The organism is Pseudomonas sp. P108 (assembly GCF_032613195.1).
Classification (GTDB): Bacteria; Pseudomonadota; Gammaproteobacteria; order Pseudomonadales; family Pseudomonadaceae; genus Aquipseudomonas.
Map to the genome: position 1 here is coordinate 6,259,962 of NZ_CP126691.1, position 56,484 is coordinate 6,316,445.

53 protein-coding genes (1 of these 53 cut by a window edge) are annotated in these 56,484 nt (G+C 60.2%); 14 read left to right on the forward strand and 39 right to left on the reverse strand.

From position 1 onward, the window contains the following. Together QOM10_RS27775 and QOM10_RS27780 are read left to right on the forward strand one after the other, a co-directional pair. A protein-coding gene (locus QOM10_RS27775) for a DUF2868 domain-containing protein (RefSeq protein ID WP_316917273.1) crosses the window boundary here: on the forward strand, nt 1-189 show its 3' portion. 1,191 nt of this gene lie to the left of the window's left edge; the window shows 189 of its 1,380 coding nt (coding positions 1,192-1,380); the start codon falls outside the window, past its left edge; its stop codon occupies nt 187-189. Beyond that, complete coding sequence (locus tag QOM10_RS27780; protein ID WP_160042231.1) at nt 182-1,567, forward strand: GTPase/DUF3482 domain-containing protein; 1,386 nt, start codon at nt 182-184, stop codon at nt 1,565-1,567. Before QOM10_RS27775 ends, QOM10_RS27780 begins: the two co-directional genes overlap by 8 nt. A 172-nt stretch (nt 1,568-1,739) precedes the next feature. Here the strand turns inward: QOM10_RS27780 and QOM10_RS27785 are convergent, their stop codons facing one another. The 7 genes from QOM10_RS27785 to QOM10_RS27815 all read right to left on the reverse strand — a co-directional run bounded on the left by QOM10_RS27785 (nt 1,740) and on the right by QOM10_RS27815 (nt 10,823). Beyond that, entirely contained in the window at nt 1,740-2,300 is a 561-nt protein-coding gene (locus QOM10_RS27785) for a phosphonate degradation HD-domain oxygenase (protein ID WP_316917274.1), read from the reverse strand. Next, a complete protein-coding gene (locus QOM10_RS27790) occupies nt 2,300-3,433 on the reverse strand; it encodes a TIGR03364 family FAD-dependent oxidoreductase (protein WP_316917275.1) in 1,134 nt (377 codons plus the stop codon). Before QOM10_RS27790 ends, QOM10_RS27785 begins: the two co-directional genes overlap by 1 nt. Before the next feature lie 126 nt (nt 3,434-3,559). Then, on the reverse strand, nt 3,560-4,585 hold the full coding sequence (locus QOM10_RS27795; protein ID WP_007912988.1) for a putative 2-aminoethylphosphonate ABC transporter substrate-binding protein: 1,026 nt from the start codon (nt 4,583-4,585) through the stop codon (nt 3,560-3,562). 26 nt (nt 4,586-4,611) lie between these two features. After that, the gene (locus QOM10_RS27800) at nt 4,612-6,336 is read right to left on the reverse strand and encodes a putative 2-aminoethylphosphonate ABC transporter permease subunit (RefSeq protein WP_316917276.1); all 1,725 of its coding nucleotides are present in this window, start codon (nt 6,334-6,336) and stop codon (nt 4,612-4,614) included. After that, nucleotides 6,336-7,412 carry a putative 2-aminoethylphosphonate ABC transporter ATP-binding protein gene (locus tag QOM10_RS27805; protein ID WP_316917277.1) on the reverse strand — a complete coding sequence of 359 codons (1,077 nt, stop codon included), beginning with the start codon at nt 7,410-7,412 and terminating at the stop codon, nt 6,336-6,338. The genes QOM10_RS27800 and QOM10_RS27805 overlap by 1 nt, the downstream gene beginning before the upstream one ends. 221 nt (nt 7,413-7,633) lie before the next feature. After that, nucleotides 7,634-8,497, reverse strand: a complete 864-nt coding sequence (locus tag QOM10_RS27810) for a LysR family transcriptional regulator (RefSeq protein ID WP_316917278.1) — start codon at nt 8,495-8,497, stop codon at nt 7,634-7,636. Nucleotides 8,498-8,510: 13 nt separating this feature from the next. Beyond that, nucleotides 8,511-10,823, reverse strand: a complete 2,313-nt coding sequence (locus QOM10_RS27815) for a heavy metal translocating P-type ATPase (RefSeq protein WP_316917279.1) — start codon at nt 10,821-10,823, stop codon at nt 8,511-8,513. 84 nt (nt 10,824-10,907) lie between these two features. On the opposite strand from QOM10_RS27815, the gene cadR reads away from it, so the two are divergent. Next, a complete protein-coding gene (gene cadR, locus QOM10_RS27820) occupies nt 10,908-11,357 on the forward strand; it encodes a Cd(II)/Pb(II)-responsive transcriptional regulator (RefSeq protein ID WP_053124784.1) in 450 nt (149 codons plus the stop codon). Between the two features lie 125 nt (nt 11,358-11,482). Here cadR and QOM10_RS27825 read toward each other — a convergent pair whose 3' ends face one another. The 3 genes from QOM10_RS27825 to QOM10_RS27835 all read right to left on the reverse strand — a co-directional run bounded on the left by QOM10_RS27825 (nt 11,483) and on the right by QOM10_RS27835 (nt 14,182). Continuing rightward, complete coding sequence (locus QOM10_RS27825) at nt 11,483-12,454, reverse strand: thymidylate synthase (RefSeq protein WP_316917280.1); 972 nt, start codon at nt 12,452-12,454, stop codon at nt 11,483-11,485. A gap of 50 nt (nt 12,455-12,504) precedes the next feature. Beyond that, nucleotides 12,505-13,320 (reverse strand): prolipoprotein diacylglyceryl transferase, encoded by an 816-nt coding sequence (gene lgt / locus QOM10_RS27830; RefSeq protein WP_007913003.1) that lies wholly within the window; start codon nt 13,318-13,320, stop codon nt 12,505-12,507. Nucleotides 13,321-13,399: 79 nt separating this feature from the next. Next, nucleotides 13,400-14,182 (reverse strand): sulfite exporter TauE/SafE family protein, encoded by a 783-nt coding sequence (locus QOM10_RS27835; protein ID WP_160042245.1) that lies wholly within the window; start codon nt 14,180-14,182, stop codon nt 13,400-13,402. A 132-nt stretch (nt 14,183-14,314) separates the two neighbouring features. Between QOM10_RS27835 and QOM10_RS27840 the strand changes: the two genes are divergently transcribed. After that, nucleotides 14,315-15,061: an NRDE family protein gene (locus QOM10_RS27840; RefSeq protein ID WP_127930147.1), complete on the forward strand. Its 747-nt coding sequence runs from the start codon at nt 14,315-14,317 to the stop codon at nt 15,059-15,061. A gap of 235 nt (nt 15,062-15,296) precedes the next feature. On the opposite strand, the gene ptsP is transcribed toward QOM10_RS27840, so the two are convergent. Both ptsP and QOM10_RS27850 read right to left on the reverse strand, forming a co-directional pair. Next, nucleotides 15,297-17,576: a phosphoenolpyruvate--protein phosphotransferase gene (gene ptsP / locus QOM10_RS27845; RefSeq protein ID WP_150775335.1), complete on the reverse strand. Its 2,280-nt coding sequence runs from the start codon at nt 17,574-17,576 to the stop codon at nt 15,297-15,299. A gap of 22 nt (nt 17,577-17,598) precedes the next feature. Beyond that, on the reverse strand, nt 17,599-18,078 hold the full coding sequence (locus tag QOM10_RS27850) for an RNA pyrophosphohydrolase (protein WP_003229203.1): 480 nt from the start codon (nt 18,076-18,078) through the stop codon (nt 17,599-17,601). Nucleotides 18,079-18,221: 143 nt separating this feature from the next. Here QOM10_RS27850 and QOM10_RS27855 point away from each other — a divergent pair, with 143 nt between their 5' ends. Next, entirely contained in the window at nt 18,222-18,878 is a 657-nt protein-coding gene (locus QOM10_RS27855) for an HAD family hydrolase (RefSeq protein WP_053124792.1), read from the forward strand. A gap of 105 nt (nt 18,879-18,983) precedes the next feature. Here the strand turns inward: QOM10_RS27855 and QOM10_RS27860 are convergent, their stop codons facing one another. Together QOM10_RS27860 and ilvA are read right to left on the reverse strand one after the other, a co-directional pair. Continuing rightward, entirely contained in the window at nt 18,984-19,397 is a 414-nt protein-coding gene (locus QOM10_RS27860; RefSeq protein WP_316917281.1) for a DUF2269 family protein, read from the reverse strand. 40 nt (nt 19,398-19,437) lie between these two features. Continuing rightward, nucleotides 19,438-20,952, reverse strand: a complete 1,515-nt coding sequence (gene ilvA, locus QOM10_RS27865) for a threonine ammonia-lyase, biosynthetic (RefSeq protein WP_123593571.1) — start codon at nt 20,950-20,952, stop codon at nt 19,438-19,440. A gap of 147 nt (nt 20,953-21,099) precedes the next feature. Here ilvA and rpiA point away from each other — a divergent pair, with 147 nt between their 5' ends. After that, nucleotides 21,100-21,774 (forward strand): ribose-5-phosphate isomerase RpiA, encoded by a 675-nt coding sequence (rpiA, locus tag QOM10_RS27870; RefSeq protein WP_007913886.1) that lies wholly within the window; start codon nt 21,100-21,102, stop codon nt 21,772-21,774. Between the two features lie 148 nt (nt 21,775-21,922). Here the strand turns inward: rpiA and QOM10_RS27875 are convergent, their stop codons facing one another. The 4 genes from QOM10_RS27875 to QOM10_RS27895 all read right to left on the reverse strand — a co-directional run bounded on the left by QOM10_RS27875 (nt 21,923) and on the right by QOM10_RS27895 (nt 26,243). Further along, entirely contained in the window at nt 21,923-22,840 is a 918-nt protein-coding gene (locus QOM10_RS27875) for an SdiA-regulated domain-containing protein (RefSeq protein ID WP_150775339.1), read from the reverse strand. A gap of 120 nt (nt 22,841-22,960) precedes the next feature. Beyond that, nucleotides 22,961-23,881, reverse strand: coding sequence for an SdiA-regulated domain-containing protein (locus QOM10_RS27880; protein ID WP_316917282.1), 921 nt, complete (start codon nt 23,879-23,881; stop codon nt 22,961-22,963). Nucleotides 23,882-24,141: 260 nt separating this feature from the next. Then, nucleotides 24,142-24,807: a fumarylacetoacetate hydrolase family protein gene (locus QOM10_RS27890; RefSeq protein ID WP_127930152.1), complete on the reverse strand. Its 666-nt coding sequence runs from the start codon at nt 24,805-24,807 to the stop codon at nt 24,142-24,144. 41 nt (nt 24,808-24,848) lie between these two features. Beyond that, entirely contained in the window at nt 24,849-26,243 is a 1,395-nt protein-coding gene (locus QOM10_RS27895) for an FAD-binding oxidoreductase (RefSeq protein WP_095121590.1), read from the reverse strand. Between the two features lie 204 nt (nt 26,244-26,447). Here QOM10_RS27895 and serA point away from each other — a divergent pair, with 204 nt between their 5' ends. Beyond that, on the forward strand, nt 26,448-27,677 hold the full coding sequence (gene serA, locus QOM10_RS27900) for a phosphoglycerate dehydrogenase (RefSeq protein ID WP_095121592.1): 1,230 nt from the start codon (nt 26,448-26,450) through the stop codon (nt 27,675-27,677). Nucleotides 27,678-27,796: 119 nt separating this feature from the next. Here serA and QOM10_RS27905 read toward each other — a convergent pair whose 3' ends face one another. Beyond that, nucleotides 27,797-28,222 carry a DUF4399 domain-containing protein gene (locus QOM10_RS27905; RefSeq protein ID WP_316917283.1) on the reverse strand — a complete coding sequence of 142 codons (426 nt, stop codon included), beginning with the start codon at nt 28,220-28,222 and terminating at the stop codon, nt 27,797-27,799. 135 nt (nt 28,223-28,357) lie between these two features. Here QOM10_RS27905 and QOM10_RS27910 point away from each other — a divergent pair, with 135 nt between their 5' ends. Then, nucleotides 28,358-28,921, forward strand: a complete 564-nt coding sequence (locus QOM10_RS27910; protein WP_316917284.1) for a transporter substrate-binding domain-containing protein — start codon at nt 28,358-28,360, stop codon at nt 28,919-28,921. 298 nt (nt 28,922-29,219) lie between these two features. Here QOM10_RS27910 and QOM10_RS27915 read toward each other — a convergent pair whose 3' ends face one another. Next, entirely contained in the window at nt 29,220-29,705 is a 486-nt protein-coding gene (locus QOM10_RS27915) for a DUF523 domain-containing protein (RefSeq protein WP_316917285.1), read from the reverse strand. 1 nt (nt 29,706) lies between these two features. Further along, nucleotides 29,707-30,339, reverse strand: coding sequence for a 2OG-Fe(II) oxygenase (locus QOM10_RS27920; RefSeq protein ID WP_102901380.1), 633 nt, complete (start codon nt 30,337-30,339; stop codon nt 29,707-29,709). A gap of 108 nt (nt 30,340-30,447) precedes the next feature. Between QOM10_RS27920 and QOM10_RS27925 the strand changes: the two genes are divergently transcribed. Continuing rightward, a complete protein-coding gene (locus QOM10_RS27925; protein WP_123593566.1) occupies nt 30,448-31,179 on the forward strand; it encodes a DUF2059 domain-containing protein in 732 nt (243 codons plus the stop codon). 104 nt (nt 31,180-31,283) lie between these two features. Here QOM10_RS27925 and QOM10_RS27930 read toward each other — a convergent pair whose 3' ends face one another. Beyond that, nucleotides 31,284-32,231, reverse strand: coding sequence for an alpha/beta hydrolase (locus QOM10_RS27930; protein WP_316917286.1), 948 nt, complete (start codon nt 32,229-32,231; stop codon nt 31,284-31,286). A gap of 99 nt (nt 32,232-32,330) precedes the next feature. Between QOM10_RS27930 and QOM10_RS27935 the strand changes: the two genes are divergently transcribed. Continuing rightward, complete coding sequence (locus QOM10_RS27935; protein WP_316917287.1) at nt 32,331-32,909, forward strand: DUF6436 domain-containing protein; 579 nt, start codon at nt 32,331-32,333, stop codon at nt 32,907-32,909. A gap of 102 nt (nt 32,910-33,011) precedes the next feature. Beyond that, entirely contained in the window at nt 33,012-35,423 is a 2,412-nt protein-coding gene (locus tag QOM10_RS27940; protein WP_316917288.1) for a penicillin acylase family protein, read from the forward strand. Nucleotides 35,424-35,627: 204 nt separating this feature from the next. Here QOM10_RS27940 and QOM10_RS27945 read toward each other — a convergent pair whose 3' ends face one another. Next, nucleotides 35,628-36,593, reverse strand: a complete 966-nt coding sequence (locus QOM10_RS27945) for a GlxA family transcriptional regulator (protein ID WP_410479191.1) — start codon at nt 36,591-36,593, stop codon at nt 35,628-35,630. Nucleotides 36,594-36,818: 225 nt separating this feature from the next. Between QOM10_RS27945 and QOM10_RS27950 the strand changes: the two genes are divergently transcribed. Continuing rightward, nucleotides 36,819-37,460 carry an HD domain-containing protein gene (locus QOM10_RS27950; RefSeq protein WP_316917289.1) on the forward strand — a complete coding sequence of 214 codons (642 nt, stop codon included), beginning with the start codon at nt 36,819-36,821 and terminating at the stop codon, nt 37,458-37,460. Nucleotides 37,461-37,602: 142 nt separating this feature from the next. Here QOM10_RS27950 and QOM10_RS27955 read toward each other — a convergent pair whose 3' ends face one another. The 8 genes from QOM10_RS27955 to QOM10_RS27990 form a co-directional block, all read right to left on the reverse strand. After that, the gene (locus QOM10_RS27955) at nt 37,603-38,493 is read right to left on the reverse strand and encodes an ABC transporter permease subunit (RefSeq protein WP_007913861.1); all 891 of its coding nucleotides are present in this window, start codon (nt 38,491-38,493) and stop codon (nt 37,603-37,605) included. After that, nucleotides 38,490-39,371, reverse strand: coding sequence for an ABC transporter permease subunit (locus QOM10_RS27960; protein ID WP_174245145.1), 882 nt, complete (start codon nt 39,369-39,371; stop codon nt 38,490-38,492). Before QOM10_RS27960 ends, QOM10_RS27955 begins: the two co-directional genes overlap by 4 nt. 35 nt (nt 39,372-39,406) lie before the next feature. Continuing rightward, nucleotides 39,407-40,549, reverse strand: a complete 1,143-nt coding sequence (locus QOM10_RS27965; protein ID WP_007913856.1) for an ABC transporter ATP-binding protein — start codon at nt 40,547-40,549, stop codon at nt 39,407-39,409. Between the two features lie 66 nt (nt 40,550-40,615). Further along, nucleotides 40,616-41,713, reverse strand: a complete 1,098-nt coding sequence (locus QOM10_RS27970) for a polyamine ABC transporter substrate-binding protein (RefSeq protein ID WP_316917290.1) — start codon at nt 41,711-41,713, stop codon at nt 40,616-40,618. A gap of 188 nt (nt 41,714-41,901) precedes the next feature. Beyond that, the gene (locus tag QOM10_RS27975; protein ID WP_316917291.1) at nt 41,902-43,014 is read right to left on the reverse strand and encodes a polyamine ABC transporter substrate-binding protein; all 1,113 of its coding nucleotides are present in this window, start codon (nt 43,012-43,014) and stop codon (nt 41,902-41,904) included. A gap of 172 nt (nt 43,015-43,186) precedes the next feature. Then, nucleotides 43,187-44,551, reverse strand: a complete 1,365-nt coding sequence (locus tag QOM10_RS27980; RefSeq protein ID WP_008085326.1) for an aspartate aminotransferase family protein — start codon at nt 44,549-44,551, stop codon at nt 43,187-43,189. Between the two features lie 56 nt (nt 44,552-44,607). After that, nucleotides 44,608-45,966, reverse strand: coding sequence for a glutamine synthetase family protein (locus QOM10_RS27985; protein WP_126367462.1), 1,359 nt, complete (start codon nt 45,964-45,966; stop codon nt 44,608-44,610). 94 nt (nt 45,967-46,060) lie between these two features. Continuing rightward, a complete protein-coding gene (locus QOM10_RS27990; RefSeq protein ID WP_316917292.1) occupies nt 46,061-46,417 on the reverse strand; it encodes a glutamine amidotransferase in 357 nt (118 codons plus the stop codon). Between the two features lie 278 nt (nt 46,418-46,695). On the opposite strand from QOM10_RS27990, the gene QOM10_RS27995 reads away from it, so the two are divergent. Beyond that, nucleotides 46,696-48,072 (forward strand): glutamine synthetase family protein, encoded by a 1,377-nt coding sequence (locus QOM10_RS27995; RefSeq protein WP_007913842.1) that lies wholly within the window; start codon nt 46,696-46,698, stop codon nt 48,070-48,072. 226 nt (nt 48,073-48,298) lie between these two features. Next, entirely contained in the window at nt 48,299-48,937 is a 639-nt protein-coding gene (locus QOM10_RS28000; RefSeq protein WP_102901388.1) for a TetR/AcrR family transcriptional regulator, read from the forward strand. Between the two features lie 153 nt (nt 48,938-49,090). Here QOM10_RS28000 and QOM10_RS28005 read toward each other — a convergent pair whose 3' ends face one another. The 8 genes from QOM10_RS28005 to QOM10_RS28040 all read right to left on the reverse strand — a co-directional run bounded on the left by QOM10_RS28005 (nt 49,091) and on the right by QOM10_RS28040 (nt 56,434). Then, the gene (locus QOM10_RS28005) at nt 49,091-49,306 is read right to left on the reverse strand and encodes a molybdopterin-binding protein (protein WP_003229256.1); all 216 of its coding nucleotides are present in this window, start codon (nt 49,304-49,306) and stop codon (nt 49,091-49,093) included. A 106-nt stretch (nt 49,307-49,412) separates the two neighbouring features. Continuing rightward, nucleotides 49,413-50,219 (reverse strand): aliphatic sulfonates ABC transporter ATP-binding protein, encoded by an 807-nt coding sequence (gene ssuB, locus QOM10_RS28010; RefSeq protein ID WP_007913838.1) that lies wholly within the window; start codon nt 50,217-50,219, stop codon nt 49,413-49,415. Then, complete coding sequence (gene ssuC / locus QOM10_RS28015; protein WP_003229260.1) at nt 50,216-50,998, reverse strand: aliphatic sulfonate ABC transporter permease SsuC; 783 nt, start codon at nt 50,996-50,998, stop codon at nt 50,216-50,218. The genes ssuB and ssuC overlap by 4 nt, the downstream gene beginning before the upstream one ends. Nucleotides 50,999-51,006: 8 nt before the next feature. Continuing rightward, complete coding sequence (ssuD, locus tag QOM10_RS28020; RefSeq protein ID WP_018928626.1) at nt 51,007-52,155, reverse strand: FMNH2-dependent alkanesulfonate monooxygenase; 1,149 nt, start codon at nt 52,153-52,155, stop codon at nt 51,007-51,009. A 25-nt stretch (nt 52,156-52,180) separates the two neighbouring features. Continuing rightward, nucleotides 52,181-53,146, reverse strand: a complete 966-nt coding sequence (locus QOM10_RS28025; protein ID WP_007913834.1) for a sulfonate ABC transporter substrate-binding protein — start codon at nt 53,144-53,146, stop codon at nt 52,181-52,183. 90 nt (nt 53,147-53,236) lie between these two features. Then, nucleotides 53,237-53,830 carry an NADPH-dependent FMN reductase gene (ssuE, locus tag QOM10_RS28030; RefSeq protein ID WP_007913832.1) on the reverse strand — a complete coding sequence of 198 codons (594 nt, stop codon included), beginning with the start codon at nt 53,828-53,830 and terminating at the stop codon, nt 53,237-53,239. Between the two features lie 313 nt (nt 53,831-54,143). Then, a complete protein-coding gene (locus tag QOM10_RS28035) occupies nt 54,144-54,782 on the reverse strand; it encodes a peroxiredoxin (protein ID WP_122604481.1) in 639 nt (212 codons plus the stop codon). A gap of 296 nt (nt 54,783-55,078) precedes the next feature. Further along, complete coding sequence (locus QOM10_RS28040) at nt 55,079-56,434, reverse strand: OprD family porin (protein WP_127930165.1); 1,356 nt, start codon at nt 56,432-56,434, stop codon at nt 55,079-55,081. Nucleotides 56,435-56,484: the final 50 nt, after the last annotated feature.

A 56,484-nucleotide genomic window follows, 5' to 3' on the forward strand; every position in this document is an offset into this window, starting at 1 on the left:
GGCAGCCTCGCCTTGATCGCCGAACTGGCGCGCAGCGCCGGGGAGACGCGCGTCTGGCTGCTGCAAGCACCGCCGGGCGACGCACTGGACGCCGAACGCCTCGGCGACTGGCACGTTGCGCTGCAACAACTGGAGTTGCCTTTTGCCGATAGCGCGCCGTTGAACTGGTTGGAGACGGGTCATGACTGATGCCTGGAAAGCGCCGCTGAAACTCGCGGTGGTCGGCCACACCAACGTCGGCAAAACCTCGCTGCTGCGCACGCTGACCCGCGACGTGGGTTTTGGCGAAGTGTCCCATCGCCCGAGCACTACCCGGCATGTCGAGGGCGCGCGGTTGTCGGTGGACGGCGAACCGTTGCTCGACCTCTACGACACGCCGGGACTGGAAGATGCCATCGCCCTGCTGGATTTTCTCGAACGCCTGGAACGCCCCGGCGAACGCCTCGATGGCCCGGCGCGGCTGGCGCGGTTCCTCGACGGCAGCGAGGCTCGCCAGCGCTTTGAGCAGGAGGCCAAAGTGCTGCGGCAATTGCTCGCCTCCGACGCCGGTTTATACGTGATCGATGCGCGCGAACCGGTGCTGGCCAAGTACCGCGATGAACTGGAAGTGCTGGCCAGTTGCGGCAAACCGTTGCTGCCGGTGCTGAATTTTGTCAGCAGTGCCAACCATCGCGAGCCGGATTGGCGTGAAGCGTTGGCACGGCTTGGGCTGCATGCACTGGTGCGTTTCGACAGTGTGGCGCCGCCCGAGGATGGCGAGCGGCGGCTGTATGAAAGTCTGGCGCTGCTGCTGGAAAATGCCCGTCCGCAATTGGAACGGTTGATTGCTGATCAACAGGCTCAGCGCCTGGCGCGGCAGCAAAGTGCGGCGCGCTTGATTGCTGAATTGTTGATCGACTGCGCCGCGTGCCGACGCAGTGTGGTCAGCGAGGCGGAGCAGGAGCAGCAAGCCATCAGCGAACTGCGCAAGGCTGTGCGCCAGCGCGAGCAGAAGTGTGTTGAGGCGTTGCTCAAGCTTTACGCGTTCCGACCACAGGATGCCGCGGCGAGTGATTTGCCGTTGCTCGATGGACGCTGGGGTGATGACTTGTTCAACCCGGAAACCCTCAAGCAACTCGGTGTGCGCGTGGGCGGCGGTATTGCTGCCGGTGCAGCGGCGGGGGCTGGTGTGGACTTGCTGGTTGGCGGGATCACCCTCGGCGCGGCGGCGTTGGCGGGGGCGATTGCCGGGGGTGCGCTGCAGACGGCGCGCAGTTATGGCAGTCGCTTGCTCGGCAAGATCAAAGGGCAGCGTGAGCTGACGGTGGATGACGGGGTGTTGCGACTGTTGGCGCTGCGCCAGCGGCAGTTGGTGTTGGCGCTGGATCAGCGTGGGCATGCGGCGATGGACGCGGTTCAGGTGGCGACCCCGCAGGATAAAACCTGGCGTGAGGGCAAGTTGCCGGAAGCGCTGAACAAGGCGCGGGCGCATCCGCAGTGGTCGTCGTTGAATCCGCAGGCGAAGTTGAATCAGGCTGAGCGGCAAGAGCAGATTGAGGGGTTGGTTGATCGGGTGCTTGAGCTTTAGATCGCTACCCCCTCACCCCAGCCCTCTCCCCCAAGGGGTAGAGGGGGAAGGGAGCAGATCTCCAGGCTTTTCAAACCTGAGTTCGGCTGGATATTTCAGGTCGATGTATCACCTGAGAACAACTCCGTAGGCTCCCTCTCCCTCCGGGAGAGGGCTGGGGTGAGGGTTGCAATCACTCAGCCAACAACAAAACCTCAGCCTTACGCTTCAGCACCGCCAAATCCATCACCGGCACCGCCCTCTCCTTGGCCAACTCATCCCACTGGCGCATCCGCAGGCTAACGGCACACAACGGATCCCGCTCAAACACATCCGCCTCCACCTCGGTCATCACCCCACCCTGATACGCCAGCGTTCGCCGGCTCGCCTCACTCAGCCGATCAAAATACCCAGGCTCACGCAGTGTCAGATACCGCTTGGCCTGCACGTGATATTCCACCAGCCGCGCCATACGCTCGCTGAAACCGGCTTCACGCAAATAATCCGCGCCCAGGCGTTCATGGCTGAGCACGCCATAACCGCCCATATTCTCCGCGCCCTCGGCACACAAATGGCCGATGTCATGAAAGAACGCCGCCAACACCACTTCATCGTCAAAGCCCTCAGCCATCGCCAGTTCGGCCGCCTGAGACATATGCTCGATCTGCGACACCGGCTCGCCGATGTAATCGCTGGTGCCGAAGCGCTCATACAACCCGAATACCCGCGCAACGACTTGCTCATGACCTGTCATCAAATTTCCTCCAGCAACTGCGCAACGTTGCGCTCGGCCATCGCCGGGCCGACGCTCATGCCGACGCCGGTGTGCATCAGCGCCACACTCAACCCCGCTGCCGGGCGCAGCAACGAAAACGGCCCCGGTCCTCGAGAACCATAGACGCCCTGCCAGCGCTCGACCACTTGCACCTTGCAGCCCAGCGTCTGCTCGGCCAGCTCGATCATCCAGTTATCCACTTGCTCGGCGTTGAACGGTGAAGGGTCGCTGCCGTAATGGTGCGAGTCGCCGATGATCAGCTCGCCGTACGGTGTCGGGCTGATCAGCAGGTGAATGCCGTTGTCGTGCAGGTGCGGTTGCTCACGCAGGATCTGCGCCTGCACCGCCGCTGCTTCCGGCAGATCGGCGAAGGCGCCGTAGTGCACGCAACTCAAACCGGTGAGCAAGGCGTGTTGCAGATTCAGCTCGGTCGCAGGTTTGGCGCGGAGCATTTGCAGACGGCAGATTTGCGGATCGAGGGCGGCGATCGGCTCGGCGAGCAAGGTCTGATAATCGTGGCCGGAGCAGACGATGATCTGCTTCGCGGTAAAACTGCCGGCGGTGCTGTGCAGGTGCCCCGGCTCGACGTCGCGTACCAGCGTGGAGAAGTGGAACTCGACGCCGAGGTCGCGGCGCAGGTAATCGATCAGCGCCGGGATTGCTTCGCGAGAGTACAGCTGTTGATCGTCGATGCCGTGGAGGGCGGCGCGGTGGTGGCTGAACTGGCCGTGATACAGATCGCGCAAGGCCGCGCCGCGCAGCAACTGGATGTTGTAACCGTGCTCCACGGCGCGACCGTTGCAGAACACTTCCAGCAAGTGTTCTTCAACTTCAGTGCGAGCGAACAGGTACGAGCCGTTACGCTTGATCTGCAAACCGGCGAGCTGCGCCCAGTCGCCCCAGATCTCGCGGCTGGCCTTGGCTAGCTCAAGCATTTGGCCAGGTGGTTGGCCAGTGACCAGCGCCTGGCCGAAGTTGCGCACCGAAGCGCCGAGGGGGGTGGCAGTGCGTTCAAAAACGGCGACTTTTAGGCCGCGTTTGGCGGCAGCATAGGCGTGCGATAAGCCGAGAATGCCGGCACCGACGATGAGCAGGTCTTTGTGTTGTGTCATGAGGCTACCTCAATGATCGTTCCCACGCTCCGCGTGGGAATGCAGCCAAGGACGCTCTGCGTCCATAGTGACGCGGAGCGTCACGGGATTCATTCCCACGCGGAGCGTGGGAACGATCGGCAACGGTTACTTGGCGGCGACTTTCTCGGACTTGCCGTCATAACGCTTGCGCCACTCGGTCAGAATCTCGTCGCGATTCTTTGAGGCCCAGGCAAAATCGTTCTTGATCAGGCGCTGCTCGTAATCCGCCGGCAATTCGGTCTGCGGCTTGGCGATGCCCGGTTGCGCGAGGACAGCGAAGTTCTCCTTGTACAGATCCATCGCCTCGGCACTCGCCGAGAAGTCAGCCAGTTTCTTCGCCGCTTCTTCATGCGGCGTGCCTTTGATCACGGCAGTCGCTTCGATCTCCCAACCCAGACCTTCCTTCGGCAGGATGATGTCCAGCGGCGCGCCCTGACGCTTCAGCTGTACCGCCGGGTATTCAAAGGAAATCCCGATCGGGAACTCGCCCGCCGCTGCTAACTTGCAAGGCTTGGAACCGGAGTGAACGTACTGGCCGATGTTCTGGTGCAGACCGTCCATGTAGGCCCAGCCCTGCTTCTCGCCAAAGGTTTGCAGCCAGGCGCTGACGTCGAGGAAACCGGTGCCGGACGACGCCGGGTTGGGCATGACGATCTTGCCTTTGTACTCAGGCTTGGTCAGATCCTGCCAGCTCACGGGTTTGGTCAGGCCCTGCTTCTCAGCCTCAACGGTGTTGAAGCAAATCGTCGCGGCCCAGACGTCCATGCCGACCCACGCGGGCGGGTTCGCGGCGTCGCGGTAGTTCGCGCCGATCTTGCCGAGATCCTTCGGCGCGTAGCTTTGCAGCATGCCTTGCTGGTCGAGAATCGCCAGGCTCGAAGCAGCCAGGCCCCACACCGCGTCAGCCTGTGGACGGGCCTTTTCGGCGAGCAGTTTGGCGGTGATGATCCCGGTGGAATCACGCACCCATTTGATCTCGACGTCCGGGTTGGCCTTTTCAAAGGCTTCTTTGTAGGACTTCAGTTGTTCGGCTTCGAGGGCGGTGTACACCGTCAACTCGGTTTTTGCCGCGAAGGCATTCAGGCTGAAAGTAGCGAGCACAGCTGCGGCCAGGGCCATAGGCTTGAACATGATCGTTTTCCTGTAAGTGAGTTGAATCAGTGACCGGGCGCGGTTTGCCGCCAGGCTTGAGAACGGCGCAGCAAGCCGCGCGAAGCCCACGCCAGCAGCAAGGACACGCCCGCCGAGGTGAACAGAATCAGGGTCGACATCGCCGCCGCGCCGCCGACGTTGCCGGCGTCATCCATGTTCAGCACCGCCACCGCCGCGAGGATGGTGTCGGGGCTGTAGAGAAAAATCGCCGCCGACACAGTGGTCATCGCCGAGACGAACAGGTAGCGCACGATGTCCAGCAGCGCCGGCAGGCAGATCGGCACGGTGACGCGCAGGTAGTGGCGGTACAGCGGCGCCTTGAGCGACAGCGCGGCGGCTTCGAACTCGGCGTCGAGTTGGCGCAATGCGGTGGTCGCGGTCATTTGTGCGGTGGTCAGGTAGTGCGCGATGGTGCAGACGATCAGCAGCGTCATCGTCCCGTAGAGCACATGCAGCGGGTTACCCGTGAGGTTGAAGAAGAAAACATAACCGAGACCAAGCACCAGTCCCGGCACCGCCATCGGCACGAAACTGAGCATGCGCAACGCGAGGTTGAGGCCGCGCTGAGTGCGGGTTTTCTCCATCAGATAAGCGCCGGTGAAGATCAACACACTGCCGATCAACGCCGTGCCCAAGGCCATTTTCAAACTGTTGCTGTAAGCCAGCCAGCCACCGCCAGCGGTTTCGTTGAACTGATAGTGGTTGAGCGACAGCGACAGGTTGTACGGCCAGAACTTCACCAGCGACGAGAACACCGCCATGCCGAACACCAGAATCAACGCGGCGCTGATCAGCAAGACAATCGCCAGGTAACAGCCGTCGCGCAGTTTCGACGGCGCCGGTTTGAACACCTGCGCACGCCCGCTCATGGAGTCGCCGTGACGCCGACGCAGCCAGGCATCAACGCCGAAGCTGAACAGCGCCGGCAGCAACAGCACCATGCCGATCAATGCGCCGCGACCGAATTGTTGTTGGCCGACCACGGCTTTGTAGGCCTCCAGCGCCAGCACTTGATAGTCGCCACCGACCACCACCGGCACGCCGAAATCGGTGATGGTCAGGGTGAACACCAGACAGAACGCGGCGAACACGGCCTGGCGAGTGGCCGGCCAGGTGATGCTACGAAACGCCTTGGCCGGGCTGGCGCCCATGCTCGACGCTGCATCGAACAGTCGCGCATCGGCCAGCGACAATGCCGAGAGCAGAATCATCAGCGCATGTGGGAAGGTGTAAATCACCTCGCCCAGCACAATCCCCCAGAACCCGTAGATATTGTCCGAGAGCAATCCGCGCAACATGCCCTGATTGCCGAACAGATAGACCAATGCAATTCCGGGCAACATCGACGGCGCCATCAGCGGCAGCAGGGAAATCCCGCGCCAGATGCCCTTCGCCGGAATCATCGTGCGTTGCAGTGCGTAGGCAAACAGGTAAGCCAGCGGTACGACGATGGCCGCCACGCTGAGGGATACTTTCAGACTGTTGCCAAGCAGCCAGTGGAAATTCTCGCTGCTCACCAGTTCCTTCGCCGCGAGCCAGCCACCGCCCTGCCCGGCTTCACTGCTGAAGCCGCGCCAGAAGATCGCCAGCAACGGCAGCAATACCGCGACGCCGAGTAACAGCAGCAGAAGGACTTTGCCGCCGACGACAAAAATGCGATCGCCGATCTCGGCTTTCGAAGACTGTCGCACCTGCTTGTGCGGTAGCGGCAGCGCGAGATTGCTGTTCATCAGGCAAACACCTGCAGGCTGCGCGGCGGCAAGGCGACCATGATCTGCTGGGCGCCGAGGCGCGGCATGGCTTCCGGGGCGAGTTCGGCGAGCAGTGCGTGGCCCGGCAGTTGATCGAGTTCGAAACTCATGCGGCAGCGGTTGCCGAGGAAGGTGATCTCGCGGACTTTGGCCGGGAACAGGTTTTCTTCGTGTACCAGCGGATTGACGTTGATCGCTTCCGGACGGCAGAACAAACGGCCGGAGGCGCGCTGAACGCTGCCGTCACTGAGGCGCAGGTTCATCCCGCCGACCTGCGCGTGAGTGTCGCTGCTGCGTTGGAACGGCAACCAGTTGCCCTGGCCGACAAACTCGGCCACGAACGGCGTGGCCGGGCGGTTGTAGATTTCCTGCGGGGTGGCGTACTGCTCGACGCGGCCGTTGTTCATCACCGCGATACGGTCGGCCATCAGCATGGCTTCGTCCTGATTGTGCGTGACCATCAGGGTGGTGATGCCAAGGTTGCGTTGCAGTTGGCGCAGCTCGGTGCACAGATGCTCGCGGACCCGGGCGTCGAGGGCCGACATCGGTTCATCAAGCAACAACAGCGATGGTGCCGGCGCCAGCGCGCGGGCCAGCGCTACACGTTGCTGTTGGCCGCCGGACAATTGGCCGGGGTACTTTTTCTCGCTGCCGGTGAGGCCGACCAGTTCCAGCATCTGTCCGACGCGCTGGCGCACTTCATCGCGACCGCAGCCAGCAAGGCCGTAGGCAATATTCGCCTCGACGGTCAGATTGGGGAACAGCGCGTAAGACTGGAACAGAATCCCGTAATCACGGGCTTGCGGGGCGAGGTGCGAGACGTCGCGCTCGCCGAGGTACAGCTCGCCGCTGTCCTGCTTCTCCAGACCGGCGATGCAGCGCAGCAACGTGGTTTTGCCGCAGCCCGACGGGCCGAGCAGGCACACCAGTTCACCGGCGGCGACGTCGAGTGAGACGTTATCCAGCGCGGTGAAAGCGCCGAAGCGTTTCTGCACGCCGCGCACTTTCATCGGCGCACCGGGGTTGGTCAGGGCAGTTGCGATGGCAGGATTCATGGACAGACCTCATCAAGCAGATGGGGCCAATCCTAGAGTTGTAATGCGTCCGTCATGTGGCAACGAGGCAAAAACGGCCGATAGTGGTATTCGGGGATTTTGGTTCACCAGAGATCGTTCCCACGCTCTGCGTGGGAATGCCTCATCGGACGCTCCGCGTTCGGCTGTTGGGACGCAGAGCGTCCCGGGCTGCATTCCCACGCGGAGCGTGGGAACGATCATTACGCGGGGGACATTTCCTGGGCCAAACCGAGAAACGCCGCCGGCAACCGCGCGCCCTTGCGCTCTTTCAGGCAATAGAGGTACTCGGGAATCTGCGGCGCATTCTCGATCGTCAGCACGCGCAACTGCGGATCATGCGGCACTTCCTGCCGGGCAATGATGCTGATGCCGATATTGCGCAACACCGCCTCACGAATCGACTCACGGCTGCCAATCTCCAGCAACGGCCCGAAGCTCACCCCGGCACTCGCGAGCAACTCTTCCGTCAGCTGCCGCGTGGTTGAACCGGATTCACGCATCAACAAGGTATGCCCGGCCAGCGCACTCAACGCCACATGCTCCTGCGCCGCCAGCGGATGATTGCGATGCACCGCCAGCACCAGCGGATCAGTGCCCAACACCCGACGAATCAACCGCGCGTCATCGAGCAATTGCGACGACGCGGCGATGTCCACGCGGTAATCCTCTAGCGCTTCCAGCACTTGCTGCGAGTTGCCGATTTCCACCGACACTTCCACCTGCGGCAGACGCTCGCGAAAGGTCTTCACCAGATCGAGGATGTAATACGGCGCCGTCGCCGCGATGCGCAACGTGCCCTGCACCTGACCGCTGTTGCGCAGGAAAAACTCGATGTCGGCCTCCTGCTGCAGCAGCGTCTTGACCATCGGCAGCAACCGCGCGCCTTCGTCGCTGACGCTCAGACGCCGGCCGCCACGGTAGAACAACTCCACCGAGTACTGACTTTCCAAATTGCGGATCTGCGTGGTCACGGTCGGTTGGCTGAGGCCGAGTTTTTTCGCCGCCAGCGTGATGCTGCCCAGGCGGGCGACCATGTAAAACGCTTTCAGCTCGGCACTCAGCACAACCTTTCCTCATCTATTTGCGCAGCAGGCGCAAACCGTTGAACACCACCAGCAGGCTCACGCCCATGTCGGCGAACACCGCCATCCACATGGTGGCGAGCCCAGCGAAGGTTACCGCAAGAAAGATAGCTTTGATCACCAGGGCCAGCGCGATGTTCTGTTTCAGGATGCTCGCGGTGTTGCGCGACAGGCTGATGAACGCCGGGATCTTGCGCAGATCATCGTCCATCAGGGCGACATCGGCGGTTTCGATCGCGGTGTCGGTGCCGGCAGCGGCCATGGCAAAACCGATCTCGGCGCGGGCCAGTGCCGGCGCGTCGTTGATGCCGTCACCGACCATGCCGACCCGCCGGCCCTGTGCATAAAGGTCTTCGATGGCTTGCAGTTTGTCGGTCGGCAGCAAGTCGCCACGCGCTTCGTCGATGCCAACCTGTGCGGCAATCGCCTGGGCGGTGTGGACGTTGTCGCCGGTGAGCATCAGGGTTTTCACCCCGAGTTCGTGGAGCTGACGGATTGCTTCGCGACTGGTTTCCTTGACGGTATCCGCCACCGCGAACAGTGCCAGCGGGCCGGAATTGTCGAGCAGCAGCAGCACCACGGATTTGCCCTGTTTCTCCAGCGCGAAGAGTTTCTCTTCCAGTGCCGGCGAGCACAGGCCCAACTCTTCGACCAAGCGATGGTTGCCCAAGTGGTAGGTCTGGCCGTTGATCTCGCCTTTGACGCCACGCCCGCCCAACGCTTCGAAGTTATCCACAATCAGCGCTGCGAAGTTTTTATCCACAGCGGCGTTGGCGATGGCCAGCGACACCGGGTGATCGGAGCGTCCGGCCAACGCAGCAGCGATAGCCGGCGCGGAGGCATCGGCGGTTGGGTCCAGCGACAGGTAATCGGTCTGCACCGGTTTGCCGTGAGTGATCGTGCCGGTTTTATCCAGCGCCAGATAATCGAGCTTGAAACCGCCCTCGAGGTACACGCCGCCCTTGACCAGAATGCCTTTGCGCGCCGCTGCCGCGAGGCCGCTGACGATGGTCACCGGAGTCGAAATCACCAGTGCACACGGGCACGCGACCACCAACAGCACCAGCGCGCGGTAGATCCAGTCGAACCACACAGCGCCCATGAACAGCGGCGGAATGATCGCCACGGCCAAGGCAAACACGAACACCACGGGCGTGTAGATTTTCGAGAACTGATCGACGAAGCGCTGGGTCGGCGCGCGCGCACCTTGAGCCTGTTCAACGGCATGGATGATGCGCGCCAGGGTCGAGTTATTCGCTGCGGCGGTCACCGTGTATTCCAGCGAACCGGCCTGGTTGATGGTGCCGGCGAAGACTTTGTCGCCGACGGTTTTTTCTACCGGCAGGCTTTCCCCAGTGATCGGCGCCTGGTCGATGGTCGAACTGCCGCTGGCCACTTCGCCGTCCAGCGCGATGCGCTCGCCCGGCTTCACCCGTACGCGGGCGCCGAGTTCGACGCTTTTCACATCCAGCTCAATCCAGCTGCCGTCAGCCTGCAACACCGTGGCTTGCTCCGGCGTCATCTGCATCAAACCGCTGATCGCATTGCGCGCACGGTCCAGCGAGCGCGCTTCGATCAGCTCGGCGACGGTGAACAGGAACATCACCATCGCCGCTTCCGGCCACTGGCCGATGAGGATGGCACCGGTGACGGCGATGCTCATCAGCGCGTTGATGTTGAGGTTGCGGTTCTTCAGGGCGATCCAGCCCTTTTTATAGGTGGTCAGGCCACCGCTGAGGATCGACACCAGCGCGATGATCGCCACCACCCAGGTCGGAGCGGCATTGGTGAAGTGAATGACTTCAGCGGCGAGCGCGCCGACACCGGACAGCGCCAGCGGCCACCAGTGTTTTTTCACCGGTGCCGGGGCCGGCGCTTCGACGCCCGCCTCCAGCGGCTCGGCGTGCATGCCGAGGGATTTGATCGCCTCGGTGATCGGCTCGGTACCCGGCAGATTGTGAGTCACGCCAAGTACGCGGTTGATCAGGTTGAATTCCAGTTGCTGCACGCCGGCGAGTTTGCCGAGCTTGTTCTGGATCAGCGTCTGCTCGGTCGGGCAGTCCATCGCCTCGATACGGAAACTGCTCAGCCGCGCGTCGGCGCTGGTTTTCTCGCTCAGTTGCACCAGCGCAGGCGCGGCGGCTTTCGATGAGCAGCAGGAATCTTCGTGCGCATGAACCGGTGCCGGCGCTGCAACTTTCGGCCCGCAGCAAGAGTCGCCGCCGTGGGCATGTTTATGCACAGGCTGCAATTTATGACTGTGATCGTGGCCGTCGCCGGGCTTGTGGGTGTGCTGGGAATCGCTCATTGGTCGCGTCCATGAAGGTGCCTGTTGCCAAGTAAAGACCCTGTAGCCACTATAGGGTCAAGCACCCTTTTGGAGATTGCCGTCATGAAGATCGGAGAACTGGCCAAACTCACCGACTGCGCCGTGGAAACCATCCGCTACTACGAGCGCGAAAACCTCCTGCCGGAGCCGGCCCGCAGCGACGGCAACTACCGCGTCTACACCCAGGCGCACGCCGAACGCCTGACCTTCATCCGCAACTGCCGCACCCTCGACATGACCCTCGAAGAAATCCGCAGCCTGCTGGCCATGCGTGATAGCCCGCAGGATCAGTGTGAAAGCGTGAATACGCTGATCGATGAGCACATTCAGCATGTGAAGGCGCGGATTGATGGGTTGCTGGCGTTGCAGACACAACTGCTCGACCTGCGCCAACGTTGTGGCGAAGGGCCGGGGGCGGAACAATGCGGGATTCTGCAGCGGCTGGAAGTGAGTGGCGGGGTTGTCGCCACGGAAGTGGAACACTCCCATGTTGGCCGCAGCCACGGCCATTAAGACTCACGCAAAACCAAATGTGGGAGCGAGCCTGCTCGCGAAAGCGGTGTATCAGTCGACATCTCTATGACTGACACGCCCTCTTCGCGAACAGGCTCGCTCCCACAGGGGTTTTATGCAACGGCTTAGACCGCCATTGGCGCAGTCATTGGCGCGTGATGCTCGTAGCCTTCCAGCGAGAAATCGCTCGGCTCGACCAGCTCCAGCCATTCCGGCTGGTACACGCCAGTCTTGGCAAACTCCGGCACACGATCCGAAATTTTCAGCTTCGGCATGGCAAACGGCTCGCGCTTGAGCTGTTCGTTGAGCATGTCCAGATGGTTCTCGTAGACATGCGCATCACCGATGAAATAGGTGAACCAACGCGGCGTGTAGCCGGTCAGGCGACCGATCAGGCTCAGCAGCGCGGCGCCTTCGGTGAGGTTGAACGGTGTGCCCAGACCCAGATCGTTGGAGCGGATGTAGAGGGTCAGGGAGATTTCCTTGGTCTCGACATTCGGGTGGAACTGGTACAGCAGATGGCATGGCGGCAGGGCCATTTCATCCAGCTGAGCAACGTTCCAGCCGTGGAACAGAATACGGCGGCTACCCGGATCGTTGATGATCGTGTCGACGCACTGACGCACCTGATCGATGGCTTTGTACAGCACCACGTAGGCCTGGCCGTCTTCTTCGCCCTGAGCGATCTGCTTGTAGCCGTTGCTCAAGGTTTGTTCGATGGCGGCGGTGTTGCTCAGCGGGATCTGCTTGTACGCCGGCCATTTGCGCCATTGCACGCCGTAGATTTCGCCGAGGTCGTCGTCGCCCTGACGGAACGGGTTGGCCAGCCACTGCGCGTTTTCGTTGGCGTTCTGGTCCCAGACCTTGCAGCCCAGCGCACGGAATTCAGCGGCGTTGTTCACGCCACGGAGAAAACCGCACATCTCGCCGATGGCCGATTTGAAGGCCATTTTGCGCGTGGTGATCGCCGGAAAACCTTCCTGCAGATCGAAACGCAGCATCGCACCCGGGAAACTGATGGTGTTGATGCCGGTGCGGTTGGCTTGCTTGGTGCCGTTCTTAATGACGTGCGAGACCAGTTCGAGATATTGCTTCATGAGTTACCTGTGTCCTTTGAGCCCCGGCGTCGCGCGCCGGGGTTCGTAGTTTAAGCCGTCGGCGCGAGCGGTGCTGCCGGTGCGCGACGATAGGCCAGCCAGATCAGGAACAGCCCGCCGACGATCATCGGCACGCAGAGTACCTGGCCCATGGTCAGCCAGTTCCACGCCAAGTAGCCCAGCTGCGCATCCGGTACGCGGACGAATTCGACGATGAAACGGAAGATGCCGTAAAACAGCGCGAACATGCCCGATACGGCCATGGTCGGACGCGGTTTGCGCGAGAAAATCCACAGAATCAGGAACAGCGCCACGCCTTCGAGCGCGAACTGATAGAGCTGCGACGGGTGACGCGGCAGTTGCGCCGGATCGCTGAATGGCGGGAAGACCATGGCCCACGGCACGTCGGTGGCTTTGCCCCACAACTCCGCGTTGATGAAGTTACCGATGCGCCCGGCGCCCAGACCGATCGGCACCATTGGTGCGACGAAGTCCATCAACTGGAAGAACGACTTGCCGTTACGCTTGCCAAACCACAACGCGGCCAGCATTACGCCGATGAAACCGCCGTGGAACGACATGCCGCCCTTCCACACTTCGAAAATCAGCGTCGGGTTGGCCAGATAAGCACTCAGATCGTAGAACAGCACGTAACCCAGACGTCCACCGACGATCACGCCCATCGACATCCAGAAGACCATGTCGGAGAGTTTCTCCTTGGTCCAGGTCGGGTCGAAACGGTTGAGCCGGCGCGACGCCAGCAGCCACGCACCGCCGATGCCGATCAGGTACATCAGACCGTACCAGTGGATTTTCAGCGGACCGATGGCCAGGGCCACCGGGTCGATCTGCGGGTAAGGCAGCATTGCGACTCCTCGTTAGAGTTGAAACCAAAATTCCCGGGCGACGCTGCCACCTCAGGATTAAGCCAGGATTGCGACGCGGTTAAAGCAGAAAGCTTAACCCGACGCTGAACAGCAAAGCGGCGAACAGCCGTTTCAGCAAGCGCGGCGACAACCGATGCGCCAAACGCGCGCCGATGCGGGCGAAAACCATACTGGTCAGGGCAATGCCCAACAACGCCGGCAAATACACAAAACCGAGACTATGCGGCGGCAACAACGGATCGTGCCAGCCCAGAATCATGAAACTTAATGCACTGACCAAGGCAATCGGCAGACCGCAGGCCGATGACGTTGCCACCGCTTGCTGCATCGGCACGCTGCGCCAGGTCAGGAACGGCACGGTCAACGAGCCGCCACCGACACCAAAAATCGCCGAGGCCCAACCGATGATGCTGCCGGCCACGGTCAGACCGAGTTTACCCGGCACCGTTCGGCTGGCCTTGGGTTTGATGTCCAGCGCCAGTTGCACCGAGATGATCAAGGCAAACACGCCGATGATCTTTTGCAGATGCGGGCCGGAAATCGCTTCAGCGGTCAGCGCACCGAAACCTGCACCGAGCAGAATGCCGACGGCCATCCACATGAAGATCGGCCAGCGCACCGCGCCTCGTCGATGATGCTCACGCACGGCGTTGACCGAGGTGAAGATGATCGTCGCCAGCGACGTGCCGACCGCCAGATGGGTGAGAATCGACTGATCAAAGCCCTGCAAGGTGAAACTGAACACCAGCACCGGGACGATGATGATCCCGCCGCCGACGCCAAACAGTCCGGCCAGCACGCCCGCACAGGCGCCCAGCGCCAGATAGAGCAGAAATTCCATGACCGTCTCCCCAGACCGCATCCCCAAAACCGGAGCGGCATGGTAACGGATGCACACCCTTTGGCTCCACTGGCGATGGATGCACGGACGCCGGATGCGTACAGTGGACAAAAAACACACAAGGACCACCTTATGTGCCTGATTGTTTTCGCCTGGCGCCCGGGCGATGCCCAGCCGCTGATCGTCGCGGCCAACCGTGACGAGTTCTACGCCCGGCCGAGCCTGCCCTTGGCGCAGTGGCCGGAGGCGCCGCATGTGCATGCCGGGCGTGATCTTGAGGCCGGCGGCACCTGGCTGGGGATTGGCGCCAACGGCCGCTTTGCTGCGTTGACCAATATTCGCGATCCGCAGCAGGCGCCAGCGCGCAAGTCACGAGGGGAACTGGTGGCGCGGTTTCTGACCGGCGATGCGTCGATTGATGATTATTTGAGCGATGTGGTCGGGCGTTCGGCGGAATATGCCGGGTTTAATCTGTTGCTCGGCAACAGTCATGAGCTTTGGCACTTCAATGCGCGGTTGTCGGAACCGGTGATGCTGGAATCGGGCGTCTATGGGTTATCCAATGCCGGGCTGGATACGCCGTGGCCGAAGTTGCTCAAGGCCAAGGCTGGGTTGAGTGCGGTGCTGGATGATCCGCAACCGCAGAACTTGCTCGATTTGCTAAGCGATGCCCAGACCGCGCCGGAAGCTGAATTGCCGGATACCGGGGTGGGTCTGGCCACTGAAACATTGCTGTCGAGTGTGTTTATTGCCAGTCAGAGTTACGGGACGCGGGCGAGTACGGCGCTGGTGGTGCAGGCGGATGGGTCGCGGCGGATGGTCGAGCGGAGTTTTGGGCCGTATGGCGGGCATTTGGGCGAGGTGGAGATAAAAGCTTAAAAGCCGACCCTCACCCCAGCCCTCTCCCAAAGGGAGAGGGGGCCGACCGAGGTGTCTTGAGCCATACATCGACCTGAAAGACCGAGTCGATTATGGATTCAACACAGCACCTTCTTGTCCGTGTGAGTCGATTATGGATTCAGCACAGCACTTTCAGGTCGGCGGAGTTTTGCAGCATCCCCCAATCAGTCCCCTCTCCCTTTGGGAGAGGGTTAGGGTGAGGGGCTTTTGATCTTTAGACGGCCTTGATAACCGCCGGCGGATGCATCTTCGACAACCCAAGGTTCTTCAGCGCCAATTGCAGCGAGCTGTGGATCACTTGCGGGTTATCAATGGTCATCAACTCGGCCAACAACTCCTGGGCCTTGCTCAGATTGACCTGACGCAACATCCACTTCACCTTCGGCAAGTTGGTGGCGTTCATCGACAAACTGTCGAAACCCATCGCCATCAACAGCACCGCCGCCGCCGGATCACCGGCCATCTCGCCGCAGATACTCACCGGTTTGCCTTCGGCATGGGCATCGCGCACCACGGTCTGCAAAGCTTGCAGCACCGCCGGATGCAGGTAATCGTAAAGATCGGCCACACGCGGGTTGTTACGGTCGACCGCCAGCAAATACTGGGTCAGGTCGTTGGAGCCGACGGACAGAAAATCGACCATCCGCGCCAGTTCCTTGGTCTGGTACACCGCCGCCGGGATCTCGATCATCACGCCAATCGGCGGCATCGGCACGTCGGTGCCTTCGTCGCGCACTTCGCCCCAGGCCCGGTGGATCAGGTGCAGGGCTTCTTCGAGTTCGTGGGTGCCGGAGATCATCGGCAGCAGAATCCGCAGGTTGTTCAGGCCTTCGCTGGCCTTGAGCATTGCGCGGGTCTGCACCAGGAAGATTTCCGGGTGATCGAGGGTGACGCGAATGCCGCGCCAGCCGAGGAACGGGTTGTCTTCCTTGATCGGGAAGTACGACAGCGACTTGTCGCCACCGATGTCGAGGCTGCGCATGGTCACCGGTTGCGGGTGGAATGCGGCGAGCTGCTCGCGGTAGATCGCCAGTTGTTCTTTCTCGCTCGGGAAGCGCTGGTTGATCATGAACGGCACTTCGGTGCGGTACAGGCCGACACCCTCGGCGCCACGCTTCTGCGCCCGTGCCACATCGGCCAGCAGACCGGTGTTGACCCACAGCGGCATGCGGTGGCCGTCAAGGGTCACGCATGGCAGGTCGCGCAGGGTGTCGAGGCCCAGCGCCAGTTGTTTCTCTTCTTCGACGACTTCGGCGAACTGCTTGCGCAGCACTTCGCTCGGGTTGGTGTAGACCTCGCCGCGTGTGCCGTCGACGATCATTTCGATGCCGTCGACCTTGGCGTACGGCAGGTCGACCAGACCCATCACCGTCGGAATGCCCATGGCCCGGGCAAGAATCGCGACGTGGGAGTTACCCGAACCGAGTACCGAGACCAGACCGACCAGCGTGCCTTCCGGCACCTCGCCGAGCATCGCCGGCGTCAGCTCTTCGCTGACCAGAATGGTCTTTTCCGGGTAGACCAGGTTCTGCTGACGCTCTTCCTGCAAATACGCGAGCAGGCGCCGACCGAGGTCTTTGACGTCCGAGGCACGCTCACGCAGGTAGGCGTCGTCCATCAATTCGAAACGGTTGACGTGCTCAGTGACCACCTGACGCAGTGCGCCCTGGGCCCACTGGCCGGTCTTGATCACGGTGGTGATTTCGCTGCCCAGCGAGGCATCGTCGAGCATCATCAGGTAGACGTCGAACAGCGCGCGCTCTTCCGGGCGCAGCTGGGTCGCGAGCTTGGCGGACAACGCGCGCATGTCGGCGCGCACGCCTTCGATGGCGGTCTTGAACAGCGCCAGCTCGGCGTTGATGTCGGTGATGGTCTTGTCCGGCACCACGTCGAGATCCGCCGGCGGCAGCATGACCACCGCGGTACCGACCGCCGCACCCGGCGAACCCGGCACGCCGACGAACTTGGCTTCCTGAATGCCTTTGCCCTGACGGCCCAGACCGCGGATGGAACCTGTGGCCTCGGCGTGGGCGATAACGCCGGCAAGCTGCGCGCTCATGGTCACGAGGAAAGCTTCTTCACCTTCGTCGAACTGGCGGCGCTCTTTTTGCTGGATGACCAACACGCCGACGACGCGGCGGTGGTGAATGATCGGTGCGCCGAGGAACGAGGCATAACGCTCTTCACCGGTTTCGGCGAAGTAGCGGTAGCGCGGGTGAACCGAAGCGTTTTCGAGGTTCAGGGGTTCTTCACGCGTGCCGACCAGACCGACCAGACCTTCGTTGGGTGCCATGCTGACCTTGCCGATCGAGCGCTTGTTCAAGCCCTCGGTGGCCATCAGGACGAAGCGGTTGGTCTCGGGATCAAGCAGGTAGACCGAGCAGACCTGGCTGCCCATGGCCTCTTTGACGCGCAACACAATAATCCCCAACGCCGCCTTGAGATCCTTGGCGGAGTTGACTTCCTGGACGATCTTGCGCAGCGTATTGAGCATGGCTCGGGGTCGAACTCCGTCGTCAGTCGCGCGCTAAAAGGCGCGGGGCAAGCTCTTTGAGGGCGCGGCGATACACCTCGCGCTTGAATGTCACCACCTGGCCCAACGGATACCAATAGCTGACCCAGCGCCAGCCATCGAACTCCGGTTTACCGGTCAAATCCATCCGCACCCGCTGCTCGTTGGAGATCAGGCGCAGGAGAAACCATTTCTGTTTCTGGCCGATGCACAGCGGTTGGCTGTGGGTACGCACCAGACGTTGCGGCAAACGATAGCGCAACCAGCCCCGAGTACAGGCCAGTATTTCAACATCTTCACGTTCCAGGCCAACTTCTTCGTTCAGCTCGCGGTACAAGGCGTCTTCCGGCGTCTCTTCAGGGTTGATTCCCCCTTGCGGAAACTGCCAGGCATCTTGATTGATACGGCGAGCCCATAGCACCTGGCCGGCGTCATTCGTCAGAATGATCCCGACATTGGGGCGGAAACCATCGGGGTCGATCACGGCAACAACCTCGCAAACGCATGTCGCCGCATTGTTCCACAAAGGTTGATAAGGCGGCAACGAAGCTTCCTACCTTATGTGCACTCTTGTGAAAAGACCGTATTCTTGTCGCCTTTTTACAGACTTATCAGCGGGTAACTGCAATGCGCCTGGCACTCTTCGATTTGGACAACACCCTTCTGGGCGGCGACAGCGATCACGCCTGGGGCGACTATCTGTGTGAACGCGGCTTCCTCGACCCGATTGCGTACAAAGCGCGCAACGACGAGTTCTATCAGGATTACCTGGCCGGCAAACTGGATAACGCCGCGTACCTGAACTTCTGCCTGGAGATCCTCGGCCGCACCGACATGGCCGTGCTCGAGCAATGGCACAGCGATTACATGCGCGACTGCATCGAACCGATCGTGTTGCCGCAGGCGCTGGAACTGCTGAAAAAGCACCGCGACGCCGGCGACAAACTGGTGATCATCACCGCGACCAACCGCTTCGTCACCGCGCCGATTGCTGTGCGTCTGGGCGTTGAAACCCTGATTGCCACTGAATGTGAAATGGTCGATGGCCGTTACAGCGGGCGCAGCACTGATATTCCTTGCTTCCGCGAAGGCAAGGTGACGCGCCTGAACCGTTGGCTGGAAGAGACCGGGTATTCGTTGGATGACAGCTATTTCTATAGCGATTCGATGAATGATTTGCCGCTGCTGGAGCAGGTGGCGAATCCGGTGGCTGTCGATCCGGATCCGAATCTGCGGGCTGAGGCTGAGAAGCGTGGCTGGCCGGTGATTTCGTTGCGCGGCTGATTATGCCTTCGCGAGCAGGCTCGCTCCCACATTGGATCTGTGTCGTTCACAAATCCCCTGTGGGAGCGAGCCTGCTCGCGAATGGGGTCGACACGGTCTGAAGCCCTAGACAGGCTTGGCACCCATCAAAGCCGCAATGGCGAGAAACCCGACGCCGCTGACAACCGCCAGCGCCAGATTGAATTTCCAGTTGCCAACCCCGCTAGTCCACAGCCGATTAAGTCGCACCAGCAGCCACACTGCGCTCAACGTGGCCACGGCATAAATCACGCTGGAACCCAGAATCCAGAATTGCCCCAACGGCCAGCCAATCAAATGCACCAGCCACCAGCCAGTGAAGGGCATGCTGAGCATCGCGATCAGCATCAAGCACCAGATAAACAGCCAAGGGCGCTGCATCGTGCTGGCCGGCCCTTCGCTGCGATTACGCCAAGTCAGAGCAGCGAGCCCCAACCCGCTGGCGAGGATCACCACGGTCGCCGCGACGTGAAGAACTTTCAGGGTGGTCAGGGTTTCCATGAATTTCTCTTCCTTGGGCCATGCCCATCAGCGTAGCCGCTCAGCCAAGAAACAGCTGATAGGCCGGGTTCTCGCTTTCATCCCAGTACGGGTAACCGATTTCCTCAAGGGCCGCCGGCACCAGATGACGCTCGTCGTGCGGCACTTGCAGGCCCGCGACCACACGGCCATCGGCAGCGCCGTGGTTGCGGTAATGGAACATCGAAATGTTCCAGCGCCCACCGAGCTTATTAAGGAAGTTGAACAGCGCCCCCGGACGTTCCGGGAACTCGAAGCGGAACACCACCTCATCAATCACGTGCGCCGCGTGCCCGCCGACCATGTGGCGGATGTGCAGTTTGGCCAGTTCGTTGTCGGTCAGGTCGACGACCGGGAAACCCTGCTCGGTCAGGCTGGCCAGCAGTGCGCTGCGCGGATCGTTGTCCGGGTGGGTCTGCACGCCGACGAAAATGTGCGCTTCGCTGCCGGTGTTGTATCGGTAATTGAATTCAGTGATCTGGCGCTTGCCGACGGCCTCGCAGAACGCCTTGAAGCTGCCGGCCTTCTCGGGAATGGTCACGGCGATGATCGCTTCACGACCCTCACCCAGTTCGGCGCGCTCGGCAACATGACGCAGGCGGTCGAAGTTGACGTTGGCACCGGAGTCGATGGCCACGAAAGTCTGGCCACTGACGCCGCGCAACTCGACGTATTTCTTGATTCCGGCCACGCCTAAAGCACCGGCAGGTTCGGTGATCGAGCGGGTATCGTCGTAGATATCTTTAATTGCTGCACAGATCTCGTCGGTGCTGACAGTGATCACTTCATCAACATAGTCTTTGCAGATGTCGAAGGTGTGCTGGCCGATCTGTGCCACCGCCACGCCGTCGGCGAAGATGCCCACGGTCGGCAACACCACGCGCTCACCGGCGGCCATCGCCGCTTGCAAGCAGTTGGAATCGTCCGGCTCGACGCCGATGACTTTGATGTCCGGACGCAGGTATTTGACGTACGCGGCGATGCCAGCGATCAGACCGCCGCCGCCGACCGGAACGAAAATCGCGTCCAGCGGCTGCGGGTGCTGGCGCAGAATCTCCATCGCCACGGTGCCCTGCCCGGCAATGGTGTGCGGATCGTCGTACGGGTGGATGTAGACGTAACCTTTTTCATCGACCAGTTTCAGCGAGTAGGCCAGGGCTTCCGGGAACGAATCACCGTGCAGCACCACTTTGCCGCCGCGCGAACGCACGCCTTCGACTTTGATCTCGGGGGTGGTCTTGGGCATGACGATGGTGGCTTTTACGCCCAGCACTTTCGCCGCCAGGGCCAGGCCCTGCGCATGGTTGCCCGCCGACGCGGTGACCACGCCACGGGCGCGCTCTTCATCGCTCAGTTGCGTCAGTTTGTTGTAGGCGCCGCGAATCTTGAACGAGAACACTGGCTGCAAGTCTTCGCGCTTGAGCCAAATGTCATTGCCCAGCCGCTCGGAGAGCTGGCGAGCGTTCTGCAGCGGGGTTTCTACGGCAACGTCATAAACGCGCGAGGTGAGGATCTTTTTGACGTACTGTTCGAGCATCGGAAAGCATCACTGAGCGGTTGAGCGGGACCGAGGAGTCTAACCCGGCTTTTGCCCGCACGACCACACGAATCCAGAGGTTTTAGCCGCGCTTGCGGCTATAATGCCGGCCTTTCCGTTCTCACCTTGCCCGCTTCCGGAGCCCGCATGACCCAGGATCAACTCAAACAGGCAGTGGCTCAGGCCGCCGTCGACTTCATCCTTCCGAAACTCGACGACAAGAGCATTGTCGGGGTCGGCACCGGCTCCACCGCCAACTGCTTCATCGACGCCCTGGCCCAGCACAAGGGCGCGTTCGATGGCGCGGTGGCCAGTTCCGAAGCTACCGCCGCGCGCCTCAAGGGCCACGGAATTCCGGTGTATGAGCTGAACACCGTCAGCGACCTGGAGTTCTACGTTGATGGCGCCGACGAAAGCGATGCGCACCTGAACCTGATCAAGGGCGGCGGCGCCGCACTGACCCGCGAGAAGATCGTCGCGGCTGTGGCCAAGACCTTCATCTGCATCGCCGACGCCAGCAAATTGGTACCGGTGCTGGGCGAGTTCCCGCTGCCGGTCGAAGTGATCCCGATGGCGCGCAGCCATGTCGCTCGCCAACTGGTGAAACTGGGCGGCGACCCGGTGTACCGCGAAGGCGTGCTGACCGACAACGGCAACATCATTCTCGACGTGTTCAACCTGCAGATCACCAACCCGGTGGAGCTGGAAGCGCAAATCAATGCGATTGTCGGCGTGGTCACCAACGGCTTGTTCGCGGCGCGTCCGGCGGACTTGCTGTTGCTGGGTACTAGCGAAGGTGTGAAAACCCTCAAGGCTGAGTAATCCCGGTCACCCACATATTTGTGGACAAACGAAATCCCCCTGTAGGAGTGAGCCTGCTCGCGATAGCGGTCTATCAGTTGATATTGTTGTCGACTGACACACCGCTATCGCGAGCAGGCTCACTCCTACAATGGTTTTGTGGTGTTGGTTAGTTCGGCGTTGGTTTTTTGAAGACGTAAAACAGGTTCGGCTCACTCACCAGATACAACGTCCCGTCATCATCCATCGCGATGCCTTCCGCCTGCGGCACGGTCTTCTTCAAACCCTGACGCCCGCCACTGATGGACATCGTACTCAACGGACGCCCGCCCACATCCAGCTCGAGAATCAATCTCGACTCATCCGACAGCGCCAGTAAATGCCCGCTGCGCTCGTCGTATTGCAAGCTCGACAGATCGCGCACAAACATCCCGGCATCGCGCTTGGGGTCGTTGATCACATGCACCGCGTAGGATTTCTCCGGATTGAAGTGCGGAAAGCCGTGCACTTCGTAGATCAGCATCGGGTTGCGTTCTTTCGCGACAAACAGGCGCTTGCCCACCGAGTCATACGCCAGGCCTTCAAAACCCTTGTTGCTGGCCATATGCACGCCAAGGGTCATCTGCTCGGCATCATCTGCGTCGAGGAACGTGGTGTCTGCTTCCAGGTGAATCTTGATCAACCGCTGCTGACGCTCATCAGTGATCACGTAGGTGTCGGCGCTGATGAACTCGACGGCTTCCGGATCGCCGAAACCAATCAGGGCGATGCGCCGCAGGATCTGGCCTTCGAGCGACAGTTCGACCAGTTCGGAATTCTTGTTGGTCACGGTGAACAGGCTTTTGCGCACCGGATCGAAGGTCAGCGCCGAGACATCGTCGTCCAGCCCGTCAATCACCCGCGCTTCAATCTCGACGCGATACTGATCCAGCCCAATCGACTCGCTACTCTGCGGTTGCCACAGGGTGTGCAAGTTAAACCAGGCGCGCTCGAACAGGCGCATGTATTGGCCGATCGCGATCAACGCGATCAGGGCAATCACCGACAGGATGATCATCAGGGGTTTGGGACGGGCAAGTCGACGCATTCGGATGAGCTCGGGATCAAAACAGGCGGATGAAATATCACGCCCATCTGAACTGAAGCTTAATGGCCACTTGCCTGTCAGGACAATCAGACTTGTCTGAAATTGCCGCGAGGACAGTTATTACTGTTTTTCGAAGCGATAGAACAGGTTCGGCTCACTGACCATGTACAGCGTACCCGCTTCGTCCATGGTCACGCCTTCGGCGCGGGGAATGGTGTTTTTCAGGCCATTGAAACCGCCGAGCAGGGTCATGAAGCTGACCTGCTCGCCCTTCTCGTCCAGCTCCAGCAGCAGATGTGAGTCGGCGGACAGCACCAGTGTGTGCTGGGTGCGCGGGTCAATCGCCAAGGCCGAGAGATTGCGAATATCCAGTTCATCACTGGCGAGTTTTTGCTTGTCGCCCTTGAGGGTCTGGCTGCCATCGCTCTTCCAGGTGAACAGCGCCGGTGGCCGCTCCTCACCGAGCAGCAATTGCTGATTATGGGCATCCCAGGTAATGGCTTCGAAGGCTTTGTTCTGGTCTTTCGACGGGCCGAGATCGTATTTCGGGAAGTCAGCGATGTGCAATTCGCGGGTGTCGGCGTCGACCTTGACGATCGACAGCATGTGCTGGCGCTCATCGACGATGGCCAACAGGCCGTTTTCCATCATCGTCAGGCCTTCCGGATTGCTCCAGCCCACCAGCGGCATCTTGCGCAGCACCTCACCCTGTAAAGTCAGCTCGGCGAGAAACGGGTTTTTCCCCATCACCGAAAACAGCGTTTTGGTCTGCGGGTTGTACGACAGATCCGAGGCCTCGTCCTTCTCCATACCGGTCAACGGCTTGGCATCGATCACCACCCGGTAGTCCGGCAGCCAGATACTTTCCTTCTGCTCGGCCTGGCTTTCGAAGCGTTCCTGCAGCCAGAGCACCCCGCGATCATCCCAATGCATGGCAAACGCCACGGCATAAGCGGCAGCAATCACCAGCAAGAGCCAGACATACCAACGCAGGGCGAAACGTGAACGGCGGGTGGGTTTGAGCTGAGTTTGAGATGACATCGAGGGACGCGTTCCGAAAATTCAGGCTATGGGTAATAGCACAAAGAGGCCGGCTCAGACGCCAGAATGAGAGGAATTATCCGTACAGGATGTGAAAAAAACGGCAAATGGCGGGATTGCCCTGCACGCTTGCAAGGTGGATCACACAAATGTGGGAGCGAGCCTGCTCGCGAAGACGGAGTGTCAGGCAACGATGATGTCGACTGACCTGGCGCCTTCGCGAGCAGGCTCGCTCCCACAGGGGATTTGCGGCGTGGCGGTTAGCGCACGTTGCTGGTGAAGCTGCTCGCGCCAACCAGTTCGAGGACGATGTCATCGCCCACGCTCAGCGGGCCAACACCCACCGGCGTACCGGTGAGGATCACGTCACCGGCCTGCAGCGAGAAGCAGCCGGCCATGTGCTGGATCATCGGCACGATCGGGTTGAGCATCGCGCTGCTGTTGCCGTCCTGACGCACTTCGCCGTTGATGGTCAGGCGAATGCCTATGTCGGTCAGGTCAGCAAAGGTGCTGCCAACCACGAACGGCGCAATCACCGCCGCGCCGTCGAACGACTTGGCGATTTCCCACGGCAGGCCCTTGGCTTTCAGCTCCGCCTGCTTGTCGCGCAGGGTCAGGTCCAGCGCCGGGGCGAACCCGGAGATCGCGTCGAGCACTTCTTCACGGCTCGGTTTGGTCGACAACGGCTTGCCGATCAACACGGCGATTTCCGCCTCGTAGTGCACAGAACCGCGTTCGGTCGGAATGGCGAAACCGCCTTCCAGCTCGACCACGCAACTGCCCGGCTTGATGAACAGCAACGGCTCGGTAGGCACCGGGTTGTCCAGTTCCTTGGCGTGTTCGGCGTAATTACGGCCAATGCACACGACTTTCCCGATCGGGAAGTGGATGCGCGTGCCGTCGACGTACTGGTGCTGATAGCTCATTTACCGACTCCTGCCTTCATTGATTCATCAAAGATTGTCGATCAAACCGCGAAAATCTTGCCCGGGTTCATGATGCCGTTCGGGTCGAACACCGCTTTCACCGCTTTCATGTACTCGATCTCGACCGGGGAGCGGCTGTAGGTCAAGTAATCGCGCTTGGTCATGCCCACGCCGTGCTCGGCGGAGATCGAACCGTTGTACTTCTCGACGGTTTCAAACACCCACTTGTTGACGGTCGCGCACTTGGCGAAGAACTCGTCCTTGCTCAGGTTATCCGGCTTGAGGATGTTCAAGTGCAGGTTGCCGTCGCCGATGTGGCCGAACCAGACGATTTCGAAATCCGGGTAGTGTTCACCGACGATCGCGTCGATTTCCTTTAGAAATGCCGGAACTTTCGACACGGTGACCGAGATGTCGTTCTTGTACGGTGTCCAGTGCGAGATGGTTTCGGAGATGTATTCGCGCAGCTTCCACAGATTCTGCAGCTGGGTTTCGCTCTGGCTCATCACGCCGTCCAGCACCCAGCCCTGTTCGACGCAATGCTCGAAGGTTTCCAGGGCGCTGTTGGCCACTTCCTCAGTGGTCGCTTCGAATTCCAGCAATGCGTAGAACGGGCAGTCGGTTTCGAATGGCGCCGGAACGTCGCCACGACCCATGACTTTGGCCAAGGCTTTGTCGGAGAAGAATTCGAACGCAGTCAGATCGAGTTTGCCCTGGAAGGCGTGCAGCACCGGCATGATCGAGTCGAAATCGGCGGTGCCAAGCACCATCGCGGTGAGGTTTTTCGGCGCGCGATCAAGGCGCATCGTCGCTTCGACGACGAAACCGAGGGTGCCTTCAGCGCCGATGAACAACTGGCGCAAGTCGTAACCGGTGGCGTTCTTGATCAGGTCTTTGTTCAGTTCGAGCACGTCGCCCTTGCCGGTGACGACTTTCATGCCTGCGACCCAGTTGCGGGTCATGCCGTAGCGAATAACTTTGATCCCGCCGGCATTGGTGCCGATGTTGCCGCCAATCTGGCTGGAACCTGCCGAAGCGAAATCGACCGGGTAGTACAGGCCTTTTTCTTCGGCGACGTTCTGCAAATGCTCGGTGACCACGCCCGGCTGACAAACGGCGGTGCGGTCGGTGAGGTTCACGTCGAGAATCTGATTCATGTAGTCGAACGACACGACCACTTCGCCGTTGGCCGCTACCGCAGCCGCAGAAAGCCCGGTGCGCCCGCCCGATGGCACCAGCGCCACCTTGTGCGTGTTGGCCCAACGGACCACCGCCTGCACCTGCTCGATGGTCTTGGGAAACACGATGGCGCTTGGCGCCGGGGCGAAGTGCTTGGTCCAATCCTTACCATACGCATTCAGGGAGTCGGCGTCGGTCAGGACCTTGCCAGGCTCGACCAGGGTCTTCAGTTCTTCAATCAGGGCAGGATTGGTCATCGACAGAACTCTCGAACAATTCATGGTCATCCTGAGAACGCTTCACGTCGCAGGAATGAGTGTTTAGCGGGGAGGCTATGCTAGCATATCGACCCCGCAGGACAGTGCCCAAGGCCAGATCCGCGGAGACGACTTTCTTGTCGTCCGGGTCAGCGTCTGTTGACCATTTCCTGCCATTTTTCTCCGGGATACAGGTTTACGCAGATGAGCAAGACTTCTCTCGATAAGAGCAAGATCAAGTTCCTTCTTCTCGAAGGCGTCCACCAATCGGCTGTCGACGTCCTCAAGGCGGCGGGCTACACCAGCATCGAATACCTGACAGGTTCCTTGCCGGAAGCCCAGCTCAAGGAAAAGATCGCTGACGCTCACTTCATCGGCATTCGTTCGCGCACCCAACTGACCGAAGAGATCTTCGATCACGCGAAGAAGCTGGTTGCGGTCGGCTGTTTCTGCATCGGCACCAACCAGGTTGACCTGAGTGCTGCCCGTGAGCGCGGTATTGCCGTGTTCAACGCGCCGTACTCCAACACCCGCTCCGTTGCCGAGCTGGTGCTGGCCGAAGCGATCCTGCTGCTGCGCGGCATCCCGGAGAAAAACGCTTCCTGCCACCGTGGCGGCTGGATCAAGTCCGCAGCCAACTCCTTCGAGATCCGTGGCAAGAAACTCGGCATCGTCGGCTACGGCTCGATCGGTACGCAGCTGTCGGTTCTGGCTGAAGGCCTGGGCATGCAGGTGTACTTCTACGACACCGTAACCAAACTGCCGCTGGGCAACGCGACTCAGATCGGTAGCCTGACCGAGCTGCTGGGCATGTCCGACATCGTCACCCTGCACGTTCCGGAAACCGCTGCGACCCAGTGGATGATCGGCGAGAAGGAAATCCGCGCCATCAAAAAGGGCGGCATCCTGATCAACGCGGCGCGCGGCACCGTGGTCGAGCTGGACGCCCTGGCGGACGCGATCAAGGACAAGCACCTGATCGGCGCGGCCATCGATGTATTCCCGGTGGAGCCACGCTCCAACGACGAAGAGTTCGAAAGCCCGCTGCGTGGCCTCGACAACGTGATCCTGACTCCGCACATCGGTGGTTCGACCGCCGAAGCGCAAGCCAACATCGGTCTGGAAGTGGCAGAAAAACTGGTCAAGTACAGCGACAACGGTACGTCCGTTTCGTCGGTGAACTTCCCGGAAGTGGCCCTGCCGGCTCACCCTGGCAAGCACCGTCTGCTGCACATCCACGAGAACATCCCGGGTGTGATGAGCGAGATCAACAAGGTCTTCGCCGAAAACGGCATCAACATCTCCGGTCAGTTCCTGCAGACCAACGAGAAGGTTGGCTACGTGGTGATCGACGTCGACGCCGAGTACTCGGAGCTGGCGCAAGAGAAGCTGCAGCACGTCAACGGCACTATCCGTAGCCGGGTTCTTTTCTAAGAACAGCTACAAGTCGCGAGCTACAAGCGGCAAGTGATGTTCGCTTGTGCTTTTGCTTGAAGCTCGTAGCTTGCAACTCGCCGCTGATAAAAAAGGGAGCCCCGAAAGGGCTCCCTTTTTTATTCCACGTTGATGGTGATTTTCTTCGAGACGATTGGCGGATCGAATGCCATGTGACCGCTGTCGCCAAGTTCCAGCTGCAAGGTGTGCTTGCCCGGGGCGAGCTTGATGTCAGCCTGGGTCTGCGCCTTGCCGAAGTGCATATGGTTGGCATCGGTAGGGACGACCGAACCGGCAGGAACAATTTCCTTGGCGTCGATCAGCAGGTGATGGTGACCGGTGTTTTTGGTGACATCACCGGCTGGTGCCAGTGCGACGGCCTTGGTCCCGAACTTGACGGTGAAGGTCTGCGAAACCGTGTCCCCGTCTTCGGGAGTGACGATGAACACTTCGGCGCCTTTGGGGGCCGGTGTGGCGGCACTGGCCAGCACCGAAACGCCCATCAGCACACCCGCGAACGCTGCACGTGACATAAAGCTTTTCATTTTCTTCTCCAGTTTTTCCGTAAAATCCGCACGGTCATGACAACTTCATGACCATTCGTTGTCGAAGGCACTCGACAACCATAGCAAAGCGAGCCTGAATCAGAGCGTCGCGATAATGATTTCAAAGGAGTGACCATGCGTTTTCTGCCTGGCCTGATCTGCCTGCTACCCCTTTTGAGCCCTTTGGCTCACGCCGAACTGATTGATGACGTCAACGACCGTGGCGAGCTGCGCATTGCCCTTGAGGCTAATACACCGCCCTTCAATTTCAAGGAAGGCGACACACTCACGGGGTTCGAGGTCGAGCTTGGGCAACTGCTCGCCCGGGAGCTGGATGTACGCGCCGATTTCATCGTCACCGACGAGGCCGACCTGCTCCAGGGCGTTGAAAGCGGCAAGTACGACGTCGCGCTCAACCACATAGCACTGACACCCGAACTCAAGGATCGTTTCGACTTCAGCGAGCCGTACGGCAAGGTCGATTCGCAGTTGCTGGCGAAGAAGGATGAGCAGCCACGGCCGATGGTGCTGGTGCAGGCATTGACTGAAGAGAAGCCGAAAGCGGCGGAGCCAGTGGATCTGGCGATTCCATTTCAGAAGGGTAATCCGGCGTTTCAGGCCAGTCTTGCGAGCGCGATGGAGCGGATCAAGGCAGATGGGCGTTTGGCAGCGCTGACCGAGAAGTGGTTGAAGCCTTAAAAGCCCCTCACCCTAGCCCTCTCCCCGAGGGAGAGGGGACTGATTGGGGGATGCTGAAGGAATACGCCGACCTGAAATGGGTATACCGAATCCGAAATCGACTGAAAATGGCTTTGTCGAATCCATAGTCGATCGTTCATGGCTTTGTCGACGTAATCGATCAGTCATGGCTGTCTCGAATCCATAGTCAACAAGGTCTTTCAGGTCGATGAATAGCGCCAGACACTTCGGTCGGCCCCCTCTCCCTACGGGCGGTCCGACGTTTCGGGAGGGCTGGGGTGAGGGTAACGATTCAGGATCAGTCCAAAGCAGCCAGTGCCAGCGCGGCCAGCGGCAATTCCAGTTCACTGAAAACCTGCACACCATGGCGCTTGAGCAACGCGGCCGTCACCCCTTCGCCATTGACTTTGACGCCACTGAACGTCCCGTCATACGTCAACAGATTCCCGCAAGATGGACTGTTGGCCTTCAGCACCGCCACGCGAATCCCGTGCTTCTGCACCAGCTCCAGCGCCTGCCGCGCACCATCGAGAAACTGCGCACTGACATCCTCACCCTCAGTGGTGATCACCGCCGCAACACCATCGAGCACCTCACCACCCTGCCCGCCCGGAATCTCCGCCGCTGCCCGCGGCGTCGGCAATCCTCCCGCGACCTCCGGACACAACGGCACCACCCGCCCTTCGGCAATCCACTGCTCCAGCAGATCAAACGGCCCGCTCGCACCGCCGTCATAACGTACGCGATGCCCCAGCAGGCAACGACTGACCAGAATCCTGTCCATCTCAGAACGGCTCGTTGCCACGGCGGCGGAACCAACCGGTCAGCGACAAGCGCTCGCGGTGCGCGGGCAGCACTTCATGAGGCACTTCGCCGGAGAGAAACACCACCAGACACCCGCCAGTAGGCTGCACGTCATGCACGCGTTCATCGTTCAGATACATGCGCAACTGACCGCCATCCTCCGGCAGCCACGCGTCATTGAGGTAAACCACCACCGACACCATGCGCTTGTCGTCGTCGCGAAAACGGTCGACGTGCTTGCGATAAAACGCACCCGGCGGATACAGCGCGAAATGACATTCAAAGTCCTCAAGACCCAGAAACAAGCCACGGTTGAGCGCTTCACGCAGGCTCTCCATCAGGTTCAGATAACGGTCGCTGGCCTCGGCCTGACCGGGATCGATCCACTGAATGTGGTCGCCACGAATCCCCTCGCGGATCTCCGAAAACGGCCCACGCCCCACCGCCGCAGGCGCCAGTTCGCCCTCTGCTTCACGTTTGCGGCACTCGGCCGCCAGCTCGCGGGTCAAACCGGCGGGCAGGAAAATGTTCTGCTGCGACCAGCCGTGGTCGGCCAGGTCATCGACAATGCGTAACAGCAGTGGGTGTTCAGAGGATATTTGCATGGCGCGCATAGTATGTCGGCGGCAAGAAATCCGACAGAGCCACGCGGCGGCTTGCTACGAATTCTCGACAAGTACCGGCACCGCACGGAGAATAGTCGGCTGCTGACAGGAGTCCCTATGCGCCGTTTGCTTTTTTCACTGTTGATGTTCTGCGTGTTGCCCGCCTGGGCGGACGGCCACGATCAGTTGTACAAGGTCGCCGGCTGGCCAGATCAACGTGCGCATTTCAACGATGCCCTGACGGCCGCACAGCAGCGCTATCAGAACAGCCTGCCGCCCGCCGTATTTCAGGCGCTGGTGAACAACAGCAATCAGCGCTTTGCCCCGCAGGCTGTGGATCAACGTGCCGAAGCGCAACTGCGGCAGAAGCTCGCTGATCCAAAACCGGCGCTGACCTTCTTTCAATCGCCGCTGGGCAAGAAAATCGTCGCCGCCGAATTGCTCGCGACGCGCCGCGATCAATTGGCGAAAAATGCCAAGGGCCTGCCGAAGATGCAGGTCAGCGACAGCCGCCTGCTGATCATTGGCCACCTCGCTCAGGCGCTGCCAGCGCGTGAAGCTGGCGCCGAAGTGAGTCTGGCGATTGCCGGCGTGGCGGCGGACAGCCTGAGTTCGATGATTCCGGGGCTGCTCGGTGGCGGTCAGGCGCAAGGCATGCTCAATGGTCAGCGCCAGCGCTTGATGGATCAGATTGGCGCGGACATGAACAACACGCTGCTCTATGTCTATCGCGATCTGTCGGATGAAGAGCTGGAAGAGTTCGCGACGTTTGCCGAGTCGGCTGAGGGCAAGGCGTATTACCAGGCCGCGCTGGCGGCAATTCGCGCAGGGCTTGCGGTCGGGCAATGATCTTCGTCGCCTCTTAGACCGCTATCGCGAGCAGGCTCACTCCTACAGGGGTACGCATTCCAAATGTAGGAGTGAGCCTGCTCGCGAAGGGGCCCTCACAAGCGCTACAGATTCCGGCCCCTGATCCGCTTGCTCAAGAATTCGAAATACTCCTCACGCATCTCCACCGTCTCATTCGCCAGATGATGCCGCGCCTCGGCCAGCAGCAAGATCTGCGGTCGGTCGAACTTCCACTTCATCACCTGCAGATTGTGCTGCCAGTCGACCGTCATGTCCGCCTGCCCCTGAATGATCAATGGCCGCCGCGGACTTTTTTTCGCGTGCTCGACGCGAATGATCCAACGCGACAACGCCCCGACCCACTTCGTCGGCAAACGTCGCGGCTGCAACGGATCAGCCTGCAGAAACGGCAGGAAATCCGGATCGTTGGAATTCTCGCTGAAGCGCCGCGTGACCCCTCTGACAAAAGGCCTGAGCAAGTAATAGCTCAGCTGCGACCAGCCCCACGCCCGCGGCCGCACCAGCGGCGCCATCAAAATCACCTGGCCTTGCGCCGGGCTGTTTTCGCCGTGATTGAGCAGATGATCGACCACAATCGCCCCGCCGGTGCTCTGCCCGCACAAATGCCACGGCTGCGGCAACGCGATCGACTGCGCCTCGGCGAACAACGCTTGCAGGACATCCTGGTACTCGGAGAAATCGCGAATGCTCGCGCGCGGCCCGCTTGACAAGCCATGGCCCGGCAAGTCGCAGGCGATCACCGCAAAATCCTGATCCAGCGCCCACTTGATCACATGCCGATACAGCCCGGTGTGATCGTAGTAGCCGTGCAGCAGAAACAGCGTCGCCTTGACCTTCTCCGGCCACCAGCAATGGCTGACCACTTCATAGCCATCGACCTCGAAACGGCCCATGCCACGCCAGACATCCCGCTCGGGAAAGTCGGTTTGGTAGAAACGCTGATAGGCCTTGGCCTCGTCCGACAACGGCTGCCACTCGGCCAAAGGCTTGAGGCTGGCGCGAATCTGATCGGGGTCGAAAGTGGCAGGCATGCGGGAATTCCAAAGCGGTAAACAGACTTTATCGGCCTGCGATATTCATCTGTCGGAGCAAGCATGGCAAGCTAGCCCACCTCTTCTGGAACGAAAACCATGCGTTCGCCCTACCGCACCGCACTGTTTGCCAGCCTGCTCGCGCTGATTTGCGCCGGGGTGCTGTGGGCGGCGTATGACTGGTTTCAGGGGCGTTATCTGCGTGCGTTCAGCGAACACACGGCAGTGTTTTCCGGTGATCCGCTGCGCCTGCCGGACAATCTCGCCGGCCCCGGCAAGATCCGCCTGGTGCATTTCTGGGACCCGGCCTGCCCGTGCAATGTCGGCAATCAACAGCACCTGACCGAGATGGTCGAGCAGTTCGGCGCCAAGGGCGTTGAGTTCTTCGCCGTGCAAAAGACTGGCAGCCACGGCCAGTTGCCCGCGACCCTCAGCAGCCTGAAAACCATCACGATATTGCCCGGTTCCGAAAAGGTGCCCGCCAGTCCGGCCGTGGCGATCTGGGATCGCAGCGGCAAACTGGCGTACTTCGGCCCTTATAGCGAAGGCCTGACCTGCAACTCCAGCAACAGCTTTATCGAACCGATTTTGAATGCCCTGACAGAAGATCGCCCGGTCAATGCCACGCACACGCTGGCGGTCGGTTGTTACTGCCCGTGGTCTGTGGAGAAGCAGTAAGGCATTCCGGACTTTTCAAGGACAGCGCTGCACGGCACAGAAGGTCTGTGCTAATTGTTTGCAGCCCGACGGGCGGCAATCCCGTATGCACAAGGAGTCACCATGAAGCGCGTGTTCACCGTACTTGGCTTGCTCATCGTTGTTCTGCTCGCCGGCGTCGGCGGGTATGTCCACAGCAAACAACCGACGCGCCAGGGCCAGGTCGAACTGCGCAACCTGCAAGGTTCGGTGACCGTGCGCTACGACGAACGCGGTGTACCGCACATTCGCGCCGAGAACGAAACCGACCTCTACCGTGCCCTTGGCTATGTGCATGCCCAGGATCGCCTGTTCCAGATGGAAGCCATGCGTCGCCTCGCCCGTGGCGAACTGGCCGAAGTGCTCGGGCCGAAACTGCTCGACACCGACAAACTGTTTCGCAGCCTGCGCATCCGTGAGCGCGCCGCCAGTTACGTCGCCAGTCTCGATAAACAGTCGCCGGCGTGGAAAGGCCTGCAAGCCTACCTGGATGGCATCAACCAATATCAGGACAGCCACGCTGCACCGATCGAGTTTGACGTGCTGGGCATCCCTAAGCGGCCGTTCACGGCGCAAGACAGCATCAGCGTCGCCGGCTACATGGCCTATAGCTTTGCGGCGGCGTTTCGCACCGAACCGCTGCTGACCTACGTGCGCGATCAGCTCGGCGCCGATTATCTCAAGGTTTTCGACCTCGACTGGCAGCCCAAAGGGGTGCTGGTCAACGGTCACGCCAAGCAAGCGCCGGCACTTGCCGCTGGCGACTGGAAAGACCTCAACGCCCTCGCCCGCCTCAGCGAACAGGCGCTGATCGATAATGGCCTGCCGCAGTTCGAAGGCAGCAACGCCTGGGTGATTGCCGGCAGCCGCAGCCAGAGCGGCAAACCGCTGCTGGCCGGTGACCCGCATATTCGCTTCTCGGTGCCGTCGGTGTGGTACGAAGCGCAATTGTCGGCGCCGGGCTTCGAGTTGTACGGCCATCATCAGGCGCTAGTGCCTTTCGCCTTCCTCGGCCACAACCTCGATTTCGGCTGGAGCCTGACCATGTTCCAGAACGACGATCTGGACCTGATCGCCGAGAAGGTCAACCCGGATAACCCCAATCAGGTCTGGTATCGCGGCCAGTGGACCGACATGGTTGTCACCCAACAGCAGATCAATGTGAAAGGCCAGACGCCGGTAACTCTCACCCTGCGTCAATCGCCCCACGGGCCGATCGTCAACGATGCGCTCGGCACCGCTGCCGGCAAGACGCCGATCGCCATGTGGTGGGCGTTCCTTGAAACGCCGAACCCGATTCTCGAAGGTTTTTATCAGCTCAACCGCGCCGACACGTTGGCCAAGGCCCGCGCCGCTGCCGCGAAAGTGCAGGCGCCGGGGCTGAACCTGGTTTACGCCAACGCCAAGGGTGATATCGCCTGGTGGGCCTCGGCGTTGCTGCCCAAGCGTCCGGCCGGGGTCAGACCGGAGTTCATGCTCGACGGCAGCAGCAATCAGGCCGACAAGGAGGGTTTCTACCCGTTCAGCGCCAACCCGCAGGAAGAGAACCCGGCGCGCGGCTACATTGTCTCGGCCAACTTCCAGCCGCTGTCGCCGACCGGCATGGAGATTCCCGGTTACTACAACCTTGCCGATCGCGGGCAGCAACTCAATCGTCAGCTCAGCGACAAGAGCGTGAAGTGGAGCAACGAGGCCAATCAGAAACTGCAATTGGGCACAGTGACCGGTTATGGCCCGCGCTTGCTCGCGCCGTTGCTGCCGGTGCTGCGTGAGGTAGTGAGCGATCCGGCACAGCTGAAACTGGTCGAGCAACTGGCGCAATGGCCGGGCGACTATCCGCTGGATTCAGTCAGTGCAACGGTGTTCAACCAGTTCTTGTATGACTTGGCCGATGCGGCGATGCGTGATGAGTTGGGCAATGATTTCTTCGAGACATTGCTGTCGACGCGAGTGATCGATGCGGCGTTGCCGAAACTGGCGGCGAATGCCGATTCGCCGTGGTGGGACAACCGCAGCACGCCGAACAAGGAGACCCGCGCCGATGTCGTGCGCGCGGCGTGGCAGGCGAGCATGCAGCACTTGAAGCTGACCCTGGGCGATAACTCTGCCGAGTGGAAATGGGGCGCGGCGCACACGCTGACTCACGGCCATCCGTTGGGACAGCAGAAGCCGCTGGAGCGGATTTTCAATGTCGGGCCGTTTGCGGCGCCGGGCAGTCATGAAGTGCCGAACAATCTGTCGGCGAAGATCGGCCCGGCGCCGTGGCCGGTGACTTACGGGCCGTCGACGCGGCGCCTGGTGGATTTTGCTGATCCGGCGCATGGCTTGACGATCAACCCGGTCGGGCAGAGTGGTGTGCCGTTTGACAGTCACTATGACGATCAGGCTGAGGCGTATGTCGACGGGATGTATGTGCAGGCGCATTTCAACGACGAAGAGGTGACGGCGAATACGCGCAGTACGTTGAAGCTGTTGCCGGCGCGGACAGCGCCTTAAAAGCCCCTCACCCTAGCCCTCACCCTAGCCCTCTCCCTAGCCCTCTCCCGGGGGGAGAGGGGACTGACCGAGGTGTCTTTCGCTATGCACCGACCAGAGAGATCGAGTCGATTATGGATTCGGTACAGCAACATCACGTCGGCGTATCTCGCTAATATCCCCCAATCGGCCCCCTCTCCCTCTGGGAGAGGGCTGGGGTGAGGGTTAAAGCATCACCGCAAAATTCAGCCGAAACTGCTGCGGCGTCACCCCCAACCGCCGGTTAAACACCCCGCGCATATGTTGCGCATCACGAAACCCGCACTGATACGCCACCGTCTTCAACGGCGCCGCCGTGCTCTCCAGCATCACCCGCGCCGCATCCACCCGCGCCCGCTCGACGAACTCCGCTGGCGTGACCTTGGCTTCCCGGGCAAACACCCGAGAGAAATTGCGCGCACTCATGTTCGCCGCATTGGCCAGATCGGCAATCGTCAGATCACCAGTCAGATTGGCCAGCACATACAACTGCACCATCGCCACCGCCGACGTAGGTTCCGCATGCGGCGTGAGAAACGGACTGAACTGTGACTGCCCACCGGAACGCTGGGTGAACACCACCAGACGCTTGGCCACGCTCAGCGCCACTTCTGCACCGTGATCACGCGCCAGCAGGTACAACGACAGATCAACCCCCGCCGTCACCCCAGCCGAGGTGTAGAGCGTGCCGTCCTCGACGTACAGACGATCCGCCTCGACCTGTGTGGTCGGGCACAACCGGGCCAACGCCTCGGCATCGTTCCAGTGCGTGGTGACGGTGCGCCCTTCCAGCATTCCGGCGCGTGCCAGCATGAACGCGCCATTGCAGATCGAACCGAAGCGCTGCGCCCGAGCACACGCCTCGCGCAGCCACTCGTCGAACGTCGCGCCAAAATCCATGAACGGCAGGTGCGGCCCACCGGCGACCAGCAGCAGGTCGTAGGCATCCAGCGCTTCGCTGAAATACCGATGGGCATTCAGGTTCAAACCATTGGAACAGGCCATCGGGCCGTGTTCGACGCCGATCACTTCGAGCCGATAGTGATCCTCGGGCGGCAGGAAGCGATTGGCCTCGGCAAACACATCCATCGGGCCGCTGACGTCCAGCGATTGCACGCCGGGAAACACGACGATGGCGACGGTTTTGTTCATGGCTGTGGATCCCCCCTTTAAGAGCAAAAGATCGCAGCCTGCGGCAGCTCCTACAGGGGAATGCGGGCTTCTGTAGGAGCTGCCGCAGTCTGCGATCTTTTAGCTTGGCACGATTTGCAGGTGGATTGGCAAGGATCGCAGCCATGGATCGATTGTCCGGTTTCTGCCTCGGGCACAGACTTTTCCCATCAGCGCCACGACGGCGTTTTCGACGAGGAAACCGTTATGAGCACCACCATTGCCGACATCACAATCCCCGACAGCGCCCTCGCCCGGGCCACCACCGAGTACATCCGCGACATCGAGTCCGACTTGCTCTACCACCACTCGCGCCGGGTCTTTTTGTTCGGCGCCTTGAGCGGTGAGCGTCAGCAACTGGCCTACGATCCGGAGTTGCTCTACGTCGGCGCGATGTTCCATGACCTCGGCCTGGTCGAAGGTCATCGCAGCGCAGATGAACGTTTCGAAGTGGATGGCGCGAATGCGGCGGCAGCGTTTCTCAAACCGTACGGGTTGAGCGATGACGATATCGAACAGGTGTGGCTGTCGATTGCCTTGCACACCACACCGGGCGTGCCCAAGCATCTGCGCCCAACGGTGGCGCTGGTAACGGCTGGTGTGGAAATGGATGTGCTGGGCATGGATTACGCGACGTTCAGCACGGTACAGCGCGAGGCAGTGGTGCATGCGCACCCGCGTGGAGAGGGTTTCAAGGAATGCATCATCTGCGCGTTCGCCGATGGCTTGCGCCATCGTCCGCAGACCACGTTCGGTAATGTGAAGACCGATGTGCTGAGGGATCAGGAGCCAGGGTTCAAGCCGATGAACTTTGTCGAGGTCATCCGCCAATCACCCTGGACTGCCTGAAACGAACTGTGGGAGCGAGCCTGCTCGCGAAAGCGGTGTATCAGCCAATATTTGAGTCGACTGATACTCCGTCTTCGCGAGCAGGCTCGCTCCCACATTGGGATTTGGGTTGGCCTCGAGAATGAGGCCAACCCGTTAGCGCTTACGCAGCCTCCGGGCTTGGCGCCCGACGCACGTCCGGCTGCTTCCAAGAATCGGCAGCGCTTTCTTCGATGGCTTGCTGAATCGCCTTCTTGCGCGCTTCTTCGGCACGGCGGCTGAAGAACCAGACCATGAAGGTCACGATCGACACGGCCAGCAGAATCAGGCTCGCCACGGCGTTGATCTCAGGCTTCACACCCAGACGCACTGCCGAGAACACTTCCATCGGCAAGGTCGTCGAACCAGGACCCGAGACAAAGCTCGCCAGCACCAGGTCATCCAGCGACAGCGCGAACGACATCATGCCGCCCGCTGCCAGCGATGGCGCGATCATCGGAATGGTGATCAGGAAGAACACCTTCCATGGCCGAGCACCGAGGTCCATCGCCGCTTCTTCGATCGACAGGTCCAGCTCACGCAGGCGCGCCGACACCACCACCGCCACATACGCCGCACAGAACGTAGTGTGGGCGATCCAGATGGTGACGATGCCACGCTCCTGCGGCCAGCCGATCATCTGTGCCATGGCCACGAACAGCAGCAACAGCGACAGACCGGTGATCACTTCCGGCATCACCAGCGGCGCCGTCACCAGACCGCCGAACAGCGTACGGCCCTTGAAGCGGGTGATGCGGGTCAGCACGAACGCCGCCAGCGTGCCCAGCGCCACCGCGGCAACCGCGGTGTAGCAGGCGATTTCCAGCGAGCGCAGCACCGAGCCCATCAGTTGCGTGTTGTCGAGCAGGCCGACGTACCACTTGATCGACCAGCCGCCCCACACCGTCACCAGTTTCGAGGCGTTGAACGAGTAGATCACCAGGATCAGCATCGGCAGGTAGATGAACAACAGACCGATGACCAGCATCAGGCTGGAGAAACGGATGCGCTTCATTCTTTGCCCTCCATTTCTTTGGCCTGACTGCGGTTGAACAGAATGATCGGCACAATCAGGATCGCCAGCATCACCACTGCCAGCGCGGATGCCACCGGCCAGTCACGGTTGTTGAAGAACTCTTGCCAGAGCACTTTACCGATCATCAGGGTTTCCGGACCGCCAAGCAGTTCCGGGATCACGAACTCGCCGACCACCGGGATGAATACCAGCATGCAGCCGGCAATGATGCCGTTCTTGGACAGCGGAATGGTGATTTTCCAGAAGCTGTTGAAGGTGCTCGAACCGAGGTCGGATGCCGCTTCCAGCAGACTGTGATCGTGCTTCACCAGGTTGGCGTACAACGGCAGGATCATGAACGGCAGATACGAGTAAACGACGCCGATGTACACCGCCAGGTTGGTGTTGAGGATCTGCAAAGGCTCGTCGATAAAGCCCATGCTCATCAGGAACCCGTTGAGCAAACCGTTGTTGCTGAGGATGCCCATCCACGCGTAAACGCGGATCAGGATCGCCGTCCACGTCGGCATCATGATCAGCAGCACCAGCACCGTTTGCAGCTCTTTACGGGCGGTGGCGATGGCGTAGGCCATCGGGTAGCCGATGACCAGACAAAGAATGGTACTGATCAGCGCCATCTTCAACGAGCCGAGGTAAGCGGCGATGTACAACTCGTCGCCCGCCAGCATCGCGTAGTTGCCCAGGTTCAGCAGCAGTTGCAGCTTCTGCTCGGCGTACGTGTAGATCTCGGTGTACGGCGGAATGGCCACGTCGGCTTCGGCGAAGCTGATCTTCAGAACGATGAAGAACGGCAGCATGAAGAACAGGAACAGCCAGATGAACGGGACCCCGATGACCAGCTGCCGGCCATTGGGGATTATTCGGTTGATGCGGCGTTTGAATTTGCGCATGTTCATGAGCGAAGTACCACGCCGCTGTCATCTTCCCACCACACGTAAACCTGATCGCCCCAGGTCGGACGCGCGCCACGCCGCTCGGCGTTGGCCACGAACGACTGCACCAGTTTGCCGCTCGGCAATTCAACGTAGAACACCGAGTGCCCGCCGAGGTAGGCGATGTCGTGCACCTTGCCGCTCGACCAGTTGTATTCGCAGGTCGGTTGATCGGCGGTGACCAGTAGCTTCTCCGGACGGATCGCGTAAGTCACGGACTTGTCCTGCACCGAGGTGCTGATGCCGTGGCCGACGTAGATCTGCCGATCGAGGTCTTTGCAGGTGATGGTTGCGTGGCCCTCAGCATCGTCGATCACTTCGCCTTCGAAGATGTTGACGTTGCCGATGAATTCGCAGACCAAGCGGCTGGTCGGGGTTTCGTAGATGTCGATCGGGCTGCCGATCTGGGCGATCCAGCCCAGGTGCATGATCGCAATGCGCTCGGCCATGGTCATGGCCTCTTCCTGGTCGTGGGTCACCATCACGCAAGTCACACCGACGCGCTCGATGATCTCGACCAGCTCCAGTTGCATCTGCGAACGCAGTTTTTTATCCAGTGCGCCCATCGGCTCGTCGAGCAGCAGCAGCTTCGGCCGCTTGGCCAGCGAACGTGCCAGCGCCACACGCTGACGCTGACCGCCGGACAGTTGATGCGGCTTGCGCTTGGCGTACTGGCTCATCTGCACCAGCTTGAGCATTTCGGCTACGCGGGCATCGACTTCAGCCGCCGGGATCTTGTCCTGCTTGAGGCCGAAGGCGATGTTCTGCGCCACGGTCATGTGCGGGAACAAGGCGTACGACTGGAACATCATGTTGATCGGACGTTCGTACGGCGGCATGTCGGTGATGTCGACGCCGTCGAGGAAAATGCGCCCCTCCGTGGGCCGTTCGAACCCTGCCAGCATCCGCAGCAGAGTGGATTTGCCCGATCCCGAACCGCCGAGCAGGGCGAAGATTTCGCCTTTCTTGATTTCCAGGGACACATCGTCCACGGCAATCGTCTCGTCGAACTTCTTCGTGACCCGGTCGATTTTGACCAGCACCTGTTTCGGTGTCTGGTCGCCCTCGAGGGCTTTCTTATAGGCGCCGGAGGCAACTGCCATTTACGAAACTCCCAGAAAAAAACAATGCAGTTCGCCCCGCAAGGCGAACCCAGGATAGTGTGTGCCTTACATCCCCGACTTGACCTTGGTCCAGCTGCGGGTCATCAGACGCTGAATGTTCGGTGGCAACTCGATCGACACATAAGCCTTGTCGATAACGGCCTGCGGCGGATACACCGACGCATCGGTACGGATGGATTGTTCCATCAACTTGTCCGCCCCCGGATTGGGGTTGGCGTAACCGACGTAATCACTGACCTGAGCGATCACCTCAGGTTTCAGCAGATAGTTGATGAAGGCATGGGCCTGCTTCACGTTCGACGAATCCTTGGGGATTGCCAGCATGTCGAACCACAATGCGCCACCCTCTTTCGGCACCGTGTAGGCGATGTTCACGCCCTTCTTGGCTTCGGCTGCGCGGTTCTTCGCCTGGAAGATATCGCCGGAGAAACCGATGGCCACACAGATGTCACCGTTGGCCAGATCACCGATGTATTTCGAGGAGTGGAAGTAGTTCACGTAAGGACGCACCGCGAGCAATTTGTCGGTGGCTTTTTCGTAGTCCTTGGGATTGGTGCTGTTGGCATTCAGGCCCAGATAGTTGAGCACGGTCGGCATCATTTCATCCGCCGAATCGAGGAATGCCACGCCGCAGCTTTGCAGCTTCTTGATGTTCTCAGGCTCGAACAAAACGCCCCACGAATCGATCTTGTCGACACCCAGTACAGCTTTGACTTTATCGACGTTGTAACCGATGCCGTTGGTGCCCCAAAGGTACGGCACGGCGTACAGGTTGCCCGGATCGTTCTGCTCCAGACGTTTGAGCAGCGCCGGGTCGAGATTGGAATAATTCGGCAGCTGCGAGCGGTCGAGCTTCTGGAACGCGCCCGCCTTGATCTGCTTGCCAAGGAAGTGGTTCGACGGCACGACCACGTCGTAACCGGTACGCCCGGCCAGCAACTTGCCTTCCAGGGTTTCGTTGGAGTCGAACACGTCGTAGACCGGTTTTATCCCGGTGGCTTTCTGGAAATCGGCCAGGGTGGTCTCGCCGATGTAATCGGACCAGTTATAAATATGCACCGTACCGGCGGCCTGGGCTCCGACAGCAATCGTCAGGCCGGCAGTGGCCAGCAGGGCTTTGCGCAAAGAAGAAAAAATAGGCAAGTGGAGGTCCTCTAAATTAGTTGGGCCCAAGTTGCCCAGCGCTGCATGACAGCGATGGCTGCCCGGCAACAAAACCGGCGCGCAACTTACCCTCGAAAAACCGTTCCTGCAAAACTTCCTGTCATTTAATTGATCCGCTGGCCGCCCGCGCGGGGCATGACGGCCAGCGGTTGTTGCGTCAAACCGGCTTATTTACCGGATTTGATCTTGGTCCAGCTGCGAGTGATCAGGCGCAGGGTCGCTGCGTCCAGATCGCTGATCGCGTAGAGCTGCTTCTTCACTTCTGCCGACGGGTAGATGCTCGGATCGCTGGTGATGTCCTTGTCCACCAGTGGCGTGGCAGCCTTGTTGCCGTTCGGGAAACGCACGGCGTTGGTGATGCCGGCCATCACTTGCGGCTCAAGCAGGTAGTTCATGAACTTGTAGGCGGCTTCGACGTTTTCGGCATCCTTGGGAATGGCGACCATGTCGTAGAACGTGCCAGCACCTTCTTTTGGAATGGTGTAGGCCAGCTTGACCTTGTCACCGGCTTCCTGGGCGCGGGTCTTGGATTGTTCCAGGTCACCCGAGTAACCGACGGCGACGCAGATGTTGCCGTTGGCCAGGTCGGAGATGTACTTGGAGGAATGGAAGTAGGCAACCGACGGACGAATTTTCAGGAACAGGTCTTCGGCGGCTTTCAGGTCAGCCTTGTCCTTGCTGTTGGTCGGCTTGCCCAGGTAGTGCAACGCCGCCGGAATCATTTCGGTCGGTGCGTCGAGGAAGCTTACGCCGCAGCTTTTGAGCTTCTCGATGTTTTCAGGCTTGAACACCACGTCCCAGGAATCGATCTTGTCGATGCCCAGCGCTGCCTTGACCTTGGCCGGGTTGTAGCCGATGCCGATCGAGCCCCACATGTACGGGAACGCGTACTTGTTGCCTTGGTCGCTGGCATCGCCAACAGCCTTGAGCAGGTCTTCGTCGAGGTTCTTCCAGTTCGGCAGCTTGGACTTGTCCAGCTCCTGGTAAACACCGGCCTTGATCTGCTTGGCGAGGAAGTTATTGGAAGGCACCACGATGTCGTAACCGGACTTGCCGGCCAGCAGCTTGGCTTCCAGGGTTTCGTTGCTGTCGAAGACGTCATAGACGACTTTGATCCCGGTGGCTTTTTCGAAGTTGGCCACAGTGTCCGGGGCGATGTAGTCGGACCAGTTGTAGACGTGCAACACCTTGTCGTCCGCCTGAGCCGCAGCCGCCATGACTCCCATCAGGGACATGGCGAGCAGAGTCTTGCCAGCGAGCTTTTTGCCTAATGCCTTCATGCGTTAATGCTCCAAATTTTTCTTTTTTGAACCACTTTGTTCAGCGGCCGAACCCGGACAACTGGAACCGCGGCTAGTCTGGCAAGATCCGAGGCGGTCTTTCAAGAAAAGACCAGCCTTTCTGACAGCTTTGAGCGCGAGCGCCACGGCTCCCCCGCTCAAAGCCTAGCACTTAGCCCTGCAACGCACTGAGGGTCAGGTCCAGGCATTTACGTGCCTTTGTCACCAGCTCATCGATCTCGGCTTTGCTGATCACCAGCGGCGGCGCGATGATCATGGTGTCGCCCACAGCGCGCATGATCAGGCCGTTGTCGAAGCAGAACTGGCGGCAGATCATGCCGACGCCCTTGCCTTCGTAACGCTTGCGCGTGGCCTTGTCCTGCACCAGCTCGATCGCGCCCAACAGACCGACTCCGCGAACTTCACCCACCAACGGGTGATCGTTCAGTTCCCGCAGACGTTTCTGCAAATACGGTGCCGTTTCGTTGTGCGCGTTCTCGATAATTTTTTCATCGCGCAGGATGCGGATGTTTTCCAGACCCACCGCCGCCGCCACCGGGTGACCGGAGTAGGTGAAGCCGTGGTTGAAATCGCCACCTTCGTTGAGCACCGCCACCACGGTGTCGCGAACAATCAGGCCACCCATCGGGATGTAGCCGGAGGTCAGGCCTTTGGCGATGGTCATCATGTCCGGCTTGAGATCGTAGAAATCACTGCCGAACCACTCACCGGTACGGCCGAAACCGCAGATCACTTCGTCGGCGACGAACAGGATGTCGTACTTGGCGAGGATTTCCTTGATGCGCGGCCAGTAGCTGTCGGGCGGAATGATCACGCCGCCGGCGCCCTGGATCGGCTCGGCAATAAAGGCACCGACGTTGTCGACGCCGACTTCGAGAATCTTCTCTTCCAGCTGATTGGCCGCCCAGATACCGAACTCTTCCGGCGACATGTCGCCGCCTTCGGCGAACCAGTACGGTTGCGCGATGTGGACGATGCCCGGGATCGGCAAGTCGCCTTGTTCGTGCATGTAAGTCATACCACCGAGGCTCGCGCCGGCCACGGTCGAACCGTGATAACCGTTCTTGCGGCTGATGATGACTTTCTTGTTTGGCTGGCCTTTGATCGCCCAGTAGTGGCGGACCATGCGCAGCATGGTGTCGTTGCCTTCGGAGCCGGAACCGGTGAAGAACACGTGGTTCATACCTTCCGGCGCCACGTCGGCAATCGACTTGGCCAGTTCCAGCGCCGGCGGGTGCGCGGTCTGGAAGAACAGGTTGTAGTACGGCAGTTCGCGCATCTGTTTGGCGGCTGCGTCGGCCAGCTCATCGCGACCATAACCGATGGCCACGCACCACAGACCGGCCATGCCGTCGAGAATCTTGTTGCCTTCGCTGTCCCACAGGTAAACGCCCTTGGCGTTGGTGATGATCCGCGGGCCTTTCTCTTTCAGCTGCTTGAAGTCGCTGAACGGGGCCAGGTGGTGATCATTGCTGAGTGCTTGCCACTCGCGGGTTTGCGGATTGTTGCTGGTCATGCCAATTCTCCTTGTTATCGGTGAAGACGCAGCCGGTGAGGGCCGCGCCCGGCGTATCAGACGGCGAAGAGCAGGTACTCACGCTCCCAGGAACTGATCACGCGCTTGAAGTTTTCATGCTCGGCCCGTTTTACCGCGACGTAGCCAGTGATGAAGGTTTTGCCCAGGTACTTCTCGATGGTCGCGCTGTTTTCCATACGTTCCAGCGCGTCTTCGATGGTCAGCGGCAGGCGCAGGTTGCGGCGCTCATAACCACGGCCCACCACCGGCGCGCTCGGGTTGAGGCCTTCGACCATGCCGATGTAACCGCAGAGCAGGCTCGCGGCGATCGCCAGATACGGGTTGGCGTCGGCGCCCGGCAGGCGGTTCTCGACGCGACGGTTCTGCGGGCCGGCATCCGGTACGCGCAGGCCGACGGTGCGGTTTTCTTCGCCCCACTCGACGTTGACCGGTGCCGAGGTGTCCGGCAGGAAGCGGCGGAACGAGTTGACGTTCGGCGCGAACAACGGCAACAGCTCAGGAATCAGCTTCTGCAAACCACCGATGTGGTGCAGGAACAACTGGCTCATGGTCCCGTCTTCATTAGAGAAGACGTTTTTGCCGGTCTCGATGTCGATGATGCTCTGGTGCAAGTGCATCGCACTGCCCGGCTCACCGGTCATCGGCTTGGCCATAAAGGTCGCGGCCACGTCGTGCTTGAGCGCGGCTTCACGCATGGTGCGTTTGAACACCAGAATCTGGTCGGCCAGCGACAGTGCGTCGCCGTGACGGAAGTTGATTTCCATCTGCGCCGTGCCGTCTTCGTGGATCAGCGTGTCGAGGTCCAGTTCCTGCAGTTCGCACCAGTCGTAGACGTCTTCGAACAGCGGGTCGAATTCGTTCGCCGCTTCAATGGAGAACGACTGACGACCGATTTCCGGACGGCCCGAGCGACCAATCGGCGGCTGCAACGGATAGTCAGGGTCGTCGCTGCGCTTGGTCAGGTAGAACTCCATTTCCGGCGCCACGATTGGCTGCCAGCCCTTGTCGGCATAGAGCTTGAGAACTTTCTTGAGGACGTTGCGCGGCGACAGCTCGATCGGGTTGCCTTGCTTGTCGTAGGTGTCGTGGATCACCTGCGCGGTCGGCTCGATGGCCCACGGCACCATGTACACGGCGTTCTGGTCGGGGCGGCAGATCATGTCGATGTCGGCCGGGTCGAGCAGTTCGTAATAGATGTCGTCTTCGACGTAGTCGCCGGTCACGGTCTGCAACAGCACGCTTTCTGGCAGACGCATGCCTTTTTCGGCAATGAACTTGTTGGTCGGCGAAATCTTGCCCCGGGTGATACCGGTCAAGTCGGCGATCATGCATTCGACTTCTGTGATCTTGTGGTCTTTCAACCAATCGGTGAGCTGGTCGAGGTTGGTACTCATAAATGCCTCTGGGCTGAGTCTCCTGACATGATGTCAGGCAAAGTTTGACGCTTTGGGCGTCGCGTTAAAGGGGGCTTGCTCGCGCAGTGCCGGCTTACGCCTGGCACCGCGCATAGACAATGAAAGAAGAGCTTACCTGCCCTTTACGCTGGCGTTGCATTTCCTGTGCACACTCAAGGCGTGCAGAATCATGAGCACGGCTGGGGAAGCGGCACAGGCTTTGGAAATGAAAGCGATCTATAGTGGAAGGAGACGCCATAAACAGGATGCTTTCCCGTACGTCCAGAATATCGGACGCTGGCGCTTGAACGGCCATGGACGGGAACATCGTCGGCAACTTGTCAGCCATGCTGGCTGCGCTACGGACGGATTGGTCGCCACTGATGTGATGAGCATGCAGACCGTACTGTTGCGAGCAGTCGGTGATGCCGATTAACGGCAGGCGAGACATGAAGCACCCCGGTATTATTGCTGTTATGGGTTTGATCGGAGCTTAGCCTTGTTCATTTTTTTACACAACACCCCCGTAAAAAATACAACACGGCCTGCTCAAGCCCGCGGGTGCCCAGCGTCACAAGGACTAAAAACCGCCCCAAAGTGCCCCATAAATGCCCTTGCAGCGCTTTTTTAGGGCAAAAAAGGCCTCGCTTGACTTCGGCAGGCCGTTCGGGTTGACTGAAACCAGAAAAGATCAATGATTGATATTTTTAACAACAAAGGTGTTGCATCATGTCGGTACCCCCGCGTGCCGTTCAGCTTAACGAAGCGAACGCGTTCCTTAAGGAACATCCTGAGGTTCTGTACGTTGACCTTCTGATTGCGGATATGAATGGTGTGGTGCGCGGCAAGCGCATTGAACGCACCAGCCTCCACAAGGTTTACGAGAAAGGCATCAACCTGCCGGCCTCTCTATTTGCTCTGGATATCAATGGTTCGACGGTGGAAAGCACCGGCCTGGGCCTGGACATCGGCGACGCCGATCGTATCTGCTATCCAATCCCCGATACGCTGTGCAACGAGCCATGGCAGAAGCGCCCGACCGCGCAACTGTTGATGACCATGCACGAACTCGAGGGTGACCCATTCTTCGCCGATCCGCGCGAAGTGCTCCGTCAAGTTGTTGCAAAGTTTGACGAGCTGGGCCTGACCATCTGCGCCGCATTCGAACTCGAGTTCTACCTGATCGACCAGGAAAACGTGAACGGCCGTCCACAGCCGCCACGCTCGCCGATCTCCGGCAAACGTCCGCACTCGACGCAGGTCTACCTGATCGACGACCTCGACGAATACGTCGACTGCCTCCAGGACATTCTGGAAGGTGCCAAAGAGCAAGGCATCCCGGCCGACGCCATCGTCAAGGAAAGTGCCCCGGCGCAGTTCGAAGTGAACCTGCACCACGTCGCTGACCCGATCAAGGCATGCGATTACGCGGTACTGCTCAAGCGTCTGATCAAGAACATCGCCTACGACCATGAAATGGACACCACCTTCATGGCCAAGCCGTACCCGGGCCAGGCAGGTAATGGTCTGCACGTACACATTTCGATTCTGGATAAAGAAGGCAAAAACATTTTTGCCAGCGAGGATCCCGAGCAGAACGCCGCGCTGCGTCACGCGATCGGCGGTGTGCTCGAGACCCTGCCCGCGCAGATGGCTTTCCTCTGCCCGAACGTCAACTCCTACCGTCGTTTCGGCGCACAGTTCTACGTGCCGAACTCGCCGTGCTGGGGCCTGGACAACCGCACCGTGGCGATTCGCGTACCGACCGGCTCGTCCGATGCCGTGCGTATCGAACATCGCGTGGCCGGTGCCGACGCCAACCCGTACCTGCTGATGGCTTCGGTTCTGGCCGGCGTGCACCACGGTCTGACCAACAAGATCGAGCCGGGCGCGCCAGTCGAAGGCAACAGCTACGAGCAGAACGAGCAAAGCCTGCCGAACAACTTGCGCGATGCCCTGCGTGAGCTGGACGATAGCGAGGTGATGGCCAAGTACATCGATCCGAAGTACATCGATATCTTCGTCGCCTGCAAGGAAAGCGAGCTGGAGGAGTTCGAACACTCCATCTCCGACCTTGAGTACAACTGGTATCTGCATACCGTTTAAGCGGTTGTAGCTTCAGGAAAAACGCCGTTGGCTGATTCAGCCAACGGCGTTTTTTTATGGCCGCCTGCGGCGGTTCGCGAGCAGGCTCGCTCCTACAGGGGGCTGTGTGTACAAATGCTCAAGTTCACTGGAGATCAAATGTGGGAGCGAGCCTGCTCGCGAAGCGGTCGACAAGACAACACACAAGCCGGCTCGTACAATGCCCGCTGCCCCGCAGGAGACTTCCATGACGCGACCCGCCCCCGTCCGCAAACCCCGTGCCCGCAGTCAGGCGCGCATCGATTCGATACTCGACGCCGCGCGCACATTGCTGGCGGCCGAGGGTGTGGCGAGTCTGTCGATTTATAGCGTCGCCGAACGCGCGCAGATCCCGCCCTCTTCCGTGTACCACTTTTTCGCCAGCGTCCCGGCATTGCTCGAAGCGCTGACGGCGGATGTCCACGCCGCGTTTCGCGCTTGCCTGCAAGCGCCGATCGATCACGAAGCTTTGCGTGACTGGCGTGATCTGTCGCGACTGGTCGAACAACGGATGCTGGAGATCTACGACGAAGACGCGGCGGCGCGGCAGTTGATCCTCGCGCAGCATGGTCTGACCGAAGTGACTCAGGCTGACCGTCAGCACGACATAGAACTGGGCGATCTGATGCACAAGCTGTTCGATCATCACTTCGAATTGCCGAGGCTGCCGGAAGATGTCGATGTATTTGCCTTGGCGATGGAGTTGGGTGACCGTGTTTATGCGCGTTCGGTGCAGCAGCACGGGCAGATCACGCCGCGCATGGCCGAGGAAGGGATGCGCGTGTTTGATGCCTACATTGGGTTGTATCTGCCGCCGTATCTACCCAAAAGATCTCTGGTGATCTGACTGACCTATTCGCGAGCAGGCTCGCTCCCACATCTGGAATGCGATCCCCTGTGGGAGCGAGCCTGCTCGCGAAGGCCGCGCCGCAGTTTTCAGATCAGGCACAAAAAACCCCGCAGGGCTCACGCCCTCCGGGGTTGTTTTTTACTCACCGGCTTACAACTTGGCGATCGACACCTCGGTGGATTTCACAAAAGCGATCACTTCGCTGCCGACCACCAGTTCCAGCTCCTTGACCGAGCGGGTGGTGATCACCGAAGTGACGATGCCGGAAGCGGTCTGCACGTCGATTTCCGACAGCACGTCGCCGAGGACGATTTCCTTGATCGAGCCTTTGAACTGGTTACGGACGTTGATGGCTTTGATAGTCATGATATTTCTCCTGAGGTCGAAATAAGCGGCAAGTGGCAAGCTTCAAGCGGCAAGCAAAAGCACAGCGCTTCTACTTGTAGCTTGTAGCTTGAGGCTCGCAGCTGCTTCATTGCGCCCAACGCAGTTGCGTAGGCAGTGGTGAAACAGGTTCCGGCGCCGGCGGTTCGCCGGGCAGGGAGAGAACACGGTTAAGCACTTCGGTTTCCAGCGCTGCCAGTCGGTGCGAACCACGCACTCGTGGGCGCGGCAGTTCGACATGCAGATCGAGACCGACTTCGCCGTCCTCGATCAGAATCACCCGGTCGGCAATCGCCACCGCTTCACTGACGTCGTGGGTCACCAGCAGCACCGTAAAGCCGTGTTGCTGCCAGAGACGTTCGATCAGTTGCTGCATTTCAATGCGGGTCAGTGCGTCCAGTGCGCCGAGCGGTTCGTCGAGCAACAGCAGGCGCGGCTGATGGATCAGCGCCCGCGCCAATGCGACGCGCTGCTTCTGTCCGCCAGATAACGCTGCTGGCCATTCATTGGCGCGATCCGCCAGGCCAACCGCGTCCAGTGCTTCAAGAGCCTTCGGACGCCAGTTGCCTTTAAGCCCGAGACCGACGTTGTCGATGATCTTTTTCCACGGCAGCAGACGTGCTTCCTGGAACATCAGTCGGGTGTCTTCCCGCGCATCGCTGAGCGGCGCAGAACCGGCCAGCAAATCGCCGCCAGTCGGTTGATCGAGGCCGGCGAGCAAACGCAGCAAGGTACTTTTGCCGCAACCACTGCGCCCGACCACGGCGACAAACTGCCCCGCCGGAATGTGCAGATCGATGTCACGCAGCACCTGCCGCGCGCCGAAGGTTTTCTGCAGATTGCGCACCGCCAGCGGAATCCCGCGCAGCAAGCGTGGAGGTTGTTGAGCGGTCATGCCGCACCTCCTTTGGCAACCTGATACGCCGGATGCCAGCGCAGCCACACACGTTCAAGTCCACGGGCGGCGAGGTCGGCGAGTTTGCCCAGCACCGCGTAAAGCAGGATCGCCAGCACCACCACGTCGGTCTGCAAAAACTCCCGGGCGTTCATCGCCAGATAGCCGATGCCTGAGCTGGCGGAAATGGTTTCGGCGACGATCAGCGTCAGCCACATAAAGCCCAGGGCGAAGCGCACACCGACCAGAATCGAAGGCAGTGCACCCGGCAGAATCACCTGCCAGAACAAGCTGAAACCGGAGAGGCCATAACTGCGCGCCATCTCCACCAGCGCCGGGTCGACGTTGCGGATGCCGTGATAGGTATTCAGGTAAATCGGGAACAACGTACCCAGCGCCACCAGAAAGATCTTCGCCGACTCGTCGATGCCGAACCACAGGATCACCAGCGGAATCAGCGCCAGGTGCGGCACGTTGCGGATCATCTGCACCGAGCTGTCGAGCAGGCGTTCGCCCCACTTCGACAGGCCGGTGATGAAACCCAAGACCAGCCCGATGCTGCCGCCGATGGTGAAACCGAGCGCCGCGCGCCAGCCGCTGATGGCCAGGTGCGTCCAGATTTCGCCGCTGCGCACCAGGCTCACGCCGGCTTCGATCACCGCCACCGGTGCCGGCAGAATCCGTGTCGACAACCAACCCGCCGACACCGACAACTGCCACACCGCCAGCAGCAATACCGGCAACGCCCAGGGCGCGAGGCTGTGGATGATTTTCTTCATGGCGCGCCTCAGCTCTGCGACGCGGCTTTGGGAAGAATGTCGTTGGCGACCATCTCGCCGAACGGGCTGACGTAACCGGCGCTTTTCGGCAGTTCCGGGCGCTCGATATCGAGGTGCGGGAACAGCAATTCGGCGACGCGATACGACTCTTCGAGGTGTGGATAACCGGAGAAGATAAAGGTGTCGATGCCCAGATCCGCGTATTCCTTCACCCGTGCCGCGACGGTCGGCCCATCACCGACCAGCGCCGTACCGGCACCGCCGCGCACCAGACCGACACCGGCCCAGAGGTTCGGGCTGACTTCGAGGTTGTCGCGGCTACCGCCATGCAGCGCAGCCATGCGTTGTTGACCGACCGAATCGAAACGCGCCAGCGAAGCCTGGGCGCGAGCGATGGTGTCGTCGTCCAGGTGCGAGATCAAACGATCCGCCGCTTGCCACGCTTCAGCGTTGGTTTCGCGGACGATCACGTGCAGACGAATGCCGAAGCGCACGGTGCGGCCGAGCTTGGCGGCTTTGGCGCGGACTTGTGCAATCTTCTCGGCGACTGCTGCGGGCGGCTCGCCCCAGGTCAGGACCATTTCCACTTGTTCGGCAGCCAGATCTTGCGCCGCTTCCGAGGAACCACCGAAGTACAGCGGCGGACGCGGTTGCTGGATCGGCGGATAGAGCAACTTCGCGCCCTTCACGCTGATGTGCTGACCGTCGTAATCAACGGTTTCGCCTTCCAGCACACGACGCCAGATGCGGGTGAACTCCACCGAGGCTTGATAGCGTTCTTCGTGGCTGAGGAACAGACCGTCGCCAGCCAATTCTTCCGGGTCGCCACCGGTCACCAGATTGAACAACGCACGGCCGCCGGACAGACGATCAAGCGTGGCCGCCTGCCGCGCCGCCACCGTCGGGGAAATGATCCCGGGGCGCAGGGCGACGAGGAATTTCAGCCGCTGGGTCACCGGGATCAGCGACGCCGCCACCAGCCACGAGTCTTCGCAAGAGCGGCCGGTAGGAATCAACACGCCGCCGAAACCCAGACGATCCGCCGCTTGCGCGACCTGTTGCAGATAACCGTGGTCAACGGCGCGAGCGCCTTCGGCGGTGCCAAGGTAATGGCCGTCGCCGTGGGTAGGCAGGAACCAGAAAATATTGAGGCTCATGGAGTGGTCTCCTTGGGGATTCGAATTACTGCGCTTTAGCCACAGCGGCCGGTGGTGTCCAGATCACATCCTTGATGCTCAGCGGCTTGGGAATCAGCTTGAGCTGGAAGAACGTGTCCGCGATTTTCTGCTGCGCGGCGACCACTTCCGGGGTCAGGAACAGCGCGCCGTAGCCCTGGCGCTTGACCGAGGTCAGGGTGATGTCCGCCGGCAGGCCGAGCAGTGGTGCAACCTGTTGGGTCACGTCTTCAGGGTTGGCTTTCGACCACTCGCCAACGGCGCGCACTTCTTCCACGAGAGTCTTGATCACCTCGGGATTTTTCTGTGCGTAAGGCTTGGTCGCGAGATAGAACTGGTGGTTGTCGACGATGCCTTTGCCGTCGCGCAGGGTGTGCGCTTGCAGCTGTTTCTCGGCGGCAGCCTGGTACGGATCCCAGATGACCCAGGCGTCGACGCTGCCACGTTCGAACGCAGCGCGAGCATCGGCCGGCGGCAGGAATACGGTTTGAATGTCGCTGTATTTGAGGCCGGCGTCTTCCAGCGCACGCACCAGCAGGTAGTGAACGTTGGAGCCTTTGTTCAGGGCGACTTTCTTGCCCTTGAGATCAGCCACCGATTTGATCGGCGAGTCTTTCGGCACGAGGATCGCTTCGCTGTTCGGCGCTGGCGGTTCATAAGCGACATAAAGCAAATCGGCGCCGGCAGCCTGAGCAAAAACTGGCGGAGTTTCGCCGGTGACACCGAAGTCGATCGAGCCGACGTTCAGGCCTTCCAACAGTTGCGGGCCACCGGGGAACTCAGTCCATTGCACGTCGACGCCTTGAGCGGCCAGACGTTTTTCCAAAGTGCCCTTGGCTTTGAGCAGCACCAGCGTGCCGTATTTCTGATAACCGATCCGAAGGGTCTCGGCTTGAGCTTGAGTGATGGCGCCGAAGGTGACAGCCGCAGCAAACAGAGCGACCAGACCACGACGCAAAAATACAGTGCGCATAGCGCTCTCCTTTTTGCTGTTGGGTTTTGGCTGCACCTGCTTGGCCGTTAGCGGCGAAGTAAGGTGAGTTACATCAAATGCGGGTGTGGCTTAAATGCTCCAGCGAGCACTCAACAAACGTTCGTTCAACAGGCCCGGTTCCAGCGGTTTCGGCCGGCGGGCCATGGCGCCGACAAACTGATCCAGCGCTTCATGCAGACGCTGCTCCAGCGCTGGAGCCAGTTGCGCCGCCGCACTGCCTTCGCCGTAAGCGATCTGGCTGTCCTCGGCGAAAATCCCCTGAAGCATTTCCTGGGCTTTCAATGCCGACAGCACCGGCTTGAGGGCGTAATCGACCACCAGCATGTGGGCGATGCTGCCGCCAGTGGCCATCGGCAAGACAATCTTGTGGTTCAAGGCGCGCTCGGGCAGCAGATCCAGCAAGGTTTTCAGGGCGCCGGAGAACGACGCTTTGTAAACCGGTGTGGCGATCAGCAGGCCGTCGGCGTTTTCGATCTGTTGCAGCAGGTCGAGCACCTTCGGGCTGTCGAAGCGGGCGTGGAGCAAATCCTCGGCCGGGAAGTCCCGCACCTGATAACTCACCACTTCCACCCCTTGCGCCTGCAACCAGCGTTGCGAGCGTTCCAGCAGCACCCCGGAACGGGAGCGCAGGCTGGGACTGCCACCGAGTGAGACGACCAGCATTGAGACAATTCCTTAAGCGTTACAGGCGATTCGCGGGTTGCGATCTCGCTTCGATGGAGTGACCTTACCAGCTGATTTATATATCCATAAATCATATTTGTTCATTTGGTTATGCGTTTTGGAGATATGCATTTCAACAAACTGCGGGCAAAAAAAAGGCCGTCGAAACGGCCTGAAATCCCCTGCTTAGTGGTTCTGAATTCTGTGCTGCCCGGACTGACGCCTTCGCGAGCAGGCTCGCTCCCACAGGGAATCGCGTTTCAAATGTGGGAGCGAGCCTGCTCGCGAAAGGGTGGTGACTACACCGCAAATCTCACTTATTCGGCTGTGGCGTCAGGCGCAGGTACGGTTTCACCGCGCGATAGCCCTTCGGAAAGCGCTTTTTGATTTCGTCTTCATCCTTGAGCGACGGTACGATCACCACCTCTTCACCGTCCTGCCAGTTGGCCGGTGTAGCCACCTTGTAGTTGTCGGTGAGCTGCAGCGAATCGATCACCCGCAGAATCTCGTGGAAATTACGCCCGGTGCTCGCCGGATACGTGATGGTCAGACGAATCTTCTTGTTCGGATCGATCACGAACAGCGAACGCACGGTCAGCGTGTCGTTGGCATTCGGGTGGATCAGGTCATACAGATCCGAGACCTTGCGATCGGCATCGGCGAGGATCGGGAAGTTGACGATGGTGTTCTGGGTCTCGTTGATGTCTTCGATCCACTTGTGGTGCGAGTCCACCGGGTCGACCGACAGCGCGATGGCTTTGACCCCGCGTTTGCTGAACTCATCCTTGAGCTTGGCGGTGAAGCCCAGCTCAGTGGTGCACACCGGAGTAAAGTCCGCCGGGTGGGAGAACAGCACGCCCCAGCTATCGCCCAGCCATTCGTGGAAACGAATCTTGCCGGCGCTGGAATCCTGTTCGAAATCGGGGGCGATGTCGCCGAGTCTGAGGCTCATGGTGCTGCTCCTGATGAGTTGTTCGAGACCTCAACTGTAGCCCGGGTTTTGCCATCGTGAAAAAGAATAAATAATGAGATATCTAGATCATTAGTGAATATTAAACATCTGTTCACTGGACGCTCGACGGCATCCCGACGAATATCGGTCGCAAGGTTCGAGAAGGCCTTGAGTTGCTGTAAAGAGGGAAATTCGGGGAGGGCTTACGGGGGTGGGCCTGACTCGAAAACGCAAAAGCCCCGTCCGGCGCGATGCCGGACGGGGCTTTTTTTACATCAACGAATCGAAACGCGCTATTACAGCAGCGGGATCGAGTAGCTGAGGATCAGGCGGTTTTCGTCCTGGTCGCGAACGCCAGCGATGTTGGTACGCCAGGTAGCGTTTTTCCACATGAAGCCAACGTTTTTCAGCGGGCCTTCCGGTACCACGTAACCGATAGTCAGGTCACGTTCCCACTCGGAGTCGCCATTACCGTTTTCACGACCGCCGGAAGTAACGGTGTCGATGTTGTCGCCACGCAGGTAAACCATACCAGCGGTCAGGCCTGGTACGCCGACTTTGGCGAAGTCATACGAGTAGCGAGCTTGCCAGGTACGTTCGCCGGCACGGCCGAACTTCTGAATCTGCATGTCGGTGATGGTGTAGTTCGACGAGCCGTCACCCTGGTTCAGCCAAGGGAAGTCGCTGCTGCCGTTGGAAACCTGGTAGCCGCCACCGAAGGTGTGACCAGCAACGGTGTACAGGAACAGGCCACTGTACAGGTTGTTGTCGACTTTACCGCGACCGCTGGCAACACCGGAATAGTTACCGCTGCTGAAGTAAGCAGGGGTGTTGCCGTTGGCACCGTCGTCGGAGCTGTTGAAGTAACGGAAGTCAGACTTCAGCACGCCCGGGCCAATTGCCCAGTTGTGAACCAGACCCAGGAAGTGTTGCTTGTAGAAATCTTCCAGGTTGCCGTAGTAGTACTGCGCAGTCAGGTCTTTGGTGATTTTGTAGTCACCACCAGCGTAGATGAACTTGTTGCTGTTAACGGTACGCGGTGCCGCGCCGTTGATAGACAGCTGTTCATTGTTGCTGGAGTTACGGCCTTTGGCGTGCTCGATCTGACCACCGACCAGGGTCAGGTCCTTGATCTCGCCGGAAGTGATCTGGCCACCCTGCCAGGTCTGTGGCAGCAGACGACCGTCGTTGGTCACGATAACCGGGTTCTTCGGCTGCAGAGTACCCAGCTTCAGCTCAGTCTGGGAGATCTTGGCTTTGGCAGTCAGGCCCAGGCTTGAGAAGTTATCGACCGCTTGGCCATTGGATTCGCTTGGGAAAACAGTGCCGCCGTAAGCAGGACCAGGTTTGCCAGCAGCGGTAACGTTACCGTTGGTGCCGCCGCCCGAATCCAGACGTACGCCCAGCAGGCCGATGGCGTCGATACCAAAACCAACGGTGCCTTGGGTATAGCCGGAAATGAAACGCAGATCGAAGCCTTGGCCCCACTCTTCGTTGCGGCTTGGTTCGTTTGTGCCGCTACGGTTGTCAGTGTTGATGTAGAAGTTACGCAGCCCCAAAGTAGCTTTGCTGTCTTCGATGAAACCGGCGGCGCCTGCCTGCTGCGCCATAACCCCTACGGCCACAGCCAGGGCCAAGGTGGACTTGTTCATGTAAAGCTCCTCTCGTTTCTAATTCTTGTGTTCCTGGCCCTGGGTCTGAT

Bases quoted from the DNA above. Each gene is read 5' to 3' on its own strand.
- cadR (WP_053124784.1), top strand. From the start codon at position 10,908: ATGAAGATCGGAGAACTGGCCAAACTCACCGACTGCGCCGTGGAAACC.
- ilvA (WP_123593571.1), bottom strand. From the start codon at position 20,952: ATGCTCGAACAGTACGTCAAAAAGATCCTCACCTCGCGCGTTTATGAC.
- QOM10_RS27980 (WP_008085326.1), bottom strand. From the start codon at position 44,551: ATGACCAGCAACAATCCGCAAACCCGCGAGTGGCAAGCACTCAGCAAT.
- QOM10_RS27905 (WP_316917283.1), bottom strand. From the start codon at position 28,222: ATGAAAAGCTTTATGTCACGTGCAGCGTTCGCGGGTGTGCTGATGGGC.
- QOM10_RS27785 (WP_316917274.1), bottom strand. From the start codon at position 2,300: ATGACAGGTCATGAGCAAGTCGTTGCGCGGGTATTCGGGTTGTATGAG.
- QOM10_RS27855 (WP_053124792.1), top strand. From the start codon at position 18,222: ATGCGCCTGGCACTCTTCGATTTGGACAACACCCTTCTGGGCGGCGAC.
- QOM10_RS27910 (WP_316917284.1), top strand. From the start codon at position 28,358: ATGCGTTTTCTGCCTGGCCTGATCTGCCTGCTACCCCTTTTGAGCCCT.
- QOM10_RS27995 (WP_007913842.1), top strand. From the start codon at position 46,696: ATGTCGGTACCCCCGCGTGCCGTTCAGCTTAACGAAGCGAACGCGTTC.
- QOM10_RS27990 (WP_316917292.1), bottom strand. From the start codon at position 46,417: ATGTCTCGCCTGCCGTTAATCGGCATCACCGACTGCTCGCAACAGTAC.
- QOM10_RS27815 (WP_316917279.1), bottom strand. From the start codon at position 10,823: ATGAGCGATTCCCAGCACACCCACAAGCCCGGCGACGGCCACGATCAC.
- rpiA (WP_007913886.1), top strand. From the start codon at position 21,100: ATGACCCAGGATCAACTCAAACAGGCAGTGGCTCAGGCCGCCGTCGAC.
- QOM10_RS28040 (WP_127930165.1), bottom strand. From the start codon at position 56,434: ATGAACAAGTCCACCTTGGCCCTGGCTGTGGCCGTAGGGGTTATGGCG.
- QOM10_RS27925 (WP_123593566.1), top strand. From the start codon at position 30,448: ATGCGCCGTTTGCTTTTTTCACTGTTGATGTTCTGCGTGTTGCCCGCC.
- QOM10_RS27835 (WP_160042245.1), bottom strand. From the start codon at position 14,182: ATGGAATTTCTGCTCTATCTGGCGCTGGGCGCCTGTGCGGGCGTGCTG.
- QOM10_RS27950 (WP_316917289.1), top strand. From the start codon at position 36,819: ATGAGCACCACCATTGCCGACATCACAATCCCCGACAGCGCCCTCGCC.
- QOM10_RS27965 (WP_007913856.1), bottom strand. From the start codon at position 40,549: ATGGCAGTTGCCTCCGGCGCCTATAAGAAAGCCCTCGAGGGCGACCAG.
- QOM10_RS27920 (WP_102901380.1), bottom strand. From the start codon at position 30,339: ATGCGCGCCATGCAAATATCCTCTGAACACCCACTGCTGTTACGCATT.
- QOM10_RS28035 (WP_122604481.1), bottom strand. From the start codon at position 54,782: ATGAGCCTCAGACTCGGCGACATCGCCCCCGATTTCGAACAGGATTCC.
- QOM10_RS27805 (WP_316917277.1), bottom strand. From the start codon at position 7,412: ATGAATCCTGCCATCGCAACTGCCCTGACCAACCCCGGTGCGCCGATG.
- ssuD (WP_018928626.1), bottom strand. From the start codon at position 52,155: ATGAGCCTCAATATTTTCTGGTTCCTGCCTACCCACGGCGACGGCCAT.
- QOM10_RS27935 (WP_316917287.1), top strand. From the start codon at position 32,331: ATGCGTTCGCCCTACCGCACCGCACTGTTTGCCAGCCTGCTCGCGCTG.
- QOM10_RS27800 (WP_316917276.1), bottom strand. From the start codon at position 6,336: ATGAACAGCAATCTCGCGCTGCCGCTACCGCACAAGCAGGTGCGACAG.
- QOM10_RS27875 (WP_150775339.1), bottom strand. From the start codon at position 22,840: ATGCGTCGACTTGCCCGTCCCAAACCCCTGATGATCATCCTGTCGGTG.
- QOM10_RS28000 (WP_102901388.1), top strand. From the start codon at position 48,299: ATGACGCGACCCGCCCCCGTCCGCAAACCCCGTGCCCGCAGTCAGGCG.
- ssuE (WP_007913832.1), bottom strand. From the start codon at position 53,830: ATGCTGGTCGTCTCACTCGGTGGCAGTCCCAGCCTGCGCTCCCGTTCC.
- QOM10_RS28025 (WP_007913834.1), bottom strand. From the start codon at position 53,146: ATGCGCACTGTATTTTTGCGTCGTGGTCTGGTCGCTCTGTTTGCTGCG.
- QOM10_RS27930 (WP_316917286.1), bottom strand. From the start codon at position 32,231: ATGCCTGCCACTTTCGACCCCGATCAGATTCGCGCCAGCCTCAAGCCT.
- QOM10_RS27915 (WP_316917285.1), bottom strand. From the start codon at position 29,705: ATGGACAGGATTCTGGTCAGTCGTTGCCTGCTGGGGCATCGCGTACGT.
- QOM10_RS27840 (WP_127930147.1), top strand. From the start codon at position 14,315: ATGTGCCTGATTGTTTTCGCCTGGCGCCCGGGCGATGCCCAGCCGCTG.
- QOM10_RS27825 (WP_316917280.1), bottom strand. From the start codon at position 12,454: ATGAAGCAATATCTCGAACTGGTCTCGCACGTCATTAAGAACGGCACC.
- ssuB (WP_007913838.1), bottom strand. From the start codon at position 50,219: ATGACCGCTCAACAACCTCCACGCTTGCTGCGCGGGATTCCGCTGGCG.
- QOM10_RS27890 (WP_127930152.1), bottom strand. From the start codon at position 24,807: ATGAGCTATCAGCACCAGTACGTCGACGGCACGCGCATCCACTTCCCG.
- serA (WP_095121592.1), top strand. From the start codon at position 26,448: ATGAGCAAGACTTCTCTCGATAAGAGCAAGATCAAGTTCCTTCTTCTC.
- QOM10_RS27860 (WP_316917281.1), bottom strand. From the start codon at position 19,397: ATGGAAACCCTGACCACCCTGAAAGTTCTTCACGTCGCGGCGACCGTG.
- QOM10_RS27895 (WP_095121590.1), bottom strand. From the start codon at position 26,243: ATGACCAATCCTGCCCTGATTGAAGAACTGAAGACCCTGGTCGAGCCT.
- QOM10_RS27975 (WP_316917291.1), bottom strand. From the start codon at position 43,014: ATGAAGGCATTAGGCAAAAAGCTCGCTGGCAAGACTCTGCTCGCCATG.
- QOM10_RS27955 (WP_007913861.1), bottom strand. From the start codon at position 38,493: ATGAAGCGCATCCGTTTCTCCAGCCTGATGCTGGTCATCGGTCTGTTG.
- QOM10_RS28005 (WP_003229256.1), bottom strand. From the start codon at position 49,306: ATGACTATCAAAGCCATCAACGTCCGTAACCAGTTCAAAGGCTCGATC.
- QOM10_RS27795 (WP_007912988.1), bottom strand. From the start codon at position 4,585: ATGTTCAAGCCTATGGCCCTGGCCGCAGCTGTGCTCGCTACTTTCAGC.
- ssuC (WP_003229260.1), bottom strand. From the start codon at position 50,998: ATGAAGAAAATCATCCACAGCCTCGCGCCCTGGGCGTTGCCGGTATTG.
- QOM10_RS27880 (WP_316917282.1), bottom strand. From the start codon at position 23,881: ATGTCATCTCAAACTCAGCTCAAACCCACCCGCCGTTCACGTTTCGCC.
- ptsP (WP_150775335.1), bottom strand. From the start codon at position 17,576: ATGCTCAATACGCTGCGCAAGATCGTCCAGGAAGTCAACTCCGCCAAG.
- QOM10_RS27790 (WP_316917275.1), bottom strand. From the start codon at position 3,433: ATGACACAACACAAAGACCTGCTCATCGTCGGTGCCGGCATTCTCGGC.
- lgt (WP_007913003.1), bottom strand. From the start codon at position 13,320: ATGCTGCCTTACCCGCAGATCGACCCGGTGGCCCTGGCCATCGGTCCG.
- QOM10_RS27940 (WP_316917288.1), top strand. From the start codon at position 33,012: ATGAAGCGCGTGTTCACCGTACTTGGCTTGCTCATCGTTGTTCTGCTC.
- QOM10_RS27985 (WP_126367462.1), bottom strand. From the start codon at position 45,966: ATGAGTACCAACCTCGACCAGCTCACCGATTGGTTGAAAGACCACAAG.
- QOM10_RS27945 (WP_410479191.1), bottom strand. From the start codon at position 36,593: ATGAACAAAACCGTCGCCATCGTCGTGTTTCCCGGCGTGCAATCGCTG.
- QOM10_RS27780 (WP_160042231.1), top strand. From the start codon at position 182: ATGACTGATGCCTGGAAAGCGCCGCTGAAACTCGCGGTGGTCGGCCAC.